This is a genomic window from Tropicimonas sp. TH_r6, from assembly GCF_033101155.1.
In the GTDB taxonomy this organism is placed as follows: Bacteria; Pseudomonadota; Alphaproteobacteria; order Rhodobacterales; family Rhodobacteraceae; genus Tropicimonas.
On record NZ_JAWMPX010000009.1, the window covers coordinates 1 to 56,455 of the forward strand.

Here is a 56,455-nt window from a genome sequence, read left to right on the forward strand (position 1 = left end):
GGAAAGTGTGAATTCGCCGCGCAAGCGAGTTGAGCGGGCCATCTGGCAAAGACCGGTCATTCAGGTGACCCTGAGAACGGGCACTTTGCTGTGCCGGCGCAAGGTGGCCAAGAGCCCATTCGAGTCCTCAATGATACCCGCAGCATTGGTCAGTATGGGCGGAGAGCAGACGGTCTCTGCAACTGCAGGGCGGTTGGGCGAGTTCCGGAAATCTGCCATTCACTTTTTTGCTGGATTTTCCGGCGATGGTAGCCAAATGCAAATTGGGTTGGGGCATCTCATCAGGATCAAGAAATTGGATCAAGCGATGCTCAATGAACGCCGGAACAACAACAGGCTGCCGGACAGGTAGGTCGCGCCCAGCCCGGCCATGATCACAAGTTCAGGCCAAACGATGTCGACGCCCGCACCGCGGAACACCACCGCCTGCGCAAAAGCCATGAAATGGCGCGAGGGGAGCAGCCAGGTAAAGGGCTGGACCAGGTCTGGCTGGCTTTCGATCGGGGTCAGTCCACCCGAGAGCATCAGCATCGGAATCACGCTCATCAGAAGCAGCAGCGCGAATTGCGCCATGGAGCGCGCGACCGTTCCCAGCAGCACGCCGATAGCGGATGCGGCGAAGAGATAAAGGGTCGTGCCCCCGAGCAGCAGCAGGCGGGACCCTGCAACCGGCACCCCGAGTACCCCCTCCACGACAAGCAACATCGACAGCGAAAAAGCGCAGATGATGATCAGCCCGTTGGCCCAGATCTTGGCCGCTGCGATCTCGAAGGCGGTGAGCGGCATCACCATCAGGTGCTCGATCGTGCCATGTTCGCGCTCGCGGATCAGCGCCGCGCCGGTCAGCATGATGGTGACAACGGACAGGAAGTCGAGAATGCCGGTGAGCGCTGAGAACCACTCCTGCTCGCCATTCGGGTTGAAGGCGAGGCGGGTGACGATCTCGACCGAAAGCGCCGTCTCCTCGTCATTGCGGTTGAGGTGGCGGGTGATCTCGTCGTTCAGGATGGTCTGGATATAGCCATCGCCAAGCCCGGCCTGCAGCATGGCGGTGGCGTCGATCTGGACCTGGATCTCGGGCTGGCTGCCCTTGCGCAGGTCGGCCTCGAAATCGCGCGGGATGACCAGGGCGAAGATGAACCGGTTCTGGTCAAGCCCGTCATCCAGTGCCTCGATGCCGATCTGTTGCGGCGTCTGGAAGAAGGGCGGCTGGAAAGCGCTGGCGATCTGGCGCGAGAGCGCCGAGTTGTCCTCGTCGACGATGGCGATGGAGGCGTTGTTGACATTCTCCGGCATCGAAGTCGCTTGGGCATAGACCATGCCGATGAAGACGAAGAGGATCAGGAAGACCATCATCGCGTCACCCAGCACCGCGCGCAGCTCTTTGGTGCCAAGCCAGAAGATATGGGTGATTGAGCGCAGCATGCTATCGCTCCTGTTTGCGCAGCCGCCACATGGCGACGGCGAGGAAGACCGGGGTGAACGCGGCCAGCGCCGCCATGTCCTGCCACAGGGCACCAAAGCCAAGCGCCTTGGTGTAAGCGCCAACGGAGAGGTGCAGGAAATAGGAGGCCGGCCAGACCGAGCCGAGGAACTGCCCGGCCTCGCCGAGGGTGGAGATCGGCTGGATCAGCCCCGAGAACTGCACTGTCGGCATCAGCGAGAGCACCGACGTGGCGAAGACGGCCGCGACCTGGCTGGAGGTCAGGGTGGAGATCAGGAGCCCGTAGGAGGTCACGGCCATGGCGTAGAGCAGCGCGCCGACGGCAAGTGCCGCGACCGAGCCCTTCAGCGGCACGCCGAGGGCAAGGACCACCAGCCCGGTGAGGATGGCAAAGTTGATCAGCGTGATGCCGATATAGGGGAGTTGCTTGCCGATCAGGAACTCGGCGCGGCTGGTAGGCGTGACGTAGAAATTGGTGATAGTGCCGATCTCCTTCTCCCGGGCAACGCTGATCGCCATCAGGATCGCGGGAAAGAGCATCAACAACATGGCCGGGATGGCCGGGCCGAAGGCGTAGATGCTCTCGAAAGTCGGGTTGTAACGGTAGCGGTTCTCGACCTCGTAGCTGGCCAAAGTATCCGGGTCATAGCCGGACTGGCGCATCGCCTCTTCGAGAAAGGCGTAATGCGCCGCCTCCACATAAGCTTCCACCGTGCCCGCGCGCATCGTGTTGGCGCCGTCGATCGTGGCCGAGACCTCGGGTGCCGCCCCCTTCAGGATGTCCCGCTCGAAACCGGGCGGGATCTCCAGCGCCACGGTCACCTCGCCCGAGGCCATCCGCCGGGTCAGATCGTCGGTGGAGGCCAGCGGGGCGAGTTCGTCGAAATAGAGCGAGCCGTCGAGCTGGTGCAGATAGGCCCGGCTGGCCGGCGAGCGGTCCTGATCGAGCGCGGCGAAGCCAATATTGTCCACATCCATCGACACGCCATAGGTCAGCACGATGAGCAGGATGGAAGAGCCGAGGAAGGCGAAGGCCAGACGCACCGGGTCGCGCAACACTTCGATCGTCTCGCGCCAGGAGAAGGCCAGCAGTCGTGTCACGCTGAAGCGATGCACATCCTCGGGAGCGCGCGCGGGCGCATTGTCGGCGGAGAGCGTTGCCGCCTGATTGCCTGTCTCCTTCTCGGAGCCGCCGGTGGCTTCCTCGATATAGGAGATGAACGCTTCCTCGAGGCTGTCGGCCCCCTTTCCCGCGATCAATTGCGCGGGCGTGTCATAGACAAGCACCCGGCCGGCATGCATGAGCGAGATCCTGTCGCAGCGCAGAGCTTCGTTCATGAAATGGGTAGAGATGAAGATCGTCACGCCATCGCGGCGCGACAGCTCCACCAGCAGCGCCCAGAACGCATCCCGCGCCACCGGGTCCACGCCCGATGTCGGCTCGTCGAGGATCAGGATCTCGGGTTCGTGCAGCACTGCCACCGCCAGCGACAGGCGCTGCCGGATGCCGAGCGGGAGTTTTCCGGAGCGGCTGTCCATGTGCGCGGCCAGCTCGAAACGCGCGCTCAGCGTGGCAATCCGCTCCCGAGCCCGGTCTGGTTCCATCCGGAACAGCCTTGCATGCAGGGAGAGGTTCTGTGCCACGGTCAACTCGCCATAGAGCGAGAAGGCCTGGGTCATGAACCCGACGCGGTTGCGGGTGGCAAGGTCCGAGGCGTCCACCGGCCGGCCGAAGAGCGTGGCTGCGCCCTCGCTGATCGGCAGCAGCCCGGTGAGCATCTTCATCGTCGTGGTCTTGCCGCAGCCGTTCGAACCGAGAAACCCGAAGATCTCGCCCGGGCGGATCTCGAAACTCACATCGTCCACAGCGGTGAAATCGCCGAAGCGTCGGGTGAGCCCCGTCGCGGTGATGGCCGGCGGGCCGTCGCTGTTTTCGAGCGGCGGGATAGCCAGCTCGGCGCTCCCGCCGCGGCGAGCCTCGGGCAGGAGCCGCACGAAGGCGGCCTCGATATCCGCAGTGCCGGTCATCGCCATCAGCTCGTCCGGCGAGCCGTTATCCAGCACCCGCCCGTCCTCCATGGCCACCAGCCAGTCGAACCCCTGCGCCTCGTCCATATAGGCGGTGGAGACCAGCACCGACATGCCGGGCCGCTCCGCCCGGATCGCCGCGATCAGCACCCAGAACTGGCGGCGCGAGAGCGGGTCCACGCCAGTGGTCGGCTCGTCGAGGATCAGCAGGTCCGGATCATGCAGCAGCGCGCAGCAGAGGCCGAGTTTCTGCTTCATCCCGCCCGAGAGCTTGCCTGCGGGGCGGTCGAGGAACGGGGCCAGGCCGGTTGCCCGGGTCAGCCGCGCCATGCGGTCACGGCGTTCCGCGCCGCCCTGTCCGAAGAGCTTGCCGAAGAAGTCGAGATTTTCCTGCACGGAGAGCTGGTGGTAGAGGTTCTTGCCCAGCCCTTGCGGCATGTAGGCGATCTGCGGGCCGGTCCGGCGCCTGTGGCCGGTGTCGCGCATATCGCCACCCAGCACCTGCAAGGCGCCGCCCTGCATCACCCTGGCCCCGGCGATCAGGTCCAGAAGGGTGGACTTGCCGACCCCGTCTGGCCCCAGAAGTCCGACCATCTGCCCGCGCGGCAGCTCCAGGGTCACACGGTCCAGCGCTGTCACCGGGCCATAAAGCTGCGTGAGATCCGTCGCCCGAACGACCGGGCCTGTATCGCCTGTCATCGCGGGCCCCTTCAGCGTTTCACGAGGTCAGGGAGCGCATCCAGCTCCGTCAGGGCCAGGGAGGCCGGCCAGTCCGACGGCGCCTCGCTGGCCAGCCGGACATAGGCCGTGCCGCGCAAACCGGTCTTCACGTAGTCGATGTACTTTTCGACCAACTCCTGCGGCACCCGCACCTTGACCCGGAACATCAGCTTGTCGCGCTCATCGGCGGTCTCGACCTGCTTGGGCGTGAATTGTGAGCTGGGAGAGACGAAGGTGACGGTGGCCGGCACGGTGACATCGGCGATGTCGAGCCGGATCCGCGCCTCGGCGCCAATTGCGACAAGGTGGGCCTGCGTCGCGGGCAGGAAGAACTCCAGGTAGACGTCCGAGAGATCGATCATGGTCAGAAGCTTGCCACCGGAGGCGACCACTTCGCCCGGCTCCACCAGCCGGTAGAGGACCCGCCCGCGCGTCGGCGCGACCAGCTCGGTATCCTCCAGCGTGCTGTCGATTTCCTCGACCGCGAAGCGCGCCGCGTCGACATTGCGCCGGGCCGAGACCACCGCTGCCTCGGCCGCGCTGACATTCGCCGCCGCCACATCGCGCTCGCTGACGCGGATATCGGTGACCTCCTGGCTGGAATGGCCCTTGGCGAGAAGCTGTTGCGCCCGGGCGAGTTCCTGCTCCGTCAGCGTCAACTGGGCCTTGGCCTGGACCACCGCCGCCTCGGCCGCCGCAACCTGGGCCTCCGCGCTGGCCAACGTCGCCTCGGCTTGTGCCTTCGTCGCCTCCAGCGTCCTGCGATCGAGCCGGGCGAGGACCTGATCCGGTTCCACCACCGCGCCCTCGGACACAAGCACCTCTTGCACCCGCCCGGCAATCTTGCTGGAGATATCAACCTGCACGGCCTCGACCTGGCCATTTCCAAAGGCGATGTCTCCCGGCAGCGGGGCTGGCTGACGCCCGCTGTACCAGGAATAGCCTCCGACAGCCACCAACAGGACGGCGGCAGTGAACAGGACATTTCGGATCTTCATGGGTACATCTCCGGCGACCTTCGCCCGCCGGAGGGATCCCGGTGCATCGGCATGTCAGGACAGGTCTGACTGGGCCGCGGCAGGTGCATCGGTGCAGTTGCGTGCAGCGATAGTTTTCATGTGTTGAAGTTCTCTAGAAATTCAATACCACGGATGCTTCTTTTTTCATCCTCCGCGATCCGGGCTCTGCAAGGGTAGAAAAGTTGGTACCGTTTCGGCCGGTCAGTCGCTAGGCGCGGCTTCGCCCGGTGGCGCGGTCCACTGTCTCCAGCGCTCTCAAGCTTCGCAAGCCATACCAGCAATATGTCTCTCCATCGACGAGAGCCGCCGGGTTCGACATCTGCCCGATCGTGTCGATCACGGATGCCGGCGTGAACGCATAGGGCTCCGAGGCAAAGGCCAGCAGGATCGAGGGATCGTCAAACCCGTCAAGCTCGATGTGTTGATAGGTATGTTCGAAGTTGGGAAGTTGCGCAGGGAACCCGAGCGCATCGACCATGGACCCGATGAAACTCTGCCGCGACGCGGCCATCCAAGGGTCTTTCCAGACCAGGTAGAGAATGGATGTCACGCCCTGTTCCGGACGGCGGCACCACTCGACGACACCGGGAAGATCCAAGATGTCGACTTGCCGCGCGCGACCGGTTGCGACGCGCCATCTCTGGGCCATCTCCGACAGAATAGCATTCGGGACACCCCTTCCTGCAACTCGAGCAGCCATCCGGTCCAGCTCCACTGCAACAGACGCCGTGTCGCGCACATGGGTGAGGAAGAGCGGGGCCGTCGACCGGTCCAGAACCGCGCGCGGGCTCTCTTCCCGATCCGCGATGACGAGGTCGGGGCGAAGTTTGGCGATGGCCGTCCAGTCCGGGTCTCTTGGTCCACCAATCATGGGGATGGTGCCCACACGGGCCTTGGGGTGGATGCAAAACCGGATCCGTCCGACGACATCAACGCCGGCCTCAAGCAGCGTTTCGGTCCAGGACGGGACCAGCGAGACAAGCCTCATTCGCGGCAGGAACAGGAACCGAGCCTGTCGAGACCGCCGCCATGCCCATTCCCGTTGCCATGCGCGTGCTCATGCGGTTCGCCCGGCGCCAATATCCCGGCAAGATAGTCCGCGGCGGCTTTGGCGGGGTCTGTTTCCGAGGTGGCCACGGCGGTGATCCCGCGCGCCTCCATGCGCCGGACAAACCCTTTGCCGACGCTTCCGGCGATCACCACATCCACGAGGTCGAGCGGATGCATGCCGCCATCGCGAAACTCGTGAATCGACATGTCCTTGGGCAGGTCCAGCCGATCCGTCTCTCGAGGTGCCTGTCCGAGCAGTGCCTCGAAGATGAAGAACCTGCGGGTCCGTCCGGCATGGCCGGTCACGGTACGAAAGTTCTGGCTGGCAATGGCAATCATCATGATCTCTGTCCCGGGTCCTGGTGGGCTTTGGAAAAAACCGTCTTCCTCTCCGCTCTGCAGGGTTCAAAAGCCGGGGGCAAATATATATACTTGATTTGCGCATTTTGAGCTGGAACCCGCCGGCACCAGGATCGTCGGGAGGGGATAGCTGCTCCGCCATCCGGCTCGTGCGCCCACCCATTTTCGGACGAGGAAAAAGCACATGACGAAACAGATTCCGATCATCCTTGTACCCGGACTGCTCTGCGACGAACGCGTATTCAAGGCGCAGACCGAAGCTCTGGCCGATCTTGCGTCGGTCAGGATTGCCGACACGACCGGCTGCGACAGCATCGAGGCCATGGCCGCTGCGATCCTCGAAGACGCGCCAGAGAAATTCGCACTCTGCGGCTTTTCCATGGGGGGATATGTCTGCCAGGAGATCCTGCGGCAGGCGCCTGAACGGGTGGACCGGCTTGCCCTGATCAGCACGAATGCCCGCGCCGACAGTGACGAGGCGCGCGCGTTCCGGAAAGAACTGCTCTCGATCTCATCGGAGGGGCATTTCGAGGAGGCGGTCGACAGGCTCCTGCAACATCTTCTGCCTGCGGCTCGGCAGGACGATCCCGAACTGACCACGTTGTTTCATCTCATGGCGGACCGGATCGGCCCGGCGGGGTTCGAACGCCAGCAGCGCGCTATCATGGAGCGTCCTGATCATCTCAAGGAGCTTTCGGAGATTCCCTGTCGGACCTGGGTGCTTTGCGGCCATGACGACCCCCTGATGGCCCATGCGACCCAGCTGGAAATGGCGACGGGGATTCCGACCTCCATGCTTGCCTCCTTGCCGAATTGCGGGCACCTCGCAACGATCGAAAAACCCAACGAAGTATCAGGTTACCTGCGCCGCTGGTATCTTGCCTGACGCAATTGACATACAGCCCGGCGAGCGATTTCTCGCTCTCTGCCTTGAATGCAGGCTCAACCGATGCGCATCTTTGCTGGTTTCCACGACGACGCCCTTCGCAAGGGTCGGGAGCTTGATGCCTCCTGAGCGCAAGCGGATGTTTCAATGCGGACGCACTGGCATGCGCGATGTGCCTGGGCTGGCCAACAGCCGGAATTTCTCCGACGTCGCCATGTCGATCAACGATTTGCGCTTGAGTTCGGAAAAGGTGCGACTGACCGTTTCCACGCTCAGGCCGAGATAGTCGGCAATGTCATGCCGCTGCATCGGCAGGGCAACGAAACCGTCACTCCTGCGCCGCCGGGCGAAATCCGTGAGGAAAGCCAGCAACCGTTCCTGTGCGTTCATGTGCACAAGCGAGATCATCAGTCGCTCCCGGCGTTCCAGGACCGAGCAGGCATAGGCGCGAAACTCATCGCGCAGCGCGCTGTCCTGACAACAGGCATCCACGATCCGCTGCTGTGATGTCGCCCGCAAGGTGACGTGATCGACGGCCTCCACCGTGTAATGCCAGACCTCGACATCCGTCACGCCGAGAAAGAACCCCTTGGACAGGAAGTCGAAGATTTGCCGAGAACCATCGGCATCGATCATGCAGCAGCGAACGGTACCCGATTCTATTAGGTACATATTGCGGGCCGGTTCGCCATGAAGAAGGATCGTGCTGCCCGGCTGGTAATGACGCTCGTGGCCCTGCGTGTCGAAACACGCCCGCAACCGGCCGCCCCCCCGCCGCGGCGATTCCCATCCACTTTCCCCCCGTGGCGCGGTCATCCCGGCCAGGCCATCGGTTGCAAGGGAGGACAGAATTTCGACGTTGTTTGCGTTGTCTCGGGTCCGGCGGACGTGCCGGGGTTCAACCGCTTCAAGTCCAAGAGTCGACGGGTGCATCATCTTGTTCCTTTCATGTTTCGTCCCGGCCTTCCAAACGCCCCTGTCGGGACGGGCTGCGTTGTGGCCCTGTCCCGAATCCTTCGAATGCGCCGAGAGACGGAGAGCACTCCTGTGTTGCCCGGTAGACCTGCACCGCCATTCGCAGGGCCACCCAGCATTGATCCCGAGCCGTTGTGGTCCCGGCACCATGCATCCTGTCCGAGGGCCGCAACGGGCCCAACTCGCCGGTCAGAGCGGTCAAGTCGGAGCGCAGGATCGAAAACCTTTCTTCCGGATGCGTCAATTCGGAGCGGCTTTCAGACATGACGACCCTTTCCAGGATGTCCACCAACCCCCATATCTCGCAGAGCAACGCCGCCACCGTTTGCGGTCCTTCAACTTGCGCCGCCATCTCAAGGCCCTTTTCAACCTGTCTCCGGTTTCGACTGCCGACATGACACCAGATGCCGGGGCCGCCGGGAAGTGAGTCACCGTGAGGGCAGGACCGGAACACGACCTTGACGGTCTCGTGAGCTCAAGAGGATCAGGCCTTGGAACTTTCGACATCGCTCCCCAGGGACATCATCGAGACGCAACTGAAGCGCATACTCGCCAGCCCGCATTTCGCCAATGCACCGCGCCTCTCCGATTTCCTGCGATTTGTTGTCGAGGAGAGCCTCGATGGTCGGGCGGAACGGATCAAGGGCTATACGATCGGCGTCGAGGTCTTTGAACGTCCAACCGATTTCAACCCCCAGATCGATACGATCGTGCGGGTCGAAGCCCGCGCTCTGCGCCAGAAACTGGACATTTACTACGCGCATGAAGGCGCCGAGGATCCCGTTCACATCATCCTGGCAAAAGGCTCTTACGAGCCTTCCTTTCATATCTCCTGGGAGGGGAACGCACCACAAGCGAGCGATCATCCCGACGCGGTCGAGCCAGCGTCAAAGCCCGGCATCGCTGTGCTGCCCTTTGACGACTTCACCTGCGGAGGTCAAACATCCTGCTTTGCCGAAGCGTTGACGGAGGAAACGATAACGGACCTGTCGCGCTTCAGGGCGTTCTCGGTTTTCTCGCGCTCCACCACGGAAAAAGTGAAGAAGGACCGGTGGAGCGTGGCACAGATCTACGATGCCTTTCAGCCGGATTTCGTTGTGGAAGGCAGTGTTCGCAGGAGCGACGACACGGTCCGTATCACGGTCCATGTGGTCGATGCCGCGGAGGACCGGATCATCCTCACCAGCCATTTCAGCGATGCGACCACCCCACAAGATCTGTTCCAGGTGCAGGACGAGATGGCCGAACGCATCGCCGCGCGCATCGCCCAGGGCTGCCTGTCGCTTGGACCGCCCGCCCGGAAATCCGCCCGCGCGCGGCATGCCAGCTCCTGGGACACCTGTGCCGCCATCGCCGCGTATTACCGGTATGGACTCGATCTCGACCTTTCGCGCGGCCGGGATGTCAAGGACGGCCTTGAGCGCGCGGTCGAGACCGACCCCAGCTCGTCCAGTGCCCACGCATTGCTTTCCATGATTTTTGTGGACGAGCACAGGCAGTTGCTCGACCCCGGGCCCGGCCAAACCAGCCTCGACGCGGCGCTCACACAGGCCGAAATGGCGGTCGCCTGTGATCCTGACAACGCCGTCGCCTTTCAGGCACTGGCCGTTGCGCAGTTCCACCTCCGCGAGTTCGGGGCCTTCGCAAATGCGGCCCGGCATGCGCTGGAGTTGAACCCCGGTCATCCGGACATGTGCGCGACGATTGGCATGTGCCATGCCCTGCGCGCGGATTGGGACAGGGCGTTTCCGCTTCTGGAACGCGCCATTTCGCTCAGTCCGCTCTGCCCGGGATGGTACCACCTCTTGCGCTCGCTGGGGCTCCTGATGACCGAAGGTCCGACGGCGGCGATTGCCGAACTGAGGGTGTCTGGCCTCACGAACCTGTTCTGGTACCACGCTTATATGAGCTGGTTCCATGTCGAGGCCGGGGACATGGAAGCGGCGGCTGCAGAGATCGACGAACTGCGTGTTCTTCGACCGGATTTCGAAGCAACAGTGTATCGGAGGTTCGACGCGCTGTGCATGGAAGATGGTCTCGCGGAACGCGCGATCGCGGCATGGCGCAAGACCGGGATGCAGATCTCCAAATGAACAGCCCGGGCGGATTGCGCGGATTGACACGGGTCAATCGGATCCCGGACAGCTGCGGTAGACTCTCCCGCGAGGGCCGCCAAAGCAAAGGAGACCATGTCATGACCCATCGTACCCTGTTTCCGACAAACTGGCTGGGCCGCAAGGAACCTGCCGATGACCCCTTCCAGGCGCTGAAATCCCAGGTCGAGTCGCTGTTCGACTCCTTCGACGTCACCCCGGTGGCACCGCCAGACAGCTTCGACCTGCGTACCAATGTGAGTGAGACCGACAAGGAGATCCGCCTGACTGCCGAATTGCCCGGGCTGACCGACGAGGATGTCGAGGTCTCGGTCGTGGGCAACCGGATCTCGATCCAGGGCGAGAAGAAATCCGAGAAGGATGAGACTCGCGAAGAGGACGGCCGCCAGTTCCACCGCATTGAGCGCTCCTCGGGTGCATTCCAGCGCGTGCTGGCATTGCCATTCGAGATCGACCCTGAAGGCGTCGAAGCGGAGGTCCGGGACGGCGTTCTCACCGTTTCCCTGCCCAAACCCGAAGAGATCGTCGAGAAGACGCGGAAGATCCCGGTGTCCCATCATCACTGAGCTGCCGCAGCGGGGCGGCCATCCGGTCGCCCGCGTTCTACGCCGAAAAGTCCAGAACGGGCGATGCGCAGCAGGGAAAATCCCAGAAGATTGACCTGCACCACGACTTGAAAGCCGACCAATGAAAGGCAAGTAGAGAATACATCTTCATGGGAAGCCTGCCATGCTCAATCTCTGCCCTTCCGAAGACCAGTTCGACGCGGGTGACGCTTTCACTGTCTACCAGATCGACATTGAACGCCCAGAAGGTCTGATGACCTATACCGGGTGGACCTCACAAGGGCTCGAAAAACGCGCCCAGGACTACCGCCGCGAGGTCGGGCGACTGTTGAAGGGCGTTCCACATAACCGGGCTGGCGGATACCGGGCCATCCACCTCGCCTTGGCGGCGGCCATGCTCGAAGGCTGGTTTGCCTCGATCCGTATCGTGGCGGGCGCCAAGAATACCGAAGAAGCGCGCATGCTCGAACGGCAACGCGAAGCGCAGATACCCGCCGCGGCGCGCCTGAATGGCAGGAATACCGAGGCTTGCCGGGAGACGTTTCGCCAGATTGTTGCGGAACATCTCTGTCGTCTGGGGCTGGACGAGGATAGTTTGCAAGCTGTGCTGCGAGACCTCCATATGTCTTGTGCCATCTCCCCTGGGGAGGCGGCGCACCACATCGAACCGCTCTCCCTGCCGCATCCTCCCGCACGGGACCGGAACAATGCGGTGCTACGGGCTCTGACTGGTCAAGGAACGGTGGATGCCGAACCTCAGCCCAGATAGATCTGACCTTCGGGGTAGCGCAGATGCGACCTGCTGCGCGTCGCCAGCAGGAACCCGAATGTGAGGGGGCCGACCCGGCCTGCAAACATCAGGACCATCACGACAGAACGTCCAAGCGTGTCCAGTTCGGCCGTCGCGCCACGGCTCAGGCCAACAGTGCCAAAGGCGGACGCGATCTCGAAGGCGAGATCGAGGAAGTCCCCGTCATGCGAAATCGACACGATGAGAAGCGCGAACATGACCGTAAAGATGCTGACGCTGGTCAGCGCCAGGACCTTCAGGAGCTGATCCTGCCCGATGTGCCGGCCAAAGGCGCGCGGCGCGGGCGTGCGTTGGAAGAAGGACAGTGTTGCCAACAGCAACACCATCAGGGTCGTCACCTTTATTCCGCCAGCAGTCGATGAGCTGCCGCCACCGACGACCATCAGCACGATCATCATCAGGCTGGTCGCATCGTGGGTCTGCGACAGATCGAGCGTGCTGAACCCCGCCGTGCGCGGTGTGACCGCCTGGAACCAGCTCGCAACCAGCTTGTCCATTGTTGTCAGGGGGCCAAGCGTGCCCGGATTGCTCCATTCCAGCGCGGCGAAGCTGGCAAACCCCCAGAGCGTCAGGCCGAGCGTGCCCGTCAGCATCAGCTTGCTGTGCAGCGACAGGTGGCGCCAGCTACGCCGATGGGCGAGTTCCTTGATAACCACGAGGCCGAGCCCGCCGACCACGAACAGCGCCGGTACCGTTGCATTGACGATCGGATCGGCCGCCCAGGCCGACAGGCTGTCCGTACGCAGCGCGAACCCCGCGTTGCAGAAGGCCGAAACCGAATGGAATATGGCGAACCAGGCTCCGCGAAGAGGGCCGAGTTCTGGGATGAAGACCAGCGACAAGACCAGCGCACCGAGGCTTTCGAAGAGAAGAGCAATCCGGGCAACGGCGCGGACCAGCGCTGGCAGGTTGTGTTCCGACTGCAGTTTCAGATCCTCGCGCAGGACCTGCCGCGACGACGCCCCGAGCCTGTGGCCGAGCGTGTTCAGGAGCAACACGGCAAATGTCATCAGGCCAAGCCCGCCTACCTGGATGAGCGCAAGGATGACGACCTGTCCGAACACGGAAAAGCCGCTGCCGGTATCGACAAGTGCAAGCCCGGTAACGGTGACCGCAGAGGTGGCGGTGAAGACGGCCTGCATGAGAGAGATCGGCCCCGTCGTGCTGATCGGGAGCGACAGCAGCAGGCTCCCGCATATAATCAGCGCGAGGTACAGTGATGCCAGGAGGATTGGCGGGGACAGGACGGGACGTCCATGGCCGAACAGCCGCCCCATGTCAGAGCTGCGCCGCGAAGTTGCGCAGGTCGTCGCGCCGGCCGAGCAACAGCATCCTGTCCTTCTCGGCCAGCCTACAGCCCGTGGCCCCGTCGCCACGGAACTCGGTGCCGCGCATCACGCCCAGGCAGCGCAGCCTGTGCCGCGCCTCCAGTTGCAACTCCGCGAGATCCCGCTCAAGGAACCCGGGAGGGATTTGCAGGTTCACGATGTGAAACCCGTTGCCAAGGCTAAGATAGTCCCGAATGTCAGGCGTGTTCAGCATCTGCGCGACATGGGTGCCGACTTCCTCCTCGGGCTGCACGACGCGATCCGCGCCCAGCTTGCTGAGGATACGGTGATGCGCGCGGCTGTTTGCCTTGGCCCAGATCTTGGGCACACCGAGCATCTTGGCATTCATCGTCGCCAGCACATTGGCCTCGAGTTCCTCGCCGATGGCGATGACAACCACTGCACATTCACCGACTCCGGCCTCGCGCAGTGCGTCCTCGTCGCGCGCATCCGCGATGATCGCCCGGTCCAGGCGCTCGGCCAGGGCCGATACCCGTTGCTCCGAGATGTCGATTCCGATGACGGGATTTCCGAAATGGGCAAGCTCCCGGGCAACGGCAGCCCCGAAAGTTCCAAGGCCGACAACGGCGAATTCGCGCCTGGCGTTGGGCATTTTCTCCTCCGACGGTTTGGATCACGATACCGCGTTCGTCATCCCTTGCGTGCCTGGTCCAAAGCCACGACGACGTCGCGCTGCGTGTCCGGAGGAAGCGTCTCGATCGCCTTCACGACTGCGCGCAGTTCCGCACGAGCGCCATGCAACTGGTCGACAAGCCCCATGACCATTGCGAGCGTTTCGTCCCGGATTTCGAAGCAGTCGCAAAGCTCGCAGGCAAGGCGCAGCCTTGCGACGTCCACCTGCCGGAACGCGACCTCCTCGGGTTGCTCCGGCACATGCACCGGCACGATGATCTCGGCCTCGATGAACTCCACGAGGCGGACGGGATCGAGCCCCGACACATCCGCGATAACCTGCTGTCGGGTGAAAGTCTCGGTCATGATGTCATCCCCTTTCGTGGGTCATGGTCACGACCCTTGCGCCATGTCTCCATGAATGCCGCCAATTCGTCATCGACCTTCGGCGGCGAGACGATCCTGAGTTCCACCAACTGGTCCCCGCACGTCTCGCGACCCCTTGGTGCGATTCCGCGCCCGCGCAGGCGCAGAACCTGCCCGCTGCTGGCGCCCGGGGGGATCGTCAGGCTGACATTTCCCGAGATCGTCGGCACCTCGACTTTGCCGCCCAGCACGGCCTCGTCCAGCGTGATCGGCAGGACCATTCGGATCGTGTCGCCGTCTCGGGAAAAGACCTTGTGAGGGGCGATCGAGACTGTAACCAGCGCATCACCCGGCTGCCCTTTGCCGATCGGCGGGTCACCCTTGCCGCGCAATCGGATCGTCTGTCCGTCCGCGATGCCGCGCGGGATCTGTACCGCGAGCGCCGCGCCGTCGGGCAGGGTGATCCGGGTCGCCCCGCCAAGGGCCGCATCGAGGAACGGCACCTGCAACCGATAGCGGACGTTCCGCCCGTCCGCATGCATGCCGTGCACGTGATCATGGCCAGTCCCACGGGCGCCGCGACCAGCGCGCATGTAATCGGAAAAGAAATCGGAGAGATCTTCGAAGTCGTCGAAGCGTTGCCCCTGGCGATAGGGGTTGTCCGGCGCGTCGGCGTAGGAGTTGTAGTAGTTCCGCTGGGCCGTTTCCTGCCCCTGGGCGTCGATCTCGCCCCGGTCGAAACGCGCACGGGTTTCGGGATCTTTCAGAAGGTCATAGGCCGCAGAGGCGCTTTTGAACCGTTCCTCTCCGGCAGCATCGCCGGGATTGAGGTCCGGGTGGGTCTCCTTGACGATCCTGCGATAGGCTTTCTTGATCTCGGCGGCGCTCGCCGTCCTGCTCACGCCAAGGGCTTCATACGGATCCATCGAACTCCCCACTTTCCGAGCAGAACCGGGCGTCAGAGGTCCGGCTGCCGCGTTCGGCGCATGCTCACAACCAGTCTACCGCCCAACGCCGTTCCGCAGATTGATCCCGGTCAAGATGCAAACGCATCCGGGGCGTATCGTTGTCGCGCAAGCGGCGTCTGGCAGGAAAGCGAAGGACTCCGGTGATGGGTTCGACGACGGGACCGAAACCGGAGAAGACGCCACTCGGTACGTTCCACGCGCTGCGGGCTGGTCTCATGTGAAAGGATGGAAAGAATGGCAGTGTCAGACACATCGTATCATCGTTCGGCGCATGCCCGTTTCTCCGGACGCGCCCTTGCCGTCTTCGGCGTCAGCACCAGCTCCCTGATGATGCTGATCAGCGGCGTGATCCTCTATGTCGCCCCTCGGGGGAGGGTCGCACAGCAGATCGACTGGGAGTTGCTCTTCCTCGGTCGGGAGGGATGGGAAGGTCTGCACATCGCCGCCAGCCTTGTCTTCACCGGGTTCGTGCTGTGGCATCTCCTCATCCACCTCAAAGTCTTGTCGAACCTGCTCGGCGGCACGCCTGCCCATCCCCGAGGGCACCGCCGGGAGGCTTGGGTTGCGCTTGGGGTCGTCAGTTTCATCTGCTTCACCGCACTTGCCATGTGGCCACCGTCGAGCTGGGTGATTCAGGGGAATGACTATTTCAAACGGACCTATTGGGAACCGGCCAGTGGCGTGGTCGGGCTTGGGCATCAGAACCGGCAAGGGTCTGGTCAGATTTCCCGGTAGGCCGGGTCACTCCGAGGAACACCGGCCTGCGAGCCCCCTCCGGTTCCGGTGAGCAGATTGACGGCCGTCAACAGCTGGTACCCGCCGCCATGGTAGCTCTGGTTACAGGCGTTTGGGGTGAGAAACTGAACGGAGCCACCTGCAGCAACCGCGTCGTTACGCGTCGCCAGCCGATCGGCGATGAGACAGCGAGGTGGTTTCGACCGAAGGACGCCAAAGAAAGGTTGAGGCAAAATGGGTCCTGATGTCCCTCTGTCTGTCCTTGCGGGCCTTCTTGCCGCGACGGTGACCACGGCGGGAATTCTGGTGGTCCGGCGCTGTGGCGACTGGGGCCCCCGGAACACGACCTATTTCGCCAGCTTTGCTGCCGGCGTGCTGATTTCGGTCGCCTTCCTGCACATCGTTCCCAGAAGCCTCGCACTGGCGCCGGATGCGCCAATCTACCTTCTGGCCGGCTACCTGTCAGTCTATCTGCTGAACCGGTTGCTTTCGACCAAGATCTGCGACCGGCTCGGGTCTCCCGCCTTTTCCATCGGTCTCATCCCGTTGCTCGGCATCGGTTTCCACTCCTTCATCGACGGGGTCGTCTATTCGATCGCCTTCAGGGTGAGTGACGTTACCGGTGTGCTGACGGCGATCGGGATGATCCTGCACGAGTTCCCCGAGGGGGTCGTGACATATGTCCTGCTTCTCAAGGGCGGCTTTCGAGAAAGGACGGCATTCTGGCTGGCCTTCGCCGCGGCGGCCGTCACGACACCCCTCGGCGCGATGTCTTCGCTGGCATGGGTGGGCGCACAGACGCCTGTCGAGCTGGGGCGGCTGCTGGCGCTCTCGGCTGGCGCGCTCTTCTATGTTGGCGCGTCTCACCTGCTTCCGATCGCAGATCGCGAACCCCGGAAATACAGCTTCCTACTGGTCGGCGCCGGCGTGGCGACCGCAGTCGGAATCGTCGCAACCAAGGCCTGAGGCCTTGCCCAGAAAAGGAGACAAACGATGAAAAATGCAACGATCCTGCTTGTGATCGGCACCCGCTGCCCCGAGCGTGAGCTTGCGGCCCGGCTTGAAGAGGCGCGCAGTCTTTCGGCGCATATCGCGATCCTGGTTGTTGGAGAAGCCCCCTGGAACCCGGCGACCGACTATGCCGCGGGCGTCGTGGATATCCAGACCTGGATGGAGCTGACGGCCACCGTCAAGACGGAGCTGAAGGCAATGGCCGAACGCGCCGAACGGCAATTGCAGCAGCATGATATTTCCGGAGACGTCACGACCCGGCTCTGCGAGCGGACAGCGATTGCCAGCGCTGTCGTCCGGCGGGCGCTGGTCTGCGACTTCGCGTTTATCGGTCAGGATCTGCGTGAAACGTCGCCCGGCCTGTTCCGCGAAGCCGTATATGGCGTTCTCTTCCACTCCCCGGCCGGGGTACTGCTGAATGACCTCAGTACCGCCTCGGCGCTGTCTCCGAGACACGTGTTCATTGCCTGGAATACCGGGCTTGAGGCCGGCCGTGCCGTGCATCAGGCGTTGCCGCTCCTGTGCGGCGCCGATGAAGTGACCATCGCGACCTTCGATCCGGTGATGGCTGAGTACCAGGATGGCGAAAACCCGGGCTCGGATGTGGCAAAATGGCTGAGCCACCACGGCTGCAATGTCCGGGTCGAACAATATCCGGGTGGCGGCAAGGAGATCGGCACCGCGATCCTTGAGCGCTCCAATGAAGGCGGCGCGGACCTGATCGTCATGGGCGCTTATGGACATTCCCGCCTGCGCGAATCCGTCTTCGGCGGAACGACCCGAACGCTTATCGAACAAACCGACAAGGCGGTTTTCCTGGCGCATTGAGAACCGCAAGCGCCCCGTGTCTGCGGTGGAGATGCGCGGCAGGGGGAACGCGAGCGCCTGCCGTGCCCCGCGCCAAGTCGGAATGGTCTGGGGTAAGGGATGGTGCCGGAAACCGACCGGGTTTCCGGCACCATCGGTTTCAGAAAGCATGCGGGGGATGCGGCCGAAATGGTGAAGGCCGCTCTGGTGCGGGAAACCGGCGTCAAGGTCACTCCAGCGCCTGGCCGATCGCCGCCTGGACCGTTGCGTCGAAACCGGAGAAAGCGCGGCCCTTGAGGAAGATGATCGGGTAGTACCCGAACGCCTCGGAGACGCCCTCGCTTTCGGGATACCGTGCGAGATAGCCATCAAGCAGCCCTTGGAAGTTCTTCTCGCTGTCCAGATGTTCCTCGACCGGGTAGTCGATAGCCTCGAGGAATGCCTTCGCTTCCAGGCACATCGGCCCCAGGCCGTTATGGAAGATCACCAGTTTCTCGCCCACCTCCGGAAGGTCCGCGAGCTGATCCAGCGGCACGGCCGGGGTCGGTTCGAGATATTTCACCTCGCGGTTTTCCGGAATTTCCGCGTAGGGCCGGACCTCCACGCTCACATGGTCCAGCCAATCGTCGAACCGGCGCCAGGTGAAGGCCTGTTCGCTCAGGGCAGCCGCGTAGACATTCCAGTAGCCGACCTTGGTCCCTCCGATATGCGGATGCGACACGAGGATCATGCTGTCGGGGGCCTTGGCAACGCTGGCCTCGACGGCCCGCGCAAAATCGTCCTCCGAGGCGCCCCTCGCAAACAGGCTGATGTCGCAGAGCGACCCCCTGCCCATGTCGGCGAAGGCGACATTCGACACCTCGATCAGACCGACATCGTATTCCTGCGGCCTGTAGATCAGGGCGCGCACGTCCTCGGTGCCGCGAGCCAGCACATAGGGCACGCCAAGGGCTTCGGCAGCCCGCACGGTGTTCTCGTCATAGGAGGAGTACTTGCACGCGAAGACCTGCATGGGGCGGTCGGTGAGCGCCTCCATCTCGGTCTTGACCGTGAGGATCTCCCTGTACTGGTCTTCATAGGGCATGTCCCAGCAGATCTGGGAAGACCCGCCGATGATCTCGCTACCGTCCTGCGCGAGCCGTCTGAAGAGTTGGGGATAGGTTTCGAGGACCGGGCCGGACGCCTTGATCATCGCCGTCAAGCCGCGTGATCGAAGCTCGCCCTCCCATTTCAATAGCCCGTCGATCTCTTCGTCGGCATTGGCGTTGATGAGGTAGATGAGGCCGTTGGTCGTTTCCGGCGCGGCGCCACCATCCGCGACTCCCGGCTGTTGCTGGGCCCAACTGGCGGCAGCGGTCAGGCAGCCCAGGGCCATGCCGGCAATTGCGTGCGATGCATGTTTCATTGGTGCCTCCTCTTGCTTGGTTCCCGCCACGCACCGACCTGCAGCGCTTGTCGCAAGCGGACTCCGTGTGCGGGGCGCCGTCAGTATTTCACATCCGGATGTCCGGGAACTGACGCGCGTCAATTGGTGGGACGCCGGGCTGCGTACTCTGCCACCAACAGCAACATGGAGAGCCTCGATGAAGAGCTATCGCGAGATTTCAACCTCCTACCATGCCGGGTTTGCCGCCTTGGCCAATGATGTTCCCGACACGATTGCCGCCTTTGGATCGCTGATGCAGGCCGCAACCCTGGACGAGGCGTTGTCGCTCAAGACCAAGGAGCTGATCGCCTTTGCCATTGCGATCACCGTCCGCTGCGACGGCTGTATCGGCCATCATGCGGAGGCGGTCATCAAGGCGGGCGCGACCCGCCAGGAAGTGGCCGAGATGATCGGCATCGCGATCCTGATGGGGGGCGGCCCGTCGACCGTTTATGGCGTCGAAGCCATGCGCGCCTTCGACGAGTTTTCCGCAACGGATCAATAGCACCCGAGACGTCTGCGCGGCCACTCGAAAGGGCCGCGCACCACCCGTTCCTGCGCCGCCGCCAACGGCCCCGGGGACAGAACCGCAGAGGTACCACAATGAATGTCGTAACCCTTGAAACCATCAGTGCCGCGCTCGACACCACCCATCTCGGCGTCGGTTATCCGTTCAAGACACGCTACGGGAACTTCATAAACGGTCAGTTCGTGCCGCCGATCTCCGGCGAGTATTACCAGAACCCGACCCCGATCACAGGCGAGATCCTGTGCGAGGTCGCCAGTTCCGGCGCAGAAGATGTGGAAAGCGCGCTTGATGCCGCCCATGCCGCCTTCAAGAGCTGGGAGCACACGTCGATCTCGGAGCGCTCGAACCTGCTGCTGAAGATTGCCGATGTGATGGAGCAGAACGCCACGCTGCTCGCAGTGGCCGAATGCATGGATAACGGCAAGCCGGTGCGCGAGACGCTGAACGCCGACATTCCGCTGGCGATCGACCATTTCCGCTATTTTGCCAGTTGTATCCGCGCCGAAGAGGGCACGGTCGGCGAGATCGACGCCAAGACCTATGCCTATCACTTCCCCGAGCCGCTTGGCGTTGTGGGCCAGATCATTCCCTGGAACTTCCCGCTGTTGATGGGCGCCTGGAAGATCGCCCCGGCGCTGGCCGCGGGCAATTGCGTGGTGATCAAGCCCGCCTCGCTGACGCCCGGCGCGATGATGGTGCTCATGGAACTGATTGGCGATATCCTGCCCCCCGGCGTGCTCAACGTGGTGAATGGGACCGGCAGCAAGGTTGGCGAGCCGCTGGCGACCTCACCGCGCATCGCCAAGGTTGCGTTCACTGGCGAGACCACAACCGGCCGCAAGATCATGCAATATGCCTCGCAGAACATCATTCCGGTGACCCTGGAACTCGGCGGCAAGAGCCCCAACATCTTCTTTGCCGATGTGATGGCCGAGGATGACGCCTATTTCGACAAGGCGCTGGAAGGCTTCGCCATGTTCGCGCTCAACCAGGGAGAGGTCTGCACCTGTCCGTCGCGGGCGCTGGTGCAGGAAAGCATCTATGACGCCTTCATGGAGAAAGCCATCGCCCGCGTCGCCGACATCAAGCAGGGCAACCCGTTGGCGCCGGAGACGATGATCGGGGCGCAGGCGTCGACCGACCAGATGAAGAAGATCCTGTCCTATATCGAGATCGGCAGGCAGGAGGGCGCCGAATGCCTGACCGGCGGCTACCAGAGCATCCTGGGCGACGGGTTGGAGGGCGGCAACTATATCGAGCCGACCGTCTTCAAGGGCAACAACAAGATGCGGATCTTCCAGGAAGAGATCTTCGGCCCGGTCCTCTCGGTGACCACGTTCAAAGACGAGGCCGAGGCGCTGGAGATTGCCAATGACACGCTCTACGGCCTCGGTTCCGGCCTCTGGACCCGCGACGGCTCGCGCGCCTTCCGCGTAGGGCGTGGCATCAAGGCGGGGCGTGTCTGGACGAATTGTTACCACCTCTATCCGGCTCACGCAGCTTTCGGTGGCTACAAGCAATCCGGCATTGGCCGCGAGACCCACAAGATGATGCTGAACCACTATCGCCAGACCAAGAACTTGCTTGTCTCCTACGACGACAACGCGCTTGGTTTCTTCTGAACCCGAGCATTGAGTGGCGGGGCCGGCACGCGCCGGCCCCTTGAAAGCGCCCCAAGGTATCTTCTGAGCGCCCAAAATGACGTAAAAGCACTTGCGCCGTCATGGGGGGACGACGCTGAATTTCGTTTACCCAGATGACCGGAAACCCCTTCAAGCAGCAAAGGCCTGAGAGACTTCCGGCTGGTGCTGGCAGGTCTGGGCTGTTGCCATCCCGGCTGGGTTTGAACTCAACCGCCCGGATGTTGGATGCGGCCGTGTCCATAGCCGGATGCCCCTTGTGCCCACGACCTCTGCGTTCGTGCCAAATTCCGAACCCGTCACTCGCAAAAACCGTCCCGGAACTATCCACGAACAGGTTCAGCGGTCCGTCAACGCGTCGGTAGCTGGCATAGACAGCGCCGCAGGTCCAAGATGTCCGCAAAGTATGAATGAACGAGCACCTGATGGCGTGATTTGCAGCAGCAAGCCCGAGACGCCACCAACGGCGAACGTCACGTTGCGCCCACGGCTTGGATGTCGAAGGCGTTTCACCTCGACGGCTGACATTTCGGAAACCTTCTTCGACATGTTGCACCCACATCCTGCCCGCCGAAAATACAGCGCACGGACGCAACCGCCTGCAACGCCACGCAACGCCAAATCAGATTTTTTTATTTATTTCTGAGGCTTGTCGAAACACCACACGACATGACGCGACACAACAATGGTGGCAGGGTCGCCCACCACTTCCTCCCAACCGTACTCCCAACCGTATGAGTTTGCGTCGAAGTGGTCTTGGCCCCCTCACATATCAAAGCACCATTGCGATGAGGCATCAGCGGTTTTTGGGCTGATACCCGAGCGTTCGGCGGCTATCTCGCAAGACCCGGATAATGGGGGCGTCAGGAATGCTCCTCGGCTGCCGTGTCCGCCAGTGCCCGGTTATAGGCTTTGAGCGCGTCGATCTGGAACAACGCCCCAATCAGCTCCGGCTGTCCCCCTTCGGCGACCGGGGCCACGACCGGCAGGAGGGCTTGTCCGGTCGCGTCGAACATTGGCAGGGCGACCTCCAGCGTCGTCTCCGGTGTGATCGAGACGCCCTGCTCGATCAGCGCCAGACAGGCGTCTTCGGGGGCCGCGCGGGGCGAGTCCTTGGAGCGCATGATCACCGCCGCCGAGTAGATCGACAGCAAATAGGCCTGTGGTCCGGCCGACAGATGGATGCCGCGATGTTCGAGTTGGGTCAGGAAGAAGGAGCGGTCGACCAGACGGCTTGCCAGCGCGGTGGAGAGCGAGACGGCAACCATGACCGCAAGACCCGTCTGCCAGTCGCCGGTCAGTTCGAAGACGATCAAGGTCGTCGAGATCGGTGCCCCGAGCACGGCGGCGGCGACCGCGCCCATGCCGGCCAGCGCGTAAAGCTCACCCGTGCCGGAGTAATGCGGCACGATCTGGGTTGCGACATAGCCGAAGGCGAGGCCGGTCAGCGCGCCGACCATGAGCGAGGGAGAAAAGACCCCACCGCCCATCCGGCCTGCCATGGTGATGGCGACGGCAATGACCTTGAGGATGGCGAAGACAAGGGCTTCATGGAAGAACAGCTCGGCGCGCAGGGCGGCGGCGGTCGTCTCGTAGCCCACGCCGATGATATGCGGAAAGCCGATGGCCAGCAGGCCGAGCAGTGCGCCGGCGATGGCCGGGCGCAGAAAGAACGGGATCTTCCACTTCTTTTGAAGATGCGTGCCGAGATCGTCCGCAAAGAAGATTGCCCGCATGAGAAGCACGGAGACCAGCCCGCAGAGCAGCCCGAGCAACAGGAAGGCCGGCAGCTCGACATAGAAGGAGAGCGAACTCTTCGGCGTCAGGGTGAACTCGGTGACATTGCCAAACTCGAGCCGGCTGATCACGGTGCCGGCGACAGAGGCGATGACAATCGGCGCGAAAGCGTGGACGGCGAAATGGCGCAGCACCACCTCCAATGCGAAGAGCGCGCCGGCGATAGGGGCGTTGAAGCTCGCCGAGACGGCGGCGGCCACGGCGCAGCCGAGCAGGTCGCGTCCGGTGATGCCACTCGCCCCGATGCGCCGGCAGACCCATGTCGAGATCACGCCGGCGAGGTGCACCACCGGCCCCTCGCGCCCGGAAGAGCCACCCGAGGAGAGGGTGATCAGCGAAGCGGCGGCCGAGGCGAGGCCAGCCTTGATCTCGACCTGCCCACGGTTGAGCGCTGCGCCCTCGATCACGTCGGCCACGGAGCGGACCCGTCCGTCGGGTGTGAACCGACCGAGGATCAGCCCGACCACGAGACCGCCGCAAATCGGCAGACACAGCAGCAACCACCAGGGCAGGGTGCGGGCGAAGCTGTGGATATGCTCGACATCCTCGGCGCCGTAGAGCGTTGCCTGAAGCCAGGTGATCCCGGAGCGGAAGCCGACCGCCGCCAACCCGGCCGCGATCCCGACCGCCAGCGCGATGAACCAGAACTGCACCTGGCTCGGACCTTGCCGCAGCAGGAGCTGCCAGCCACGCCGCACGGCGCCCAGCGTCTCGTCCCACTGACGACGGATCAGCTCTCTCGTGCGTTCAGCCACGCGCAGCCTTTCGCGGGCAGGGGCGGTCTTTCCCTTGGGGCCCGCCTGCCCTAGGGTGCCAGTCGGTCCAGCGAAGGGGAGGTTCGGATGACCATCGCCACGACACTAGACTCTCTTGAAAGTTTCCTAGGCGATCGGCTGTCGCGCTCCAAGTCGGATCTTGCCGCGCATGGACAATCGGAGAGCTATTTCGCCCCGACACCGCCCGATGCGGTGGCATATCCCGAGAGCACCGATGACGTTTCACGCATCCTTGCGACATGTGCCGATCAGGGCTGCCCGGTGGTCGGTTGGGGCGCGGGGACCTCGCTGGAAGGCCATGCGCTGGCGATCCAGGGCGGGGTCTGTGTCGACTTTTCCCGGATGAACCGGCTGTTGGAAGTCCACCCGGAGGATATGGACGCCGTGGTCCAGCCCGGGCTGACCCGCGAAGAACTCAACCGGGACCTGCGGACGACGGGGTTGTTCTTCCCGGTCGATCCGGGCGCCAATGCCTCGCTGGGCGGAATGGCGGCCACGCGGGCCAGCGGGACAACGACCGTGCGCTACGGCACGATGGCGGACAATGTTCTGGGCTTGCAGGTCGTGCTGTCCGATGGCCGCGTGATCCGCACCGGGACGCGGGCGCGCAAATCCGCCTCCGGCTACGACATGACCCGGCTTTTCGTCGGTTCGGAGGGTACGCTGGGACTGATCACCGAACTGACCCTTCGTCTGCATGGACAGCCAGAAGCGATTTCGGCCGCGATCTGTGCCTTCGGGGGGATCGGCGACGCGGTGGATTGCGTGATGGCGACGATCCAGTCCGGCATCAAGGTGGCGCGGATCGAGTTCGTCGACGCGGCGACGGCGGCGGCGGTCAACGCCTATTCGGCGGCGGATTTCGCCGAGAAGCCGCATCTTCTGGTCGAGTTTCACGGGTCCGAGCAAGGCGTGGCCGAGGAGGCGCAGCGCTTTGGCGAGCTGGTCGCGGAGATGGGCGGCGAGGGCTTCCGCTGGTCGACAAAGGCCGAGGACCGCTCCGCGCTCTGGGAGATGCGGCACACGGCCTATTGGGCGATCCTTGCCAGCCGCAAGGGCGCGCGCGCGGTGGTGACCGATCTCTGCGTGCCGATCTCGCGGCTGGCCGAAGCGGTCGAGGAGACCCGCGCCGATATCGCCGCAAGCCCGATCCCCGGACCGATCCTCGGCCATATGGGCGACGGCAATTTCCACGCCATCCTGCTGATTCATGACGAGGCCCCCGAGGAGCTGGAGGCCGCCAAGGCGCTCTCGCATCGCATGGTCGAACGGGCGCTGCGGCTTGGCGGGACGGTCACGGGCGAACATGGCGTCGGCATGGGCAAGCTCGACTACATGACGGCCGAACATGGCGAGGCCTGGCCTCTCATGGGCGATATCAAGCGCGCGCTCGACCCGGCCGGCATTCTCAACCCGGGCAAGGTCGTCCCGCAGCACTAGCGGTTCGGGACTGCCCATCTCCCGCGTGGCGACGCGAGGCCGAAGCGCAATGCGGGCCGGGCGAGACGCCGGCTCGCGCGTTTCCGTCCCGAAAACACCCAAGGATGCACAATCTATGCGGGAATCAGGTGACTTTTCCCGCGGGAGGTCTAGTCTTTATTCCAGGAAACAAGAGTCGCGCTTGAAGCGGCCCGTTTTGAACTCAGGGAGTTACCGATGTCTCTTCGCGCCTCCGTTGCCGCCTGCTGTCTCCTGACAGCCCTGCCGGCCTCCGCTCAAATCCATCCCAGCCCGGAATCCCTCGAAGGGCTCTATCCCGGCAAGGCCTATTCGCCCTATACCCAGCGGGGCTTCCCGTCGAAGGTCTATTGGGGAGACACCCATCTGCACACGGGCTACTCGGTCGATGCCGGTCTCTTCGGCAACACCACCGGCCATGACACCGCCTATCGCTTCGCGCGGGGCGAGGAGGTCCAGGCGGCGTCCGGCCAGCCGGTCAAGCTCGCGCGCCCGCTCGACTGGATGGCGCTGACAGACCATTCCGACGGGATGGGCCTGATCTTCGACATGTTGGACCAGAAGTCGAACATCATGAGCTTCGAACAGTCCCGCGGCTGGGCCGAGGCGCTTGCGGAGGGGGGCGAGGCCAGTGCCGCCGCGGCGCTGGACCTGATCACCAATTTCAGCCAGGGCACCATCGATCCGAAACTGATGGCGCAGTATTCGCCGGGCTCGCCGATCTATGCATCGGTCTGGGAGACGGTTGTCGACAAGGCCGAGGAATATAACGATCCCGGCGTCTTCACCGCTTTCATCGCCTATGAATGGACCTCGCTGGTCAAGGGCAACAACCTGCACCGCAATGTGATCCTGCGCGACAATGGCGACAGGGCGATGCAGGTCGAACCCATGGTGACCCAGGCCCCGATCGGCTCGACCGACCCGCTGGACCTCTACAAATGGCTGGAGGAGTACGAGGCGCGGACAGGCGGGCAGGCGCTCTCGCTGGCCCATAACGGCAACCTGTCCAACGGTCTGATGTTCCCGACCGAGCAGCAATATACCGGCGCGCCGGTGGACGAGACCTATGCCAGCCTGCGCGCCAAATGGGAGCCGCTCTACGAGTTCACCCAGATCAAGGGCGATGGCGAGACCCACCCGGTTCTGTCGCCGGAGGATGAGTTCGCCGATTACGAGACCTGGGATGCGGGCAATCTCGACCTGACCGAGGCCAAGACCGAGGCGATGCTGAAGAGCGAATATGCCCGCGAGGCGCTCAAGCAAGGCCTGGCCCTTGAGCGCAAGCTCGGCGTCAACCCCTACAAGTTCGGCGCGTCCGGCGCCACGGACAGCCATACCTCTCTGGCAACGGCCGATAGCGACAACTATTTCGGCAAGGCCACCAATGCGGAACCCTCGCCAACCCGCATGCAGCACCCGTTCACCAAGACCGACAAGGGCGCCTTCGAGGGCTATGAGTTGGTCGCCTCGGGCTATACCGGCATCTGGGCGGAGGAGAACACGCGCAAGTCGCTCTGGGATGCGATGGCGCGCAAGGAGACCTATGCGACCACCGGTCCGCGGATCACGGTGCGCTTCTTCGGCGGCTGGGATTTCACCGAGACCGACCTGCGCGCGCGCCAGCCGGCCTTTGCCGGCTATGGGCGGGGCGTGCCGATGGGCGGCGACCTGCGCCCCGCGCCCGATGGGGCCGAAGCTCCCGTTTTCATGACCTATGCGCTGCGCGATCCGATCGGGGCAAATCTCGACCGGTTGCAGATCGTGAAGGGCTGGATCGACGCGGAAGGCGAGTTGCACGAGAAGGTCTATGACGTTGCGTGGTCCCAGGGCCGCGATCCGGATGCGGATGGCAAGCTTCCCGCCGTCGGCAGCACGGTCGACCTCGAAGCGGCCAGCTATACCAACAGCATCGGTGCGCCGGAGTTGCTCGCCGTCTGGACCGATCCGGATTTCGATCCTGCCGAGTCAGCCTTCTATTATGCCCGCGTGATCGAGATCCCGACGCCGCGTTGGGTTGTCTATGACAGCGTCCGCTTTGGCATCGATATCCCGGAGGCCGCTGAAACGGAGCACCAGGAGCGCGCCTATACCTCGGCGATCTGGTACAGCCCGGAAAGCTGATGCGCACAGATACGTGCCGGGAGCGCTGCGCGCGTTCCCGGCCGTGACATGCGGTTTTCTTCATCGACACGGCCGTGTGGCCGAACAGACAAATTATTGCCACAGATAAGAAAAATCGTCCCTTTTGCGGATTCCCTCCCCTGTCGAAAAGGACTAGTCTGCTCGCAAGTTTGCGCAGGAGCCTTCCATGACCGACCCCCGCCTCGCCCCCGTTCTTGATCGTATCGACAGCGATCTCGACGCTTCCATCACCCGTTTGATGGAGCTGCTGCGGATCCAGTCGGTCTCGACCGACCCGGCCTACAAGGCCGAGTGTGACGCGGCCGCGCAATGGCTGGTGGATGATCTCGCCTCGATCGGCTTCGACGCCGCTCGCCGCGAAACGCCGGGCCACCCGATGGTCGTCGCCCATGGCAGCGATTCCGGCCCGCATGTGCTCTTCTACGGACATTATGACGTCCAGCCGGTCGATCCGCTCGACCAGTGGAAGACGCCGCCCTTCGAGCCGGTGCTGCAGGAGACCGGGAACGGCCCGGTGATCCGCGGTCGCGGCGCCTCCGACGACAAGGGACAGCTCATGACCTTCGTCGAGGCCTGCCGGGCCTGGAAGGCCGTCCATGGCAGCCTGCCGGCGAAGATTTCTTTCTTTATGGAAGGTGAGGAGGAGAGCGGTTCCCCCTCGCTCATCCCCTTCATGCAGGAGAATGCCGAGGAGCTGAAAGCCGATCTCGCGCTGATCTGCGACACCTCCATGGTCGCCCCCGGCGTGCCGTCCATCGCCAGCCAGCTGCGCGGCATGCTGAAGGACGAGTTCACGATCACCGGCCCCCGGATCGACCTGCATTCGGGCCATTATGGCGGCCCTGGCCTCAACCCGCTCAGGGAAATCGCCCGCATCATCACGTCCTTCCACGACAAGACCGGCCGTGTTGCCGTCGAGGGGTTCTACGAGGGCGTGACCGAGATCTCCGAGGAGATGAAGCGGCAATGGGAGGCAAGTGGCTTCGACGAGACACTCTATCTCGAAAGCGTGGGCTTCACACGCGCGCATGGTGAGCAGGGCTATTCGACGCTGGAGCAGCAATGGGCGCGCCCGACGCTGGAAGTGAACGGCCTCTGGGGTGGGTATATGGGCGCTGGCACCAAGACGGTGATCCCGAGCCAGGCGCATTGCAAATTCACCTGCCGTCTTGTCGGCGAGATGGATCCGGACCGGCTGCGCGAGAAGGTCCGCGCCCATGTCGAGGCGCGTCTCTCGCCGGATGCAACCGTGACCTGGGATGGCGATCTCGACGGCTCGCCAGCCGCCGTGATGAACACCGAACGGCCGGAATTCGAAGCCGCGCGCGGCGCGTTGAGCGATGAATGGGAACGCGAGGCGGTGCTGGTCGGCATGGGTGGGTCGATTCCGATTGCCGGGTTCTTCAAGGAGGTTCTCGGCATGGATGCGATGCTGATTGGCTATGCCAATGACGACGATGCCATCCACTCGCCGAATGAGAAATACGACGTGAAGAGTTTCCACAAGGGCATCCGCAGCTGGGCTCGGATTTTGGCGGCCTTGTCGACGTAAAGCGCGCTCGCGCCGAAAACGTCATGACTGGCAATTGTCGGGTAACCTTTTTGGATCATCGTCCAGTGCAGGAAAGTGAGTCCCGCACCGTATGGATGAGCCAGGATGAATCGTACGATTGCAGTCGAAGAAGAGATTGACCGCCAGATCAATCATATCCGGGATGTGATGAAACTCTCGGGACAGCCGGTCAATGCTTTGCCCGGCCGACAGATCCTCCAGATCCGAAATGCCCGCTATCACATGGCGGGCTACCTGCCCAACAAGACCGGCAAGCCGACCTCGCAGGGCTATATCGTCTTCCAGGGGGAGCCGACGCCGAACTCCCAGTCTACGGGCGGCGTCATACGCTTCGTTCCGGACGAGGAATTGGAAGTGCCAAAATACGACCCGGGCAGCAAGACGATCCAGCTCTGGATCGACTGGATCTACCTTCCCATGGTCCTTGAGCAGCTAAAGCACCGGAAGCATTACCTTTGGATCGGCTTCTTCGACAATGGCCACACCTATGGGGACCTGCATTCAGACCCTTGAGCCAGGCAAGTCGCGGCTCTCCGTTGATATTGGAGTATTGATGCGCCCTGGCCTCGCGCCGGAATGGGCGGTGCGTCGCTGCAAGGCGCTGCCGTCAGGGTCTTTTCGAAGGTGGGCTTGGTCCGCGCAACAGAGCGAGGGCAGGGGGAGCGCCGTCGCGATCTGGCGCGTCGCTCACCGCGTGCGTGCAATCCGGATCAGTTTCAGCGCCAGCAGAAGGATTGGCACCCCATGCAGGGCGAGGTCGAAAATGTCGATGGGTCGGCTGAGCGTGCCTTGCGCCAGCATGCGCAGTTTCTCGACCAGGTGAGGTTCGGGCCGGAACGGGGCGAGGCCCAGTAGCAGGGCCACGATCGCGAGAGTGGTTGCGTTGATCCGGTCGAGAAGTCTCATGGGTGTCTCTTGCTTTGGCGATCCAGCGAACAACGTTTGCCAGCGATTGCACCGTCGATTTGATCGCCGCGACAGGGATATGTCCAGTCTGGAGGCGAAGAAAGGGCCTCGGGAACGCCGTTCCCCACATCCGGAGACGGTATCAACATCTCCGAGCGGAGAATTCACTTGATGGGAAAGTGGCGCGGTTGACGGGGCTCGAACCCGCGACCTCCGGCGTGACAGGCCGGCACTCTAACCAACTGAGCTACAACCGCGCGGTTCGCCGGAACTAGGCTGTACGACCCTCGCCGTCAAGCGGAAAATGCCGCCTTGCCACGCCACCGCCCCTCGGCCAGTCTGCCGCCAAATGGTGGCGGAGTGAGTGCCATGTCCCAGAGAGACGCAGACGCGGCCTATGCCGCCGCGCTGGAAGAGATCGAACGCGCGCGCAGAGGGAAAGACCGAGATCTCCTTCGATGGGCCAGCCTTCCGTGCCCTTGAACGTTTCCCCCCGGAACTGGCTCGCCTTGAAGGCCTGAGATATGCCTCACTCAGTCAGAACTCCGTCAGCGATCTCTCTGCCCTGAGCGGTCACACCGGTTTGCAAATCCTTTGGTTTTTTAGCTCTGCCGTCAGCAACCTCAACGCTTTGAGCGATCCGACCGGCCTGAGATTCCTCTACCTCTCCCAGAGCTCTGTCAGCGAGCTCCCTGTCATGGCGGGCCTTGAAGAGCTGGAAGCATTGATGCTCGACGGGACAAATGTTCTTGACCTGCGCCCTCTCCGCTGGCTCCCGAAGCTGGGAACAGACGAGTTTCAACGGTTGACCTTCCATGACACGCCCGCCACCGCTGCAGACACCGAACTCGCGCGCCTCTCCGAGATCAAGGGCGAAAAAGAGCGTGCCCGCGAAACCCTCGCCTATCTGAACAGCCTGCCGCCGTGGCCCGCGCCCTTACACCCCCGCCGCCCGCCCCGATGGCACACCGCCCCGGCCCATCGGCGCGGAGCCCAGGCCGCCTAGGCAAGTCTCTGCACCTTTGCAGGTAACGGACGATGGGAACGGCTGGCGCGAGGACCGCCCCGGCGACAAGCTGAAAGCCCCCCAGCGGGACCTTGCCTGCGAAGGCTGGGAAGCCCTGTGCGAAGTCCTCGAAGATCTCGGTGACCTTCGTCCACGTCTGGGCAACCAGATGCCAAAAATGTCGAAGGTCCTTACCCGTTTCGAGACCGCCCTCGGCGCGCGCTATGAAGACGTCAATCCGATCAAGCTCGGCACCCATGGCAACCGAATCATTCGCCTCTCCACGACGGCTGGGGAGACATTGGCTGAGGATGATGTTGCCGAACTCCAGGAGTTTGCCGCCGCAATTGCGCTCTTTCTCGAGCGATTTCCCGAGTGGCGCGCCTATCGCGATCCGACACCGGAAGAGACATTTTCGCCGGAGGTCGCCTTGCACCTGGCCGAAACGGTTCGGGAGCTTGCCGGGGCGTTGAAGGACCTCCCAGAGATGGACCCGGCCATTTCCGCTAGCCTCGAGGAGCAGGCACAGGCCGTAGCGGAGATGGCCGAAGATGCAGTGACGGCGAAGGGACAGGCAAATTCCGCGTCCAATGTGGTCTCCGCCGTTGCTGAGATCCTTTGGAAAGGAGCCAAAGCCTGTGGGGTGGGCGTGGCGACCTTTGCCAAGATGGTTGTGGAGAAAAGCACGGAGCTTGTTGCCACCGGCTTGGCGGGCGCGGCATTGGACATCCTAGCCAACAATGCGGCATTGTTGCGGTCGCTTGCTGCAAGCAATCCGCAGACTTTTGACTGGATACTCGAGGTGCTGAAACGTCTGGGTTTGTAGTGGGGAAACCCCCTTCACAAACACCAGAATCCTGGAGAATTTAACGAGCGCCATTGTAACCCATTGATTGCAAGTAGCCGAGAGCATGTCCCGAAGAGGGCGGTTCTAAAACGCCAAAGGCCCCCGCGGGTGCGGAGGCCTTTGAATTGAGCAGCGATGGCGCGGTTGACGGGGCTCGAACCCGCGACCTCCGGCGTGACAGGCCGGCACTCTAACCAACTGAGCTACAACCGCCCGCTGCCCGCCAGCGATGGGGTCCATCGCGTGGCGTGAGCGGCGTTTTAGGCCGGGGCGCGGGTGGCGTCAAGCGGGACCGGGTGGGTTTTTTGCTCCCGGGACAGATATTTTTTCACCCCGCAGCTGCTTCGATCTGCTCGACAAGGTCGACAAGGATGTTCAGCCCGTAGGGCCAGCGGCCGAAGCCGGATTCGGCGTTGATATGGCCCGCCGTGCCAAGGTCGACAAAGTCCGAGCCCCAGGACTGTGCGAGCTGTTCGGTCCGTTCGATGGAGATCAGCTTGTCGTCATGCCCTGCGACCAGAACGCTGGGTTGTGGCAGGCGGCCATGGGGAATGATGTCTTCCGCTTCAAAGCGCATGGGGTCGGCGGGGGCCACGAACATACCGCCCGCGATCTCCGGGTGGTCCTCGGCGATCACGCAGGCCGAGGCTAGCGCGCCGAGAGAGTGGCCGATCAGGATCGCCGGCTTGTCGCAACTCGCGAGGTGCCGGTTGATCGCATCGATCCAGAGATAGATGTCGCGCTGGTCCCAGCGGCTCATCGTGATACGGCTGAAGAGAGGCGTCTTCTCCTCCCAGAGCGTCTGCCAATGCTCGGTCCCCGAATTCTTCCAGCCTGGAACGAGCACGAGATCATAATTCTCGCAATGCCCGCCGAGGGTGTCGATGGCTTCAGGATTGCGTATCGGGCTCATGGGGGCTTTCGAAATGCGGGATGGCTGTCCTCATGGTTTACCGCCCCGGCTGGCCGGCGCAAGCCCTTCGGCCTGTCCGAGAAGCCCGGAGATGGCGACACGGAGTTCGTCAAGCGAGTGGGCGCGCGAGCGGGTGCAGCCATGGGCCGGGGTGTTGCAGAGAAGGCAATGGCGGGGCGGCTGGCCGATGTCGCGGCGGGACAGGGCGGTTCCGGAAGCGTCATGAACGTCGAGATCCCAGAGGCGGCCGAGCGGGTGACTTTCCTCCAGCGCCACCATCTCGGCCTTGAGCGTGGTGGGGACGATGTCGATGGAAAAGAGCGCTTCGGGGCCCGTCAGGGTGTCTTCGTCGTGGTGGCGCGTGATGGTCCAGCCATGTGCATCGAAGCGTTCCGCAAGAGTGGCGCGGGCCGCATCGGCAATCCGTTGCGCCGCTGGACAGAGCTTGACAGGGCCGGGGAAAACGAGGCTGAGCGCGAGGGTCGGTTGGCGCAGCAACTCCTGCGCGCGGAGGCGGCGGGCGACGCGTGCCTCACGGGCCTCGAGTATGGCGGCGAGGTCGACTTCGGGACCGCGGAAGAGCGGGTCAGCCATTGCGCTGGTCCGGCGGACGGGAGCCGAGCGCGGCGAGGAACCAGGTGAGTCCAACAAGGTCCGCTGTGCCGCCGGGGCTGAGATTGCGAGCGATAAAGGCATCGTCGAGAGCTTCGAGCCGCGCAGTCAGGGCGAAGCGGTGCAGGTTTTCAGCGCGCAGTCGTGCCGCTTCTTGACGGACATAGGCGAGACCGTCGGGGCCGCCTCGGGAGATCAGGTTCGTGTCCTTGTTTTCGGCGAGGAGCGCCACGAGGGCGCTGCGCAGTGCGTCACCTTCGCTTCGGCCGGACGCGCGGGCGGTGCGAAAAGCAGGCAGGCCGGCCATGCGGATGGTGGCGAATCCGGATTGTGCCTCGCCGCGCGCGCCCGGCAGGCCGTGCCGGTGGAAGGCCAGCTCGCCGGCGGTCCGGGCGGTGCGATGGTGACCGGCGAGGTCCCGCGCAACGAGTCCGGCGGCGATAGCAGCCACCTCTCGGCACAGAGCAACGGGCTCCAGAGCCGCCTCCCTCGCAACCAGACGGCCGGCGGCGCCGAGCGCGAGGCCAAAGGCAAAGATAGCGCCCTTGTGGGTGTTTACACCTTTGGTGGCGTGTAGCATGGCCGTTTCGCAATGGAGCCCGAGGCGGCGCAGCTCCGGCAGGGTGGCAGGGGCGGGCAGGGCGGCGTCGGCCTGACCGGCCTCGATGAAAAGCGGGAAGAAGGGTGCGATGGCGGCGGCGCTGGCTTCGAAAAGGGCGACGTCCATGTCCGCATGGGAGCCGGTATTGCGGAGATCGACAAGGCCGGGTTTGGGCGTGAGCCAGACCTCGCGGAGCAGCGCCTCATGGGCGAGATCCGCGAGACTTGCCACGTCCAGCGGTCGCGGGGCAGCGACCGGGGTCTCCGGCAGCGCGGACGCTGCCGGGGATATCTGTGTCAGCGCGCTCACGGGGCGATCTGGCGAACTGTGTCGATGACCGAGCCGTCGCGATAGCGGACATGGCCGACCACGTTGTCGAGGAAATGCAGCGGCTCGGGCTTGCCGGATATGGCGATGGCCTTGCGGTAGAGATCCTCGATCGGCACGACCGGCAGGCCGGCGGCCTTGAGGCGATCGGCCACATCGGGGCGGTTCGGGTTGACCGCGATGCCGTGATCCGTGACCAGCACGCCGACCGTTTCGCCCGGAGTGACCCGGGTTGTCACGCTCTCGACCACTGTCGGGATGCGGGTCCTCAGCAACGGGCCGACCACGATGGAGAGGTTCGCGCCGGCTGCCGTGTCAGCATGACCGCCGATGGCGCCGCGCACAACGCCGTCCGAGCCTGTCAGCACGTTGACGTTGAAATCCAGATCGATTTCCAGCGCCGAGAGGATGACCATGTCCAGCCGATCCACGACCGCGCCCTTGGAGAATGGGTTGGCGTAAAAATGGGTCGAGATCTCCATGTGCTTGGGCGAGTCCGCGAGGGAGCGTGCGGCGACGGCGTCAAAGCTCTGGGTGTCGATCAGCGTGTCGATCAGACCCTTCTGGTGCAGATCCACCATGCCGCCAGTCTGGCCGCCAAGTGCCCAGGCGGCCTTGATGTCCTTCTCGCGCATGCGCCGCTCAAGGAAACGTGAGGTGGCCGTCGAGGAGCCACCCGTGCCGGTCTGCATCGAGAATCCATCCTCGAAATAACCCGCATGTTCCATGACTTCTGCACAGAGCTTGGCGATCAGCAGCTCGCGCGGGTTGGTCGTGGCGCGCGCCGCGCCGACCGATATCTTGGCCGGATCGCCGACCTCCTCCACCTGCACCACCCAGTCGACCTGGTCCTGCCGGATCGAGGCGGGGGTGTTGGGGAAGGGCACGACCTCCTCGGTCAGCATCACGACCTTGTCGGCATGCATCGCATCGACCATGGCGTAGCCCAGCGAGCCGCACCACGAGCGTCCCGAGGTGCCGTTCGCGTTGCCGAACGGGTCGCAGGCGGAGACGCCGAGAAAAGCGACGTCGATCTTGATCTCGCCCTTGTCGATCAGCGCAACGCGCCCGCCATGAGAGTGGAAGGTGACGGGCGTCTCCATCAGCCCGTTCGAAATCGCCTCGCCCAGCTTGCCGCGCAGGCCGGAGGTGTAGAGCTTTGTAATCACGCCGCTTTCGATATGCGGGATGATCGCGGCATTGGCGCCGAGCAGCGAGGACGGCGCCAGCGTCAGGTCTTTGAAGCCCATTCTCGCCAGCGTTTCGACGACGAGGTTGATCACCTTGTCGCCTTCGCGGAAGGCGTGGTGGAAGGAGATGGTCATGCCGTCCTTGAGGCCGACGCGGCGGACGGCCTCTTCGACGCTTTCGACGATCTTGCGGTCACCATCGGCTCCGGGGCCGGAGACGAAGGGCGTTTTGGCGTTGAAACCGACGAAGGGCTCCAGCCTCTTGTTATGGTCGCCAAGCGAGGCCATCGGGTTACGTTTCGATGCCATGGCGATTACTCCTTGCGCAGGCCGGAGGCGGCCGCCTTGTCCAGAACGCGACGTGCGTTGTCGACCACCGGTCCGTCGATCATCTTGCCGCCGAGGGCGATGACGCCAAGGCCCTGTTTCTCCGCCTTCTTCGCGGCAGCCACGACCCGTTTCGCGTAATCGACCTCTTCCTGGGTCGGCGCATAGGCGTTGTGCAGCAGCTCGATCTGGCGCGGGTTGATGAGGGACTTGCCGTTGAAGCCGAGCTTCTTGATGAGCGCGACCTCCTTCAGGAAGCCCTCTTCATCATCGAGATTTGAGAAGACCACGTCGAACGCGTCGATCCTGGCGGCGCGGGCGGCGTGGAGGACGGCGCAGCGGGCATAGAACAGCTCCGTGCCGTCGCCGCGCTCGGTCTGCATGTCCATCACGTAGTCGAACCCCGCGAGCGCGATACCGGTGATGCGCGGGGAGGCCTGGGCGATTGCCAGCGCGTTGACCACGCCGGAGGCGCTCTCGATGGCGGCCATCAGGTGGGTCGAGCCGACCGCGCGGCCGCAATCGCGCTCGATCTCCTCGACGGCTGCTTCCAGTTCGTGGACCTGTTCGGGCGTGTCGGTCTTGGGCAGGCGGATCGTGTCGGCGCCGCCGCGAACGGAGGCCTCGAGGTCGTCGCGGCCGAAGGGCGTGTCCAGCGGGTTGATGCGCACGACACGCTCGATGCCGTCATAGAGCGGCTGCTGGAGCGTGTGGAAGACGAGCAGCCGGGCGGCGTCCTTCTCGCGCAGGGAAACGGCGTCTTCGAGGTCGAACATCACCGCGTCGGGGCGGAAGAGGAAGGCAGTCGAGAGGCTCGCGGCATTGGCGCCGGGCACGAAGAGCATGGAGCGGCGGAGTTTCATTTCAGCGCCTCCCAATCCATCGTCGTCTCGCCCGCGGCGCGCATCACAGCGGCCTGAAGGCGGGCGCGGATCGTACAGTCGAGCGCGCCCTTGTCCTGGATGACGATGATGCCGCGCGTGACGCCGAGATGCGCCAGCACCTCCTCGACCGTCGCTCGGATCTGCTCGCCGAACTGGTGGATGACCTCGCTCTGGATAGCGATTTCAAGCGGGTCCTCCGAGGGCGAGACTCGAATGAAGAGATCGCTGGATTCGAGCGTGCCCGCCAGCGCCTCCTGTTTGAGCTCCATGTTGCTCTCCTTGATCTGGCCCGCGCTTCGCGGCCCTGTTCGTGTTCACGCGCCGGCTTGCACCAGCGGGACATATTTCGTCTTCAGCAGCTCGTAGGTGGCCGGCGGGACGAGGTTTCGGATCCGGTCGAGATCGCCCGCATGCAGGTGCCGGCGGACCTCGGAGGCCGAGATCGCGGTGCCGCCATACTCCGTGCGCGGAATCTCGACCACGTCCAGCGCGGGGCCGGCGCCGCGCACCGGGTCCTGCAGCCAGACCATCATGTCATGATTGTACTTGTTCGTCGTCGCGCAGAACGGCTCGGTGCCGACGAAACGGTGGGTGATGCCGAGAGCGGGGGCGATGTGGTTGCGGAACATCAAGAGGTCCACCGCCGTGTGGCATTTGCCGACAATGCCCTGATCCTTCAGGAAATAGCAGGAGAAGGTGGCGCGGCTGACCATGTATTGGCTGCCCGCATGCAGCGTCAGGTTGGGGATGCCCTGGATGTTTTCTTCCGCGAGATAGTAGCGGTCCTGGTAGGTGAAGAGCGAGACATCCTCCTTCACCATGAAGAGATGCAACCAGTCGCACTCCTTCGCCGCCTGTTCGATCAGGTAACGATGGCCATAGGTGAAGGGGTTGGCATTGGCGACGACGCAGCCAATCTTCGCCCCTTCGACCCGGTGCTTCTGCAACTGCTTGCAATAGGATTTGATGCCGATGGGGGTGTTCTCCATCAACACCACCGTGTCCGGCATCTCCACGAGGTCGTAGAAGCCGCAGCCGCGGAAGAACTCGGCGTTCTTCGGCTCGGTATAGACATAGAGCGTCGAATACCCGCGCGAATGGGCGAGATAGGTAACTTCGGAGACCAGCGTCAGGCTGAGCGCGCCGCCGCGATAATCCGGCAGGATGGCGACATCCTTGATGACATTCTGCTGCAGCCCGGCACAGGCGACCAGCTTCTCGCCATCGCGGCAGACCACGAAGGCCTCGATGCCGATCTCGTAGAGCAGCCCGCATTCGGTCAGGAGCTTCTTGATGTCACGCCGTTCGACATCTTCGTCGTCGGGATCGACGGTGTAGAATTCGAGATCTTCGGCCATACCTTGGCACGCCTTCTCCTTCGACTCGGCCCGCGTCGTCGCTGGCCCGCGCATCTGCGCCAATGATCCTTTCCGGCGCGTTTCGCACTGCGAAAACTTGCCGCTGTGGACCCGTGTTGCAGCGGGGCATCAGAGCCGGCCAAATGCGCGGTGACACTTCGCGACATGGCCTGTCAGAGACGAATCCCGCAGGGTGTTTACGTCGGGATAAGTGCGAAAGCTGACTGCATCCTGACACGCGCCCCTCTTGGACTGGATAAAGCCGAAAAATCCCGTCCGCGGTGGCAGATATGTCGGTATCGGTCCTCACGGTTCGGTGCGACCCGGATCCGGAATGCTGGCGAAACCACGCCCGCGCGGTTTGCCTGCATGTGTAGACATGGGAGGAAGCCGTATGACACAGGTGGTCTATGGCGTTTGGGATGGGGTCGTTCAAGACGGCCAGGAGAGCGAGGGCGGCAACCCGCTGCCCGATCTGAAGAATTTCGGACAATTCGACGAGGGCAACGATATACGCGCCTTTTTCGGGGATCGCGGATTCTTCGTCTTCGACGAGAGTGTGAGCCTTGTCGACGGGCTGTTTCACTACATGAACAAGGCCGCCGAGCAGAGCTGTGGCGCCTGCACGCCTTGCCGCATGGGCACGGTGCTGGTGCGCGATGCGCTCGACAAGATGCGCCGCGGGCTCGACGCCGATCTCGACTTTGACGAGATCGAGATGCTGGGCGAACAGATGCGCGAGACCTCGCTCTGCGGGTTGGGGCGGACCTGCGCGGTGTCGTTGCTCGACGTGTTGAGCAATTTCCGAGAAAAGATCGAGGCCGAGGTTGCCGATCATCGCCCGATCCGTGCCCAGCACGGCATGGCCTACATGACCGCGCCCTGCATCGAGGCTTGCCCCTCCAAGGTCAACGTGCCGCGCTATATCGACTATATCCGCGACGGCAAACCGGAGAGCTCGCTCGGCGTGCTCTTGCAGAAATACCCGATGGCGGCCACCTGTGGCCGCGTCTGCGTGCGCTATTGCGAGATGGCCTGCCAGCGGAAATTCGTTGACGAGGCGGTCGGTATCAAGACGCTCAAGCGCTTCGTGGCCGACCAGCAGAAAGGCCCGAATGCGCTGAAATTCACCCGAGACATGATCCAGCGGCCACTCGATGACAGCATGAAGGTTGCGGTGATCGGGGCAGGGCCGGCGGGGATCTCCTGCGCCTATCACCTGCTCCTGCACGGCTACAAGGTCGACGTTTTCGAGAAGGCGGACCAGGCCGGCGGCATGGCGCAGATCGGCATTCCCTCCTACCGGCTGCCCAAGGATACGCTGGCGATGGAGACCGACATCATCGTCGATCTCGGTGGTCGCTTCCTCTTCGGGCAGACACTCGGGCAGGATTTCTCCATCGATGACCTGTTCCGGCAAGGCTACAAGGCGGTCTTCCTTGGGCTGGGCTGCCAGCAGGGCACGCCGCTTGGCATCGAGGGCGAGGAGATTGCGCGGGACGGCTATCATAGCGGCATCGATTTCCTGCTGAAGGTGCATGACCATGTCGACGAGATCGCGCCGTTGAACCTCAAGGGCGAGGTCGTGGTCGTGGGCGGCGGCAACGTGGCGATGGATTGCGTCCGCTCCGCCATCCGGCTTGGCGCCGACAATGTTCATGTGATCTACCGGCGGACCCGCGAGGACATGCCGGCCGATCACGAGGAGATCGTCGCGGCCGATGACGAGGACATCTTCTTCCACACGCTGTGCAACCCAACCCGACTGATCACCGAGAATGGCAAGGTCACCGGGGTCGAGCTGGTCCGCATGGAACAGACCGAACCGGACGAGAGCGGGCGGCGCAATGTGCGCGCCATTCCCGGCTCCGAGTTCACCATGCCCTGTGATCACTTCATCGCCGCCATCGGCCAGAAGGTCGAGGACGGGCATGTGATGGAGGGCGACGGGATTGCGCTCGACAAGTGGCAATGCGTGAAGGCCGGCGACGGGCTCTCGACCTCGCGTCCGGGCGTCTTCGCGGGCGGCGATTGCGTCACCGGCCCCTCGACGCTGATCTATGCCATGGCCGCCGGTCTCAAGGCCGCGCGCTCGATCGATGACTGGATCCAGCTCGGCACGCCGCGCTTCTTCAAGCGGTCGCGGATGCGGGACCTGATCAACGACAACAAGTTCCTCGGCCGCGACGTGAACGAACCGCCGGTGCGCAACGCTTACCGGGTCCACAACCCGGAACTAGATCCGGACTTACGCAAGAAGATGTTCCGGGAGGTGGAACAGACGATTTCCGAGGCCGAGGCCTACAAGGAATCGCAGCGCTGCATGCGGTGCTACCGGATCTATTCCGTCGTCACCCGGCAATCCATCCCGGAAGGAGCGGCCTGACATGTGCACCGATCTCGACATTCATGCCGACCGCGACGCCGCCGAGGCAACCATCGCGCTCACCATCAACAGCCAGCCTTGCAAGGGTTTTCCGAACGAGCCGATCCTGCAATGCGCGCGGCGCCATGAGATCTATATCCCGACGCTCTGCGAGATGGACGATATCGACCACACGCCCGGCACCTGTCGCGTCTGCGTCGTCGACATCCTTCAGGAGGGCCGCAAGAAGCACCAGACGGTGACCTCTTGCAACACGCCCGTCCGCGACGGGATGGTGGTCGACACCAAGAGCCGCAAGGTGCGGGACATGCAGCGGCTCCAGGTCGAACTGCTGATGGCCGACCATTTGCAGGATTGCGCGACCTGCGTGCGCCACGGCGATTGCGAGCTACAGGATCTGGCGCAATTCGTCGGCCTGACAGAGAACCGCTTCTTTGACCGCGAACGGACGCTGGCGCGCGAAGTGGACTGCTCTTCGCCGGCATTGATCCGCGACATGCAACGCTGCGTGCGCTGCCAGCGCTGCGTGGCCGTCTGCCGCTATCACCAGAAGGTGGACGCGCTGGTCATGGAAGGCACCGGCATCGACCGTTTCGTCGCCTTGCGCAACGGCTCTGACCAGCTCAACTCGATCTGCGTCAATTGCGGTCAATGCGTGCTGGTCTGTCCGACCGGAGCATTGGGCGAGCGCGACGAGGTCGAGCGGGCGCTAGACTATATCTGTGACCCGGAGACAGTGACGGTGATGCAGTTCGCCCCCGCCGTGCGCGTCGCCTTCGGCGAGGAATTCGGTATGCCGGCGGGCTCCAATGTCGAGGGGCATATCATCTCGGCGGCACGCAAGATCGGCGTGGACGTGGTGCTCGACACCAATTTCGCCGCCGATGTGGTGATCATGGAGGAAGGCACCGAGCTGCTCGGGCGCCTCAAGGAGGGCCGCCGGCCGACCTTCACCTCCTGCTGCCCGGCCTGGATCAACTATGCCGAGATCCATTTCCCGGACATCCTGCCGCTGTTGTCTTCCACGAAATCGCCGCAGCAGGTGCTCTCACGCGTCGCCAAAACCTATCTGCCGGAGAAGATGGGCGTCGATCCTTCGAAGATGCGGGTGATCTCGATCATGCCCTGCATCGCCAAGAAGGACGAGGCGACCCGGCCCCAGCTTCAAATCGAGGAGGGCGTGCCGGAAACCGATGTCGTGCTGACCACGCGCGAATTTGCCCGCATGTTGCGGCGCGAGGGGATCGATTTGCCAAAGTTGGAGCCGTCGAGTTTCGACGACCCCTATATGAGCGAGTATTCCGGCGCGGGCGCGATCTTCGGCACCACGGGCGGCGTGATGGAGGCGGCTGTCCGCACGATCTATGCCGTGGTGAACGGCAAGGAGCTGGAAAACGTGGAGCTGGAACAGCTGCGCGGCTTCGAGGGCGTGCGCTCGGCGACGGTCGATCTTGGCGGGCCGGTTGGCGAGGTGAAGGTGGCCATGGTCCACGGGCTCGGCGACACGCGGGCGTTGGTCGAGGCAGTGCGCTCTGGCGAAGCGGATTTCGATTTCATCGAGGTCATGGCCTGTCCGGGCGGTTGCGTCGATGGCGGCGGGTCGCTGCGCTCCAAGAAGGCCTACCTGCCGCTTGCGATGGCCCGACGCGACACGATCTACAATGTCGACCGCAAGGCGAATGTGCGCCAGTCGCACAAGAACCAGCAGGTTCAGGCGCTCTATCGCGACTTCCTTGGCGAGCCCAATTCGGGCAAGGCGCATGAGCTGCTCCACACCTCCTATACCGATCGGCGCCGCGAGATGGAGCATACGGTCAAGGAGATCTGGGACGATCTGAAAATGAGCACCATCGTCTATTGACCGAACGGTCGGAGGCGGCGGAATAGAAGGCGGGGCAGGGTGGCCTGCTCCGCTCGCGCGACAGGAGGACGATTTGACGACATCCAGGCTCACCCGGCGCGCCGCGCTCGGAGGCATCTTGGGCACGGGGCTTTCCGCGCCCTGGCTTGCGCGCGCCACTGCGGCGCCGGTCGAGCCGCTGACTCTCTGGGGTATCCCGGCCACGCCCTCGGCGGTCTTTGCCCATGCTGTGGCCTCCGGCGCGCTGGAGAAGGTCGCGCCAGGGGCAAAATTCGACATCTGGAAGAGCACCGACCAGATGCGCGCCGGCATCGCCACCGGCGACTTCAAGCTCTTCGCCACCTCGACCTACGCGGCGGCGAATTTCTACAATCGGGGCGCCGGGACGGTGATGGTCAACGTCGTGACCTGGGGTGTGCTCTACATCATGTCCCGCGATGAGAGCATTTCGCGGATCGAGGACCTTGCGGGTCGCAAGATCTTGCTTTCCAACAAGAACGAGGCGCCGGACCTGCTCTTCCGCCTGATCCTGAAATGGTCCGGGCTGAACCCGGACAAGGATGTCAAACTGGATTATGTCGGGTCGCCGGGAGAGGCCGTACCGCTCTATCTGTCCGGTCGCGGGGATGTCGCCGTGATGCATGAACCCGCGGCGACGGCGGCGCTGGCGCGGGCGGAGGCAGCGGGCCTGCCGCTCTTCCGGGCGCTGGACGTGACGGAGATCTACGGCGCTCATACCGGGCGCGGCCCGCGCATTCCGCAAGTCGGGCTGGCGGTCAATCCGGACTTCCTCGACGCGCATCCCGAGATCGTCTCCACCGCCCACGCGGCCTGTGTCGAAGCCGGCAAATGGGCGCTTGCCGACCCCGAGGCGGCCGGCGTGCTGGCCAGCGCGCAGCTTCCCTTGCCGGCACCGCTGATCGCGCGATCCCTGCCGTATGTGCATCTCGATGTGGCCACGGCGCAGGAGGCCCGGGCCGATATCGAGACCTATTTCACCCATCTGATGAGCCTCGATCCGGGGATCGTCGGTGGCAAGCTGCCCGATGCGGGCTTCTATTGGGGCTGATCGGCGTGTCGCGCGGGAAAGTGCGATTCTCGGGGCTCCTGTTTGGCGCCCTCGGCATCGGTGCGTTGCTCTTGCTGTGGGAGTTGGGGCATCGGCGCTATGGGTCGCTCGTCCTGCCCGGGCTGGATGACACTTTCGCTGCCCTGCTGCGTCTCACCCGGCAGGGACTGGTCGGGCCGGCACTTTCCACGACAACCTTTCACGCCAGCCTGGGATGGGGGATCGGTGCGATCATTGGGGGGGGGCTCGGAGTTCTGGCAGGGCTGCGCACGCCGGTTCGACAGGCCTTGCAACCGGTCTCGGTGATCCTGCTCGGTATCCCCGCCATCGCCTGGATCGTCCTGGCGCTGCTCTGGTTTGGAGGCGGTTGGGCAGTGATCTTCACCGTTGCCGTGGCAACCGGCCCCGTCGTCTTCGCCGCCGCGACGCAGGGCGCGCGGAGTCTGGATGGCGATCTGGCACAGATGGCGCGCGCCTACCGTACGCCGCCGGGCGCGATGTTTCGGGATGTCCATGGGCCGCATATGGTCGGGTATCTCTTCCCGGCCCTTGCGACGGCGCTGGGACTGTCCTGGAAGATCGCCGTCATGGCCGAGTTGCTGTCCGGCTCAGGCGGCATTGGCGACGGACTCGCCGCTGCGCGTGCGCGAGTCGACACGGCTGAGACCATGGCCTGGATCGTTGTTGTGGTGACGGTACTTGTTGTCGTGGACCAGGCTTTGCTGCGCCGCTTGCAGCGCCGTGCGGAGCTCTGGCGGGACAGCGAGGAAACGGGGGCTCCATGACCGGAACCGGCGCAGATTTCGTCCTGTCCGCCGAGGGCCTTGGATTTGATCGGGGTGATCGTCCGATCCTCGACTCCGTTTCGCTATGCTTGCGACGGGGCGAAGTGCTGGCGGTGATGGGGCCGTCGGGCTGCGGCAAGAGCAGCCTGCTTGCCCTGATCGTCGGTCTCCTGCAGCCGAACCGTGGAATGCTGCAATGCGATGGCCAAAGACCGACCCTCATGTTCCAGGAGCCGCGGCTGTTGCCCTGGCGGACAGCGCTCGACAATGTCGCCTTCGCCCTCAAGGGCGACGGTGTGCCGGCCGAAACCCGGAGCGGACGCGCCCGGGACATGCTCGAAACGCTTGCGCTCGCACCAGAAGATCTCGGCAAGTTCCCACGCCAGCTTTCCGGTGGGATGCGCCAGCGCGTGGCCCTGGCGCGGACCCTTGTCGGCCGGCCGGACCTGCTTTTGCTCGACGAGCCCTTTGCGGCGCTGGACATGGGACTGGCGAAGGACATGCGTGCCGTGTTGCGCGAGTATCTTGAGCGCCAGAACGCCTCGGCGGTTATCGTGACCCATGACCCGCGCGAAGCGTTGCAGATGGCTGGGCGCGTTGTTGTCCTGTCCAAGGCTCCGGGGCGGGTCGTGTTTGAGTTCGCCCCTGAACCAGCGGGGTCGAGAGCATCCTTGGGCGACGGAATCGGCCGGCTCGAAGCCGCGTTGATCGAGGCCGGCACGGCATAGCTACCAAGGCTTGCTTGCTTCAATGCACGTCCGCGACCGCGCTGCTTTGCCAATGATCTGGGTAGACAGGATGCAGATGCTTCCGTCTCATGCAGCGGTCGTCCCATGCTCGCAGACAGCAATGTGCCTCTCGAAAGCCATGTCAGCCTCCTCTCACGGCGTTCGGACAGTCGGGCTTCCCAGGTGGATGAACTCGTCGAGTTCCAGTCCGACCTCGGATTTTTTCCACCGCGCGTTAAAGCCGATGACTCTAGTTGTCACAGGTCGCATACCGGACGCCGCCAGCACGACACGCCATCCGCAGGTCTGCTTCAGGATGACCCTGTCCGAGAGCTGCTTTCGAACCATCCGCTGCTTCCTGCACCCGGCAAACGTACCGTCCCGGTTTCACGGGGCCAAACCAAAATGTCCAACTTTGAGTGTGGGACCTATTTGCTGTCCGATGCAGGCGTTTCCAGAAACCCGTTGAGAACCGACGCCAGCTCTGATGAGAGCGTTGCGGCGTAGGTCGCCGTCATGTGATGGCGATCTCTGAACATTACCATCTCGTCGTTGGCGACGGCGCATTCGAGCTCTGAACAGACATTGTCCTTGAAATCGACCAACAAAAGCTGGTCATCCCAATCGACGACGTCCGGAGACCACGGAGAGCGCAGGGGCAACCAGCTTTCATCTTGTGGCGAATTGCAATTCTCGTTGGCGCGCGGATTCTCGATCAGGCAGTCGAGCGGATCCGACGGAAACCAAGGCATGTCCGACATCAGGACAACCTTGGTGCCATGCGCCAGCATCTGTTCGACAAAGCGCGTTTCGGCGGCAGCCAGAAGTGCCGCACTATCTTCCGCGGATGCCTTCTCGCCCGTCTCGGGCATATAGACCCGCGCCGATGAACTGTTTGCCAGGACGACGACATCCGCATTTTCGCGTTCTATCTCGGCGTGAACCGCGCCGCGCCATTCCGCGCATTCATGATACTCCCGTTTCATGAGCGAGTTCCAGGTGGGAACGTCTATGCCGATACACGCGCTCTTGGTTCGGCTGTAAAGGGCGTATCCATGCGTGGCAGCGTAGTCCGCCATCGTCGGAAACCAATGCGCGGCGTGACTGTCGCCGACCAGAAACATCTTACGAGAGCTGTCGGTATCGCCGAAAATGCAGTCCTCGTAGGTTGTCGCCTTCTGGGCCGTGTGACAGCCCACCTCGTAGATCAACCCCTTGTCCAGACGGACTTTGGCCGGGTCATAAATGGCGCCGCTCGCCAGGATGATGCGTCCTTGCGTGTAGTGCGACTGCAGCATGAAGAGCGCGCCGCACGTAATGATCGTGATCGCGACGGCCGAGGTGAGGCTTGTCATTGGGCGGGCGCCCAGCCAGAGGCTGCGGCGCACGGGATTCTCGACCAGGTGAAAGCTCAGGTAGGAGAGACATCCGGTGATCAGGATCGCGATCACCTTGTCGACCGCGCCCCACGTCTCGAAATACGCCTGATACAGATAGAAAACCGGCCAGTGCCACAGGTAAAGGGCATAGGAGATCTTGCCCACGAGAACAGGTGCGGCGAAGGAAAAGAACTTTACCGGAAGCGGTCGGCGCCCCTGATCGGTCGTCGAATCTTCCTTCCCCCCTGCGAGGATGAAAAGCGCCGCCCCAAGGGTTGGCGCGACAGCGTAGATACCGGGATAATTCAGCTCGCTGTCGAGAAGCACCATTGCGCCGACCATCAACGCCAGCCCGGACCACGCCGCGACGTGCCGGGCGCGGGCCGACATCGTCAGGTCGAAATTGACGAGAAAGTAGACGATCGCGCCCGCCGCGAGTTGCCAGATCCGTGCATGCGTTCCGAAGAAAGCCACCGGTTGCGTCGTGTTTGCGACAACAACGTTGATGAGGAAGGAAATCAGGCCAAGCAGCGCGATTGCCCAGATCGCGATCTTCTCCTGGCGGTGCGTGGCATTGAAGCGGCGCGACGCTGTCATGACGAACAGAAAGACCAGTGACAGGAAGATGTAGAACTGTTCCTCAACCGCCAGCGACCAGTAATGGATGAACAGCCCGGCACCGCTCTCGTCATTGAAATAGTCGATGGCGGAAATCAGTTTCTGCCAGTTGATAAGGTAGAGCGCCGCGTAGATAGCATCGCGCCCGCTATAGGCCATGGAAAGGTCGGACAGGACATGCCGGGCGACCAATATGGATGCAACGATTACGAGAATGGCCGAAGGAAGAAGCCGTCGCGTCCGTCGCGCCCAGAAGTTCACGAAATCGATGCTTCCGGTTCTGGAAAGCTCGGAGAACAGGATGCCGGAGATCAGGTACCCGGAAATGACGAAAAAGACATCAACACCGGTGAAACCTCCAGATATCCCGGCAACATCCGCGTGGTAAACAAGAACCGACGTGACGGCCAATGCCCGAAGGCCATCGATTTCGGGGTGATAACGCATGGTTTCGCTCGCTGGTTCCACGACATTTGGGTGCGGCTGCACGGTTCGCAGCCCGTTGAACATGAACCTCGGACCGATTGCCTCCTAGCGGTGGATGCAAGCGCTGTCCAGTATCTCCACCGGGATTGGCGCCCGCTGGTGTCATCTTGCGCAGGAGGCCGGAAATCTCGAGCTTGAGAGGCACCAACGCAAAGATGTGGGTGGGATCGCCCTGTCCACCAATCCTCCGGATTGAGGAGATTGCAGGCAGATCCCTTCGGAAGGCTCGATTATCAGCGCTGTCTTGGGTGACGAAGGCATCGAACCGCGGTGTTGCGCAATTGATGCTCAGGTTGAGCCTTGCCTGTCTCCGACGGCGTCATTCAACACCAAAGATCTCAGCCATTCCGAGGGCTGAGAAGCGATCCATGAGCGAGCAAGGCAACGCCACCGGCTCATAAAACCCTGAAAAGGATACGGATGTGGATAGAGGCGGTCTGCCGGTCCGGGTGTCTCGCCAGAATACGGTCACCGAATGATTCGAGACATCGCGCCCTGGCTTCTGCACAAGTTCGGATGTGGTACCCGCTTCCTCATTTCCAGTGCGACCTGCCGAAGCGGCGTGACGCGCGAGTTGTCGTGCTGCGAGGCTTGGCGACGGGACCGTCCTTTTTCCACTATCGTCCGTTCCAGCGCACAGGATTGATAGCCTCAGCGTCTCGGGCAATGATTGGCGCCGGCGGGCTCGAACCCGCCACGCATTTATTGGGCTACAACGACCCCCGTGAGGTCACTCACCCATTTCGTGATCCCGGCACGATCAACGAGACTGTTCGACGGTCTTTCGTCGCCTCGGTGGATGATCCGAGCTTTCAGATTATTCTATGACGGGAAATCGTGCTTTGGTCTGGCGCCGCCCAGTCCTGTCCAGCCAGTGTCAGAGGGTCGACCTCCAATCCACTCGCCGGAGGGCCGGAACCAGTGGCGCCTCACGGGTTCCCAAGTATAGCCGAGACAATACTTTCCGAGACTCGCGTCGGTATTCTGAAACTGGTTGATTTAGATGGTACCACCTCCTGGTCTCGAACCAGGGACCTCTTGATCCACAATCAAGCGCTCTAACCAACTGAGCTAAGGCGGCACAGGACGGTGATTTACCGTGAGCCTGCGCAGGGCGCAAGCCCCAAGCTGCGTCCTTGCGATGGAATATTCGGGAAAATGCCGATGCAGGCGTTGCAGGAAGGGAATCCGGCGCCTCTTGCTCATCTGCCGTTGGCGCGCTAGGCAATCGGGATCTTTCAGGGAGCCTTTGGATGAGCATCGACAAGCAAAGCGATATCTCCGCAAATCTTCAGATCGGTCCGACCACGCTCGGCATGGTGCGAATCTATGTCGAGGGCGACGGGCTCGAATTGCCGCTCGATTTCGACCCCGAAGAGGCAGAAGAGATCGCGGAAGAGTTGCGTGCGGCGGCCGAACAGGCGCGCCAGGCCGGAAAATCTGGCAAGGGCGGTCGGAAAAAGGGCTGACCTGACAGCGATCGGTCTCGTTGACAGCGGGGCATCGCTAGTCGTCGCTGTCCACCAGAGCCCGGACGCCGGGATCGCGCAGCGCCTGCAGTCGCCGGGCGGCGTGGCGGGCAAATTTCTGGGTCAGCACCTTGCGTCGCGCCCCCGCGAGTTTCGTCTCGGGGCTCATGCGCAAGATCTCGGCATCATACGCGTCGGCGATCACAAGACCCGTATCTTCGGGAAGCAACTCGGTTGGGAAGGCACCGTCCACGGCCCAGAAAAACCGGTCGCACCATTCGAGATAGCCCTGCCACTTGTGGTCCGAGGCATAATCCGCACGGCTGGATTTGCACTCGACGATCCAAATCTCTCCCTTCGGTCCAAGCGCCATGACATCGACCCGCAGACCGGGGGTCGGGACCAACTCCTCGACGGTGACAAAGCCGAGGCTGGCCAGGAAACGGCAGGTGCCGCGGGCCAACAACTGGCCGGGCATCATCAAGTCTGTTTGAGAAGTGGTGTCAGTCATGCGGGCATTGTGAACAATACGTGAACATATGGCAATGGAAAGCTGCCTCTTGACATGATACCATTTGGTATCGCATTGTTTAGATACCAAATGGTATCACAATGGGGAGGACCATGATTCCGCAATCGCAAGCCGCCTTCCGGGCTCTGGCCGATCCGACGCGCCGTGACATCCTGTTGATGCTACGGGGCCAAGAGATGACCATTGCGCAGGTCGCGGAGAATTTCGACATGACCCGCGCCGCGGTCAAGAAACACCTGACGGTGTTGTCTGATGGCGGGCTGATCACGGTGCGCCCGGAGGGGCGCGAACGCATCAACAGTTTCAACCCTTACGGCATGGCTCCGGTGCTGGACTGGCTGTCGTCCTTCGACGCCTTCTGGGACGACCGTCTCGCAGCCCTGCGCACTGCCATTGAAGAGGACAGGACATGACTGAGATTACATTGAACAAGACCATCTTCCTGCCGGCGGACAAGGCCCGCGTCTGGGCGTTCCTGACCGATCCGGAAAAGCTCGCGGCCTGGTTTCACAAGCCTGCCGTGCCACTGGGCGAGGGGACCAGCTACGAGATGTTCGGCACCCAGAGCGGCGAACGCCTCATGTGGGGCGAGGTGATCTCGGCAAGACCGCATGACTACCTGGAATACACGTTCGAGATAGCGCCGCTTCAGGGGCATGCCACACGGGTTGCCTGGACGCTCGAGGCGGTGCCCGGCGGAACGCGGCTGTCGCTGGTCCATTCCGGCTTGCCGGAGGGAGAAGCCGGCTTCGGGCTCGTGCTGGCGCTGGACGAGGGATGGGACTCGCATCTGGGGCGGCTGCGGACCAATGCTCCGGACCTGTCACCCGAAAAAACAGTGTGACCCCTTGCCGGATCTCTCGCCGCCACCTATGTCATGCGCTGGCGGATCTGTCCTTCTCGTGCCGGGGCCCAATTCCAGTGGCCTTAAGCAAATCCGAGGGAGCTGGCTCTGTCCGGACCCTGGTTCGGTTATCTGGCGCCCACCTGTATATACAGGTCCTCGGGAATAAGACGCCCTTACGGATGCGTACGGTCCCCGCCACGACTTTCCTTCGCGCCTCAGGCGCGCGCCGCGCAAGCGGCGCCACCGCCGCACGAGCTTTGCTCGGCGGCACGCGTCCCTCCCGGCTTCGGAAACTCAGGTCTTGTGGTTTGCGGTGCGGACGGCGACCCGGCCGTCCTGCGGCACGGTCGGGGTCGCGAAGGTGATGCGCTTTCCGCGCCCCGCATCGTTGTCATCCTCAGCCATGCGCATGATGGAAATGCCGAACTGAACACCCGCGAAGACCACCCCATTGAAGATGAACAGCATCAGGAGCGCGATCCACCCGCCGCTCGTATGCGTCACCAGATGCCAGAGATTGCCCACGTTGAACCACATCAAAAGCGACACGAAAGCCGCCGAGATCAGGTAACCAATCAGAACCTGGCGGATATAGAGGCGGACGAGTTTCGGCATGCCTTCTCCTTCGATGCGTTTTGCGTTGCAGAGAAGCATAGCGCAGTTGGTGGTCAAGACAAAACAAAATAATTGAATATGTTCGGTGCCTAGCGCATCCAGAGCTTTGCCCGCTTGAGTCGGTTGCGCAGTTTCTGCTCCGGCCAGGGCAGGTCTGACCGGTCGAACATCGCCCGAACCTTCTCGCCCTTGGCCTGATAAACCATGCGTTTGAAAGGCTCATGCTCTTTCAGCGCCTTCTTGATCCAATTCGGCGCCGTAACCTCTTGGAGAAGGTCGACCACGTGGTCGCTCTCGCGGGCAAACAGCAGCGGCAGCAGGCGCCAGTGGCAGGTCACATCTCCGTCCAGCCCGTCCAGGTCCGGCCCCGGACGGCCACCTCCGAAGGAATGGATCACAAGAGGCAGAGCGACCTGGTCGAGCCAGGGGTCGAGCGTCTGGCAGATCAGCTCGGGCGGTGGGTCGGAGCGGATCGAGCGGGCATAGTCGAGGAACCGCGCACCGAAAGCCTGCGGATCGGAATGGAAGAACCAGCCGGCGTTGAAATAGAGGTACCGTTTCCAGAATTCATCGGGCTGGGAGAGGTCGAGCGAGCTTTGGAAATCCAGTCCAAAGCGGTCGTAGAGCGATTTCCAGATCTCGGTATAGCCCGGCCCATAGAGTTCGATCTCCGGCCATGTTCCCTCGCGTCGCATCGAGGCGGAGGGGCGGGAGAAATCGAAGCGAACCTGCGACAGCGGACCTGTGATCATTGTGTCGCTGTCGAGAAAGAGGAACGGGTCTCCCGGCGGCAGCGCTGCCAGCGCCTCGATTTTGTTGCCCTGCGGGTAGGCGGCGCCGAAGTGCTTTGCCTCGAAGGGAAGGATCTCGGCGCCGAGCCGCGCCAGCGCGTCCCGGGTGGCTTCGCCGCGGATGCGCGGATCTTCTGGCCAGGCGCCGCCCGGTTGCGGCTCCAGCAGGATCAGCCGACCGGGGAAGTTCGGATCACTGGCACGCAGCGAGGCGGCCAGCAGCAGCGCCTCATATTGCAGCCGCCCGCCCTGGGCGATGGCGGCGATGTTGAACGGGCGCGGGGCGGTGGGGATCGGGCTCATTTCGGCGGCGGGATCTGCTGTCATCGCGCATGTTCTGGCACCGATCCGGGCCGATTGACATGGCAAAACATCGCGCCCGCGCAGAATGTCCCGCGCTGCGACTGGTCAGGCTCAGGGAACAGCGCGACCCTGCAGGATATCGGCGGCATTGGCTGCGATCATCATCACCGGCGCGTTGGTATTGCCGGCTGGGATGCGCGGCATGACCGAGGCGTCGATCACCCGCAGCCCTTCGATGCCACGCAGCCGCAGCGTCGGATCGACCACGGCACTGGCATCCTTTCCCATCCGGCAGGTGCCGACCGGGTGATAGATCGTCTCCGAATGGGCCCGGATATGGGCGATGATCTCGTCCTCCGTCTCAAGGTGTCGCGCGGGGGCGACGCGGCGCGCGCGGTGAGTCGAGAGGACCGGGCTCTCCATAAGGGCCTGCGCGATGCGGAAGGCGCGGATGAGGACGTCCATGTCGGCCGGATGGGAAAGATAGGCCGGGTCGATCAGAGGATCCGCGAAGGGGTTCGGGCCGGCGAGCCCGATCCGGCCCCGGCTTTCGGGCAACAGATCGCAAACATGCAGCGTGTAACCATAGCCACGTTTCAGCCTGCGCCCGTGATCAACGAGGAAGGCGGGCAGGAAGTGGAATTGCAGGTTCGGCCGGTCGCGCGACGGGTCCGACCGGGCAAATCCGCCCGCCTCGGCGACATTGCTGGTCAGCATTCCCCGCCGTTTCGTCGCGAAGCGCCAACTGTCGGCGATGCCGCGGGGCAGGGCCGAGAGTGCCAGCCCGAGCGGCGTCCGGCTGTTGGCGCCATGCATCAGCGTCACATCGAGATGGTCCTGAAGGTTCTGTCCCAGCTCCGGAAAGTCGTGCAGCACCTCCACGCCGTTGCGCGCAAGCTCTTCGCCGGGGCCGATGCCGGAGAGCATCAGCAGTTGCGGCGAGTTCACCGCTCCGGCGCTGAGCAGCACCTCGCCCCCGGCTTTCAGGGCAAGGTCGCGCGGGCCATCCGGTGTCTGGAGCGCAAGGCCCGCGGCGCGGCGGGCGTCGAACAGGATCTTCGTGGCGCGGCTATTGGTGAGGATGTCGAGATTGGCGCGCCCGGCGGCGGGGCCGAGATGGGCGCGGGCCGAGGAGCAGCGCTTGCCGCGCCGCTGCGTGACCTGGTAGAGGCCGAGCCCCTCCTGGTCACCGTTATTGAAGTCCTCATTGGGCAGGAGGCCTAACTCCGTACCGGACTCGACGAAGGCATGGCTGACCGGGTTGGGCGAAGGCAGATCCGAGACTGTAAGCTTGCCGCCGGTGCCATGATCGGGGCTGTCGGCGAGGCGCGGATTGTTCTCGGCGGCGATGAAGAGGGTGCGGGCCCGTTCCCAGCCCCAGAGCGCGCTTCCGGTCGCCGCCTCCCAGCCCGAGTAGTCGTCGGGATGGCCACGGATATAAATCATCGCGTTGACCGAACTGGAGCCGCCCAATGTCCGCCCGCGTGGCCAGTAGAGCGCGCGCCCGTTCAGCGCGCCTTGCGGCGTTGTCTCGAAGGACCAGTTGATGGAGCGCATATGTGCAAGGGCCGCGAGACCGAGCGGGACGTGGATGGCGGGGCTGCGGTCCGGCGGTCCGGCCTCGATCAGTGCGACGCGTTGACGGCCATCCTCGCTCAGCCGGTCGGCGAGCAGGCAGCCAGCCGAACCGGCGCCGACAATGATATAATCATACACGCCCCGTCCTCCCATGCCGGATCCCGCAGGGCAATGATTGCAGGGCCGGCCGGGCAAGGGGAGGAAGACGTGGCGTCAGCGGGTTATCCGAAGGCGCGCTTCGCGAAAGGTCGCAGGCGTTGCAAGGTCCGCTGCTTGGCATCGCTGCGGTCGGCGCGGTCGCGCGGAACATGCTGTAGCGTCGCCAGAATGCGGGCGTAGATCAGGAACCCGACGCTGGGGTCGTCTGGCCCGACAAGCCGGTATCCGTGGAAGAAGGCCGCGCGCACATCTTCGGGCAGGATCTCGCCCGGCGGCAGCGCCTCGGCGCTGCGCAGGACGGTTGCGAAGTCGAACAGGATCTTCGCGATGTCGTGGCCAACCGGCGCGGGCGCGGTCTTGGAGATGTCGATCCCGGCGAGGCGCGTCCCGTCGAAGACGAGGTTGCGCATGTGGAAATCGCCGTGCTGAACCGCCGAAACGGTCTCGCGTCGGTCATGCTCCGGGGCGATCTCGGCCAGCCGGTCTATGCCGCGCAGGAAGAGGCCGCGCGCGGCGGGGTCGAAACTGCCCGCACGGATCTCGGCGCGCAGACCCTCGTAGTGGCGCAGCGTGTAGCCCGGCTGGAACAGACGCCGTTCCTTGATTCCGCAGCGGTGATAGGCGTCGAGCCATTCGCCGGCATGGGCGAGCAGTTGGAGCTGCGTCTTCCGGTCGGCCGCGCGCATCGCCTCGGAGAGGGGGCGGCCGTCGATATAGGTGATCAGGCTCGCCTGCGCCGTCGGGTGCAGCGCGACCGGGCGGGGCAGGGTCAGGCGCTCGGAATGGGGGAAAACATCCCAGATCTCCGCCTGGCGGGCGAATTGCGCAGCGAAGGCGTCCCGCATCTCGGGGCGGAGCTGGACCTTGCAGGTATAGTGGCCGGCCGTTGGATGCTCGCCAAGCAGGCTTGCCCGCGAGATGGCCGGGTCGTCCCGAACGGCGAGGCTGGTCAGCCGCCAGCCCTCCTCCGGCAATCCGGCCCGCGCCAGCAGCCCGGGCCAATGCGCCAGAACCTCCCGCTCGACGGCACTCGGGAGCATCGGGTCAGAGCATCCGGCCTGCCACGGCGTCCAGCTTCGACAGCAGGGCCGGGTCGCGTTTCTCCGGGGCCGTCATGATCGCGTATTCCAACGCGCGGTCGCAGCCATGCGGGCAAAGCTCGCGGGTCGCGCCGAGCAAGGCCGGCAGGCGAGCGATCATGCCGCGGGCATTGGCAGAGTTGCCGGTCAGGGTCCGGATGATGTCGTTGATATCGACCTCGCCATGGTCGGGATGCCAGCTGTCATAATCGGTGACCATGGCGATGGAGGCGTAGCATAGCTCGGCCTCGCGGGCGAGCTTGGCTTCGGGCATGTTGGTCATGCCGATCACGTCGCAGCCCCATTGCGCGCGATAGAGCTTCGATTCGGCCAGCGTCGAGAATTGCGGCCCTTCCATCGCAAGATAGGTGCCGCCGCGATGGGTTGTGATGCCCTGCGCCTGCGCGGCCTCGAAGCAGATCCCGGAGAGTCGCTCGCAGGTCGGGTGGGCGAGGCTGACATGGGCCACGCAGCCAGTGCCGAAGAAGCTCTTCTCGCGGGCGAACGTCCGGTCGATGAACTGGTCGACGATAACGAAATGCCCCGGCGCCATTTCCTCGCGGAAGGAACCACAGGCGGAGACCGAGATGACGTCGGTCACGCCGAGCCGTTTGAGCGCGTCGATATTGGCGCGGTAGGGCACGGTGGTCGGGCTATGGACATGGCCGCGCCCGTGCCGGGGCAGGAAGGCCATCTTCACGCCGTCGAGCCGGCCGGTCAGGATCTCGTCCGAGGGCGCCCCCCAAGGGGTCCCGACCGCTTGCCATGTGGCGTCTTCCAGCCCGTCGATCTCGTAAAGACCGCTGCCGCCGATCACGCCGATTATCCTGTCCATATCAAAAGCCTCTGGTTCCGGTTTGCGGCGAGCCTAATGCAGGGGCAGGAGAGGGGGAAGAGGTGTCGGAGCTGTCCTCTGATTGACGCGGACTCAAGGGCGGCGCATCGGTTTGAGCTTTCTCGGATCAGCTGGACAAACCGTGTTGTTGGACCGTCAATGTGCCCCCCCGAGGGGCGGCACTGGTACGGTTTTCGTGCCGAAGAAGAGGCCGGCAGGACATCCACGCATACGGAATTCCTATACCCGCCATGCGCATGACGCATAGCTGCTGCCCACCTGACGCCCTTCTGCAACGCAGCGCTTTCTGATAGCGCCACCGGATGCGCGCCGCCCGACTCCGGGTGTGCCCGCCAGACCATATCGCGCGTGGCCGCCTCAATCGGCCTGGCCCGCGCACCGACAGCCGACAGAAAATGAGGCCCCGCGTGACCCGCACCATCATGGCAGCCCTTGCCCCGAAGAACTATCTTGCCCAGTTTTCCACCGGCGAGAACATGAGCAACGCCCATCACCTGCGCACCGAGATCCTGTCCGGTCTCACCGTCGCACTGGCGCTGGTCCCCGAAGCGGTCGCCTTTGCCTTCGTCGCTGGCGTCCACCCGCTCGTCGGGCTCTACGCGGCATTCATCGTCGGCCTCATCACCGCGCTGATCGGGGGACGCCCGGGCATGATCTCCGGGGCAACCGGCGCCCTCGCTGTCGTCATGGTCGCGCTCGTCGCCGATCACGGGGTCGAATATCTCTTCGCGACCGTGGTTCTCATGGGCATCCTCCAGATCTCTGCCGGCGTGCTGCG

The 56,455-nt window shown here is 63.5% G+C and carries 52 protein-coding genes, 3 tRNA genes and 1 pseudogene (1 of these 56 cut by a window edge); 25 read left to right on the forward strand and 31 right to left on the reverse strand.

The annotated features are described in order from the left end of the window. On the forward strand, positions 1–352 hold a 352-nt coding region (locus R3X27_RS10670), incomplete at its 5' end, for a hypothetical protein (RefSeq protein WP_317708845.1). On the opposite strand, the gene R3X27_RS10675 is transcribed toward R3X27_RS10670, so the two are convergent. The 5 genes from R3X27_RS10675 to R3X27_RS10695 all read right to left on the reverse strand — a co-directional run bounded on the left by R3X27_RS10675 (position 301) and on the right by R3X27_RS10695 (position 6,603). After that, complete coding sequence (locus R3X27_RS10675) at positions 301–1,425, reverse strand: ABC transporter permease (protein WP_317708846.1); 1,125 nt, start codon at positions 1,423–1,425, stop codon at positions 301–303. The two genes, R3X27_RS10670 and R3X27_RS10675, sit on opposite strands and share 52 nt — an antisense overlap. Position 1,426: 1 nt before the next feature. Beyond that, positions 1,427–4,171 carry a ribosome-associated ATPase/putative transporter RbbA gene (gene rbbA, locus R3X27_RS10680; protein ID WP_317708847.1) on the reverse strand — a complete coding sequence of 915 codons (2,745 nt, stop codon included), beginning with the start codon at positions 4,169–4,171 and terminating at the stop codon, positions 1,427–1,429. A gap of 11 nt (positions 4,172–4,182) precedes the next feature. Next, on the reverse strand, positions 4,183–5,190 hold the full coding sequence (locus R3X27_RS10685) for an HlyD family secretion protein (protein WP_317708848.1): 1,008 nt from the start codon (positions 5,188–5,190) through the stop codon (positions 4,183–4,185). Between the two features lie 229 nt (positions 5,191–5,419). Then, a complete protein-coding gene (locus tag R3X27_RS10690; protein WP_317708849.1) occupies positions 5,420–6,199 on the reverse strand; it encodes a helical backbone metal receptor in 780 nt (259 codons plus the stop codon). Further along, positions 6,196–6,603 carry a nitrogen fixation protein gene (locus R3X27_RS10695; protein ID WP_317708850.1) on the reverse strand — a complete coding sequence of 136 codons (408 nt, stop codon included), beginning with the start codon at positions 6,601–6,603 and terminating at the stop codon, positions 6,196–6,198. The genes R3X27_RS10690 and R3X27_RS10695 overlap by 4 nt, the downstream gene beginning before the upstream one ends. Positions 6,604–6,805: 202 nt before the next feature. On the opposite strand from R3X27_RS10695, the gene R3X27_RS10700 reads away from it, so the two are divergent. Then, the gene (locus R3X27_RS10700; protein ID WP_317708851.1) at positions 6,806–7,507 is read left to right on the forward strand and encodes an alpha/beta hydrolase; all 702 of its coding nucleotides are present in this window, start codon (positions 6,806–6,808) and stop codon (positions 7,505–7,507) included. A 144-nt stretch (positions 7,508–7,651) separates the two neighbouring features. Here R3X27_RS10700 and R3X27_RS10705 read toward each other — a convergent pair whose 3' ends face one another. Further along, entirely contained in the window at positions 7,652–8,632 is a 981-nt protein-coding gene (locus R3X27_RS10705) for a Crp/Fnr family transcriptional regulator (RefSeq protein ID WP_317708852.1), read from the reverse strand. A gap of 341 nt (positions 8,633–8,973) precedes the next feature. On the opposite strand from R3X27_RS10705, the gene R3X27_RS10710 reads away from it, so the two are divergent. The 3 genes from R3X27_RS10710 (at position 8,974) to R3X27_RS10720 (ending at position 11,931) form a co-directional block, all read left to right on the forward strand. Beyond that, complete coding sequence (locus R3X27_RS10710; RefSeq protein ID WP_317708853.1) at positions 8,974–10,575, forward strand: hypothetical protein; 1,602 nt, start codon at positions 8,974–8,976, stop codon at positions 10,573–10,575. A gap of 101 nt (positions 10,576–10,676) precedes the next feature. Continuing rightward, complete coding sequence (locus R3X27_RS10715; protein WP_317708854.1) at positions 10,677–11,162, forward strand: Hsp20/alpha crystallin family protein; 486 nt, start codon at positions 10,677–10,679, stop codon at positions 11,160–11,162. Positions 11,163–11,325: 163 nt separating this feature from the next. Beyond that, positions 11,326–11,931 carry a hypothetical protein gene (locus tag R3X27_RS10720; protein ID WP_317708855.1) on the forward strand — a complete coding sequence of 202 codons (606 nt, stop codon included), beginning with the start codon at positions 11,326–11,328 and terminating at the stop codon, positions 11,929–11,931. On the opposite strand, the gene R3X27_RS10725 is transcribed toward R3X27_RS10720, so the two are convergent. From R3X27_RS10725 to R3X27_RS10740, 4 genes are read right to left on the reverse strand one after another with little or no spacing between them, the layout of a single operon-like run. Next, the gene (locus tag R3X27_RS10725; RefSeq protein WP_317708856.1) at positions 11,919–13,250 is read right to left on the reverse strand and encodes a TrkH family potassium uptake protein; all 1,332 of its coding nucleotides are present in this window, start codon (positions 13,248–13,250) and stop codon (positions 11,919–11,921) included. The two genes, R3X27_RS10720 and R3X27_RS10725, sit on opposite strands and share 13 nt — an antisense overlap. A gap of 1 nt (position 13,251) precedes the next feature. After that, the gene (locus R3X27_RS10730) at positions 13,252–13,914 is read right to left on the reverse strand and encodes a TrkA family potassium uptake protein (RefSeq protein ID WP_317708857.1); all 663 of its coding nucleotides are present in this window, start codon (positions 13,912–13,914) and stop codon (positions 13,252–13,254) included. A 38-nt stretch (positions 13,915–13,952) separates the two neighbouring features. After that, positions 13,953–14,300 carry a chaperone modulator CbpM gene (locus R3X27_RS10735; RefSeq protein WP_317708858.1) on the reverse strand — a complete coding sequence of 116 codons (348 nt, stop codon included), beginning with the start codon at positions 14,298–14,300 and terminating at the stop codon, positions 13,953–13,955. Beyond that, complete coding sequence (locus R3X27_RS10740; protein ID WP_317708859.1) at positions 14,297–15,226, reverse strand: DnaJ C-terminal domain-containing protein; 930 nt, start codon at positions 15,224–15,226, stop codon at positions 14,297–14,299. The genes R3X27_RS10735 and R3X27_RS10740 overlap by 4 nt, the downstream gene beginning before the upstream one ends. A gap of 276 nt (positions 15,227–15,502) precedes the next feature. Between R3X27_RS10740 and R3X27_RS10745 the strand changes: the two genes are divergently transcribed. The 3 genes from R3X27_RS10745 (at position 15,503) to R3X27_RS10755 (ending at position 17,842) form a co-directional block, all read left to right on the forward strand. Then, the gene (locus R3X27_RS10745) at positions 15,503–16,003 is read left to right on the forward strand and encodes a DUF4405 domain-containing protein (protein WP_317708860.1); all 501 of its coding nucleotides are present in this window, start codon (positions 15,503–15,505) and stop codon (positions 16,001–16,003) included. A 234-nt stretch (positions 16,004–16,237) separates the two neighbouring features. After that, positions 16,238–16,969, forward strand: a complete 732-nt coding sequence (locus tag R3X27_RS10750; RefSeq protein ID WP_317708861.1) for a ZIP family metal transporter — start codon at positions 16,238–16,240, stop codon at positions 16,967–16,969. 27 nt (positions 16,970–16,996) lie between these two features. Further along, complete coding sequence (locus tag R3X27_RS10755; RefSeq protein WP_317708862.1) at positions 16,997–17,842, forward strand: universal stress protein; 846 nt, start codon at positions 16,997–16,999, stop codon at positions 17,840–17,842. Positions 17,843–18,050: 208 nt separating this feature from the next. Here R3X27_RS10755 and R3X27_RS10760 read toward each other — a convergent pair whose 3' ends face one another. After that, positions 18,051–19,226 carry a polysaccharide deacetylase family protein gene (locus R3X27_RS10760; RefSeq protein ID WP_317708863.1) on the reverse strand — a complete coding sequence of 392 codons (1,176 nt, stop codon included), beginning with the start codon at positions 19,224–19,226 and terminating at the stop codon, positions 18,051–18,053. Positions 19,227–19,404: 178 nt separating this feature from the next. On the opposite strand from R3X27_RS10760, the gene R3X27_RS10765 reads away from it, so the two are divergent. Beyond that, positions 19,405–19,752, forward strand: coding sequence for a carboxymuconolactone decarboxylase family protein (locus tag R3X27_RS10765; protein WP_317708864.1), 348 nt, complete (start codon positions 19,405–19,407; stop codon positions 19,750–19,752). Between the two features lie 98 nt (positions 19,753–19,850). After that, complete coding sequence (locus tag R3X27_RS10770) at positions 19,851–21,398, forward strand: aldehyde dehydrogenase family protein (protein ID WP_317708865.1); 1,548 nt, start codon at positions 19,851–19,853, stop codon at positions 21,396–21,398. Between the two features lie 881 nt (positions 21,399–22,279). Here R3X27_RS10770 and R3X27_RS10780 read toward each other — a convergent pair. Then, a complete protein-coding gene (locus R3X27_RS10780; protein ID WP_411572483.1) occupies positions 22,280–23,968 on the reverse strand; it encodes a chloride channel protein in 1,689 nt (562 codons plus the stop codon). Between the two features lie 87 nt (positions 23,969–24,055). Here R3X27_RS10780 and R3X27_RS10785 point away from each other — a divergent pair, with 87 nt between their 5' ends. The 4 genes from R3X27_RS10785 to R3X27_RS10800 all read left to right on the forward strand — a co-directional run bounded on the left by R3X27_RS10785 (position 24,056) and on the right by R3X27_RS10800 (position 29,678). After that, the gene (locus R3X27_RS10785) at positions 24,056–25,429 is read left to right on the forward strand and encodes an FAD-binding oxidoreductase (protein WP_317708866.1); all 1,374 of its coding nucleotides are present in this window, start codon (positions 24,056–24,058) and stop codon (positions 25,427–25,429) included. Positions 25,430–25,645: 216 nt separating this feature from the next. Further along, on the forward strand, positions 25,646–27,571 hold the full coding sequence (locus tag R3X27_RS10790; protein WP_317708867.1) for a DUF3604 domain-containing protein: 1,926 nt from the start codon (positions 25,646–25,648) through the stop codon (positions 27,569–27,571). Between the two features lie 187 nt (positions 27,572–27,758). Further along, positions 27,759–29,144, forward strand: a complete 1,386-nt coding sequence (locus tag R3X27_RS10795; protein WP_317708868.1) for a M20/M25/M40 family metallo-hydrolase — start codon at positions 27,759–27,761, stop codon at positions 29,142–29,144. 105 nt (positions 29,145–29,249) lie between these two features. Then, positions 29,250–29,678 (forward strand): hypothetical protein, encoded by a 429-nt coding sequence (locus R3X27_RS10800; protein WP_317708869.1) that lies wholly within the window; start codon positions 29,250–29,252, stop codon positions 29,676–29,678. A 174-nt stretch (positions 29,679–29,852) separates the two neighbouring features. Here the strand turns inward: R3X27_RS10800 and R3X27_RS10805 are convergent, their stop codons facing one another. Further along, positions 29,853–30,071: an RND transporter gene (locus tag R3X27_RS10805; RefSeq protein WP_317708870.1), complete on the reverse strand. Its 219-nt coding sequence runs from the start codon at positions 30,069–30,071 to the stop codon at positions 29,853–29,855. Positions 30,072–30,251: 180 nt separating this feature from the next. After that, positions 30,252–30,328 (reverse strand) — tRNA-Asp (locus R3X27_RS10810). A 140-nt stretch (positions 30,329–30,468) separates the two neighbouring features. Here R3X27_RS10810 and R3X27_RS10815 point away from each other — a divergent pair. Then, entirely contained in the window at positions 30,469–31,077 is a 609-nt protein-coding gene (locus R3X27_RS10815; RefSeq protein ID WP_317708871.1) for a hypothetical protein, read from the forward strand. A gap of 178 nt (positions 31,078–31,255) precedes the next feature. Then, on the forward strand, positions 31,256–31,903 hold the full coding sequence (locus tag R3X27_RS10820; protein WP_317708872.1) for a hypothetical protein: 648 nt from the start codon (positions 31,256–31,258) through the stop codon (positions 31,901–31,903). A gap of 157 nt (positions 31,904–32,060) precedes the next feature. Here the strand turns inward: R3X27_RS10820 and R3X27_RS10825 are convergent. The 8 genes from R3X27_RS10825 to citC form a co-directional block, all read right to left on the reverse strand. Further along, positions 32,061–32,137 (reverse strand) — tRNA-Asp (locus R3X27_RS10825). 115 nt (positions 32,138–32,252) lie between these two features. Next, the gene (locus R3X27_RS10830) at positions 32,253–32,837 is read right to left on the reverse strand and encodes an alpha/beta hydrolase (RefSeq protein WP_317708873.1); all 585 of its coding nucleotides are present in this window, start codon (positions 32,835–32,837) and stop codon (positions 32,253–32,255) included. Between the two features lie 30 nt (positions 32,838–32,867). Next, complete coding sequence (gene citX / locus R3X27_RS10835; RefSeq protein ID WP_317708874.1) at positions 32,868–33,431, reverse strand: citrate lyase holo-[acyl-carrier protein] synthase; 564 nt, start codon at positions 33,429–33,431, stop codon at positions 32,868–32,870. Continuing rightward, complete coding sequence (citG, locus tag R3X27_RS10840) at positions 33,424–34,359, reverse strand: triphosphoribosyl-dephospho-CoA synthase CitG (RefSeq protein WP_317708875.1); 936 nt, start codon at positions 34,357–34,359, stop codon at positions 33,424–33,426. Before citG ends, citX begins: the two co-directional genes overlap by 8 nt. Then, complete coding sequence (gene citF / locus R3X27_RS10845) at positions 34,356–35,876, reverse strand: citrate lyase subunit alpha (RefSeq protein ID WP_317708876.1); 1,521 nt, start codon at positions 35,874–35,876, stop codon at positions 34,356–34,358. Before citF ends, citG begins: the two co-directional genes overlap by 4 nt. A gap of 5 nt (positions 35,877–35,881) precedes the next feature. Next, positions 35,882–36,757: a citrate (pro-3S)-lyase subunit beta gene (citE, locus tag R3X27_RS10850; RefSeq protein WP_317708877.1), complete on the reverse strand. Its 876-nt coding sequence runs from the start codon at positions 36,755–36,757 to the stop codon at positions 35,882–35,884. Further along, positions 36,754–37,047, reverse strand: coding sequence for a citrate lyase acyl carrier protein (gene citD / locus R3X27_RS10855; RefSeq protein ID WP_317708878.1), 294 nt, complete (start codon positions 37,045–37,047; stop codon positions 36,754–36,756). Before citD ends, citE begins: the two co-directional genes overlap by 4 nt. Before the next feature lie 45 nt (positions 37,048–37,092). Continuing rightward, entirely contained in the window at positions 37,093–38,136 is a 1,044-nt protein-coding gene (gene citC / locus R3X27_RS10860; RefSeq protein ID WP_317708879.1) for a [citrate (pro-3S)-lyase] ligase, read from the reverse strand. Between the two features lie 394 nt (positions 38,137–38,530). On the opposite strand from citC, the gene R3X27_RS10865 reads away from it, so the two are divergent. The 5 genes from R3X27_RS10865 (at position 38,531) to R3X27_RS10885 (ending at position 44,965) form a co-directional block, all read left to right on the forward strand. Next, positions 38,531–40,522, forward strand: coding sequence for an FAD-dependent oxidoreductase (locus tag R3X27_RS10865; RefSeq protein ID WP_317708880.1), 1,992 nt, complete (start codon positions 38,531–38,533; stop codon positions 40,520–40,522). Position 40,523: 1 nt separating this feature from the next. After that, positions 40,524–42,383, forward strand: coding sequence for a [FeFe] hydrogenase, group A (locus R3X27_RS10870; RefSeq protein ID WP_317708881.1), 1,860 nt, complete (start codon positions 40,524–40,526; stop codon positions 42,381–42,383). Between the two features lie 73 nt (positions 42,384–42,456). After that, entirely contained in the window at positions 42,457–43,452 is a 996-nt protein-coding gene (locus tag R3X27_RS10875) for an ABC transporter substrate-binding protein (RefSeq protein ID WP_317708882.1), read from the forward strand. Between the two features lie 5 nt (positions 43,453–43,457). Further along, on the forward strand, positions 43,458–44,237 hold the full coding sequence (locus R3X27_RS10880; RefSeq protein WP_317708883.1) for an ABC transporter permease: 780 nt from the start codon (positions 43,458–43,460) through the stop codon (positions 44,235–44,237). Continuing rightward, positions 44,234–44,965, forward strand: a complete 732-nt coding sequence (locus R3X27_RS10885) for an ABC transporter ATP-binding protein (RefSeq protein ID WP_317708884.1) — start codon at positions 44,234–44,236, stop codon at positions 44,963–44,965. Before R3X27_RS10880 ends, R3X27_RS10885 begins: the two co-directional genes overlap by 4 nt. 428 nt (positions 44,966–45,393) lie before the next feature. Here R3X27_RS10885 and R3X27_RS10890 read toward each other — a convergent pair whose 3' ends face one another. The 3 genes and pseudogenes from R3X27_RS10890 to R3X27_RS10900 all read right to left on the reverse strand — a co-directional run bounded on the left by R3X27_RS10890 (position 45,394) and on the right by R3X27_RS10900 (position 48,529). Further along, a complete protein-coding gene (locus R3X27_RS10890) occupies positions 45,394–47,409 on the reverse strand; it encodes an acyltransferase family protein (protein ID WP_317708885.1) in 2,016 nt (671 codons plus the stop codon). A gap of 434 nt (positions 47,410–47,843) precedes the next feature. Further along, positions 47,844–48,125: pseudogene (locus R3X27_RS10895) on the reverse strand (IS5/IS1182 family transposase); the annotation flags it as partial. 327 nt (positions 48,126–48,452) lie between these two features. Next, positions 48,453–48,529: transfer RNA gene (locus R3X27_RS10900), tRNA-His, on the reverse strand. Between the two features lie 172 nt (positions 48,530–48,701). Between R3X27_RS10900 and R3X27_RS10905 the strand changes: the two genes are divergently transcribed. Next, the gene (locus R3X27_RS10905; protein WP_317708886.1) at positions 48,702–48,917 is read left to right on the forward strand and encodes a DUF6324 family protein; all 216 of its coding nucleotides are present in this window, start codon (positions 48,702–48,704) and stop codon (positions 48,915–48,917) included. A 37-nt stretch (positions 48,918–48,954) separates the two neighbouring features. On the opposite strand, the gene R3X27_RS10910 is transcribed toward R3X27_RS10905, so the two are convergent. Beyond that, entirely contained in the window at positions 48,955–49,428 is a 474-nt protein-coding gene (locus tag R3X27_RS10910) for an MmcB family DNA repair protein (protein WP_317708887.1), read from the reverse strand. Between the two features lie 113 nt (positions 49,429–49,541). Here R3X27_RS10910 and R3X27_RS10915 point away from each other — a divergent pair, with 113 nt between their 5' ends. Together R3X27_RS10915 and R3X27_RS10920 are read left to right on the forward strand one after the other, a co-directional pair. Further along, entirely contained in the window at positions 49,542–49,862 is a 321-nt protein-coding gene (locus R3X27_RS10915; protein WP_317708888.1) for a metalloregulator ArsR/SmtB family transcription factor, read from the forward strand. Continuing rightward, entirely contained in the window at positions 49,859–50,293 is a 435-nt protein-coding gene (locus tag R3X27_RS10920) for an SRPBCC domain-containing protein (protein WP_317708889.1), read from the forward strand. Before R3X27_RS10915 ends, R3X27_RS10920 begins: the two co-directional genes overlap by 4 nt. A gap of 297 nt (positions 50,294–50,590) precedes the next feature. Here R3X27_RS10920 and R3X27_RS10925 read toward each other — a convergent pair whose 3' ends face one another. The 5 genes from R3X27_RS10925 to R3X27_RS10945 form a co-directional block, all read right to left on the reverse strand. Further along, positions 50,591–50,911, reverse strand: a complete 321-nt coding sequence (locus R3X27_RS10925; RefSeq protein ID WP_317708890.1) for a hypothetical protein — start codon at positions 50,909–50,911, stop codon at positions 50,591–50,593. An 89-nt stretch (positions 50,912–51,000) separates the two neighbouring features. Then, positions 51,001–52,029, reverse strand: a complete 1,029-nt coding sequence (locus R3X27_RS10930) for a hypothetical protein (protein ID WP_411572484.1) — start codon at positions 52,027–52,029, stop codon at positions 51,001–51,003. 87 nt (positions 52,030–52,116) lie between these two features. After that, positions 52,117–53,721, reverse strand: a complete 1,605-nt coding sequence (locus tag R3X27_RS10935; RefSeq protein WP_317708891.1) for a GMC family oxidoreductase — start codon at positions 53,719–53,721, stop codon at positions 52,117–52,119. Positions 53,722–53,804: 83 nt separating this feature from the next. Next, a complete protein-coding gene (locus tag R3X27_RS10940; protein ID WP_317708892.1) occupies positions 53,805–54,782 on the reverse strand; it encodes a phosphotransferase family protein in 978 nt (325 codons plus the stop codon). Positions 54,783–54,786: 4 nt separating this feature from the next. Then, positions 54,787–55,656 (reverse strand): S-methyl-5'-thioadenosine phosphorylase, encoded by an 870-nt coding sequence (locus R3X27_RS10945; RefSeq protein WP_317708893.1) that lies wholly within the window; start codon positions 55,654–55,656, stop codon positions 54,787–54,789. Between the two features lie 497 nt (positions 55,657–56,153). Here R3X27_RS10945 and R3X27_RS10950 point away from each other — a divergent pair, with 497 nt between their 5' ends. Further along, positions 56,154–56,455, forward strand: partial view of a SulP family inorganic anion transporter gene (locus R3X27_RS10950; RefSeq protein WP_317708986.1) — the 5' end (the start) only. The gene runs 1,258 nt beyond the window's last position; the window shows 302 of its 1,560 coding nt (coding positions 1–302); its start codon is at positions 56,154–56,156; the stop codon falls past the right edge of the window.

Bases quoted from the DNA above. Each gene is read 5' to 3' on its own strand.
- R3X27_RS10675 (WP_317708846.1), bottom strand. From the start codon at position 1,425: ATGCTGCGCTCAATCACCCATATCTTCTGGCTTGGCACCAAAGAGCTG.
- rbbA (WP_317708847.1), bottom strand. From the start codon at position 4,171: ATGACAGGCGATACAGGCCCGGTCGTTCGGGCGACGGATCTCACGCAG.
- R3X27_RS10685 (WP_317708848.1), bottom strand. From the start codon at position 5,190: ATGAAGATCCGAAATGTCCTGTTCACTGCCGCCGTCCTGTTGGTGGCT.
- R3X27_RS10690 (WP_317708849.1), bottom strand. From the start codon at position 6,199: ATGAGGCTTGTCTCGCTGGTCCCGTCCTGGACCGAAACGCTGCTTGAG.
- R3X27_RS10695 (WP_317708850.1), bottom strand. From the start codon at position 6,603: ATGATGATTGCCATTGCCAGCCAGAACTTTCGTACCGTGACCGGCCAT.
- R3X27_RS10700 (WP_317708851.1), top strand. From the start codon at position 6,806: ATGACGAAACAGATTCCGATCATCCTTGTACCCGGACTGCTCTGCGAC.
- R3X27_RS10705 (WP_317708852.1), bottom strand. From the start codon at position 8,632: ATGGTGCCGGGACCACAACGGCTCGGGATCAATGCTGGGTGGCCCTGC.
- R3X27_RS10715 (WP_317708854.1), top strand. From the start codon at position 10,677: ATGACCCATCGTACCCTGTTTCCGACAAACTGGCTGGGCCGCAAGGAA.
- R3X27_RS10720 (WP_317708855.1), top strand. From the start codon at position 11,326: ATGCTCAATCTCTGCCCTTCCGAAGACCAGTTCGACGCGGGTGACGCT.
- R3X27_RS10725 (WP_317708856.1), bottom strand. From the start codon at position 13,250: ATGGGGCGGCTGTTCGGCCATGGACGTCCCGTCCTGTCCCCGCCAATC.
- R3X27_RS10730 (WP_317708857.1), bottom strand. From the start codon at position 13,914: ATGCCCAACGCCAGGCGCGAATTCGCCGTTGTCGGCCTTGGAACTTTC.
- R3X27_RS10735 (WP_317708858.1), bottom strand. From the start codon at position 14,300: ATGACCGAGACTTTCACCCGACAGCAGGTTATCGCGGATGTGTCGGGG.
- R3X27_RS10740 (WP_317708859.1), bottom strand. From the start codon at position 15,226: ATGGATCCGTATGAAGCCCTTGGCGTGAGCAGGACGGCGAGCGCCGCC.
- R3X27_RS10745 (WP_317708860.1), top strand. From the start codon at position 15,503: ATGGCAGTGTCAGACACATCGTATCATCGTTCGGCGCATGCCCGTTTC.
- R3X27_RS10750 (WP_317708861.1), top strand. From the start codon at position 16,238: ATGGGTCCTGATGTCCCTCTGTCTGTCCTTGCGGGCCTTCTTGCCGCG.
- R3X27_RS10755 (WP_317708862.1), top strand. From the start codon at position 16,997: ATGAAAAATGCAACGATCCTGCTTGTGATCGGCACCCGCTGCCCCGAG.
- R3X27_RS10760 (WP_317708863.1), bottom strand. From the start codon at position 19,226: ATGAAACATGCATCGCACGCAATTGCCGGCATGGCCCTGGGCTGCCTG.
- R3X27_RS10765 (WP_317708864.1), top strand. From the start codon at position 19,405: ATGAAGAGCTATCGCGAGATTTCAACCTCCTACCATGCCGGGTTTGCC.
- R3X27_RS10770 (WP_317708865.1), top strand. From the start codon at position 19,851: ATGAATGTCGTAACCCTTGAAACCATCAGTGCCGCGCTCGACACCACC.
- R3X27_RS10785 (WP_317708866.1), top strand. From the start codon at position 24,056: ATGACCATCGCCACGACACTAGACTCTCTTGAAAGTTTCCTAGGCGAT.
- R3X27_RS10790 (WP_317708867.1), top strand. From the start codon at position 25,646: ATGTCTCTTCGCGCCTCCGTTGCCGCCTGCTGTCTCCTGACAGCCCTG.
- R3X27_RS10795 (WP_317708868.1), top strand. From the start codon at position 27,759: ATGACCGACCCCCGCCTCGCCCCCGTTCTTGATCGTATCGACAGCGAT.
- R3X27_RS10800 (WP_317708869.1), top strand. From the start codon at position 29,250: ATGAATCGTACGATTGCAGTCGAAGAAGAGATTGACCGCCAGATCAAT.
- R3X27_RS10805 (WP_317708870.1), bottom strand. From the start codon at position 30,071: ATGAGACTTCTCGACCGGATCAACGCAACCACTCTCGCGATCGTGGCC.
- R3X27_RS10815 (WP_317708871.1), top strand. From the start codon at position 30,469: ATGCCGCCGCGCTGGAAGAGATCGAACGCGCGCGCAGAGGGAAAGACC.
- R3X27_RS10820 (WP_317708872.1), top strand. From the start codon at position 31,256: ATGTCGAAGGTCCTTACCCGTTTCGAGACCGCCCTCGGCGCGCGCTAT.
- R3X27_RS10830 (WP_317708873.1), bottom strand. From the start codon at position 32,837: ATGAGCCCGATACGCAATCCTGAAGCCATCGACACCCTCGGCGGGCAT.
- citX (WP_317708874.1), bottom strand. From the start codon at position 33,431: ATGGCTGACCCGCTCTTCCGCGGTCCCGAAGTCGACCTCGCCGCCATA.
- citF (WP_317708876.1), bottom strand. From the start codon at position 35,876: ATGGCATCGAAACGTAACCCGATGGCCTCGCTTGGCGACCATAACAAG.
- citE (WP_317708877.1), bottom strand. From the start codon at position 36,757: ATGAAACTCCGCCGCTCCATGCTCTTCGTGCCCGGCGCCAATGCCGCG.
- citD (WP_317708878.1), bottom strand. From the start codon at position 37,047: ATGGAGCTCAAACAGGAGGCGCTGGCGGGCACGCTCGAATCCAGCGAT.
- citC (WP_317708879.1), bottom strand. From the start codon at position 38,136: ATGGCCGAAGATCTCGAATTCTACACCGTCGATCCCGACGACGAAGAT.
- R3X27_RS10865 (WP_317708880.1), top strand. From the start codon at position 38,531: ATGACACAGGTGGTCTATGGCGTTTGGGATGGGGTCGTTCAAGACGGC.
- R3X27_RS10870 (WP_317708881.1), top strand. From the start codon at position 40,524: ATGTGCACCGATCTCGACATTCATGCCGACCGCGACGCCGCCGAGGCA.
- R3X27_RS10885 (WP_317708884.1), top strand. From the start codon at position 44,234: ATGACCGGAACCGGCGCAGATTTCGTCCTGTCCGCCGAGGGCCTTGGA.
- R3X27_RS10890 (WP_317708885.1), bottom strand. From the start codon at position 47,409: ATGCGTTATCACCCCGAAATCGATGGCCTTCGGGCATTGGCCGTCACG.
- R3X27_RS10905 (WP_317708886.1), top strand. From the start codon at position 48,702: ATGAGCATCGACAAGCAAAGCGATATCTCCGCAAATCTTCAGATCGGT.
- R3X27_RS10910 (WP_317708887.1), bottom strand. From the start codon at position 49,428: ATGACTGACACCACTTCTCAAACAGACTTGATGATGCCCGGCCAGTTG.
- R3X27_RS10915 (WP_317708888.1), top strand. From the start codon at position 49,542: ATGATTCCGCAATCGCAAGCCGCCTTCCGGGCTCTGGCCGATCCGACG.
- R3X27_RS10920 (WP_317708889.1), top strand. From the start codon at position 49,859: ATGACTGAGATTACATTGAACAAGACCATCTTCCTGCCGGCGGACAAG.
- R3X27_RS10925 (WP_317708890.1), bottom strand. From the start codon at position 50,911: ATGCCGAAACTCGTCCGCCTCTATATCCGCCAGGTTCTGATTGGTTAC.
- R3X27_RS10930 (WP_411572484.1), bottom strand. From the start codon at position 52,029: ATGACAGCAGATCCCGCCGCCGAAATGAGCCCGATCCCCACCGCCCCG.
- R3X27_RS10940 (WP_317708892.1), bottom strand. From the start codon at position 54,782: ATGCTCCCGAGTGCCGTCGAGCGGGAGGTTCTGGCGCATTGGCCCGGG.
- R3X27_RS10945 (WP_317708893.1), bottom strand. From the start codon at position 55,656: ATGGACAGGATAATCGGCGTGATCGGCGGCAGCGGTCTTTACGAGATC.